General features: G+C 45.8%; 55 protein-coding genes and 1 tRNA gene (1 of these 56 only partly in view). 36 read left to right on the top strand and 20 right to left on the bottom strand.

The window, feature by feature from the left end:
- Positions 1–132: 132 nt before the first annotated feature.
- Positions 133–657, top strand: coding sequence for a carboxymuconolactone decarboxylase family protein (locus tag ACRD67_RS17980; RefSeq protein WP_430968613.1), 525 nt, complete (start codon positions 133–135; stop codon positions 655–657).
- A gap of 62 nt (positions 658–719) precedes the next feature.
- Entirely contained in the window at positions 720–1097 is a 378-nt protein-coding gene (locus tag ACRD67_RS17985; protein ID WP_430968614.1) for a nuclear transport factor 2 family protein, read from the top strand.
- A 302-nt stretch (positions 1098–1399) separates the two neighbouring features.
- Here the strand turns inward: ACRD67_RS17985 and ACRD67_RS17990 are convergent, their stop codons facing one another.
- Positions 1400–2413, bottom strand: a complete 1014-nt coding sequence (locus ACRD67_RS17990) for a nucleoside hydrolase (RefSeq protein ID WP_430968615.1) — start codon at positions 2411–2413, stop codon at positions 1400–1402.
- Between the two features lie 157 nt (positions 2414–2570).
- Between ACRD67_RS17990 and ACRD67_RS17995 the strand changes: the two genes are divergently transcribed.
- Complete coding sequence (locus tag ACRD67_RS17995) at positions 2571–3071, top strand: hypothetical protein (RefSeq protein ID WP_430968616.1); 501 nt, start codon at positions 2571–2573, stop codon at positions 3069–3071.
- Between the two features lie 486 nt (positions 3072–3557).
- Here ACRD67_RS17995 and ACRD67_RS18000 read toward each other — a convergent pair.
- Positions 3558–3630 (bottom strand) — tRNA-Met (locus tag ACRD67_RS18000).
- 323 nt (positions 3631–3953) lie between these two features.
- Between ACRD67_RS18000 and ACRD67_RS18005 the strand changes: the two genes are divergently transcribed.
- Together ACRD67_RS18005 and era are read left to right on the top strand one after the other, a co-directional pair.
- The gene (locus ACRD67_RS18005; protein WP_430968684.1) at positions 3954–5321 is read left to right on the top strand and encodes an alanine/glycine:cation symporter family protein; all 1368 of its coding nucleotides are present in this window, start codon (positions 3954–3956) and stop codon (positions 5319–5321) included.
- Positions 5308–6198: a GTPase Era gene (gene era / locus ACRD67_RS18010; protein ID WP_430968617.1), complete on the top strand. Its 891-nt coding sequence runs from the start codon at positions 5308–5310 to the stop codon at positions 6196–6198. The genes ACRD67_RS18005 and era overlap by 14 nt, the downstream gene beginning before the upstream one ends.
- 6 nt (positions 6199–6204) lie before the next feature.
- Here era and ACRD67_RS18015 read toward each other — a convergent pair whose 3' ends face one another.
- Positions 6205–6696 carry a GTP-binding protein gene (locus ACRD67_RS18015; protein ID WP_430968618.1) on the bottom strand — a complete coding sequence of 164 codons (492 nt, stop codon included), beginning with the start codon at positions 6694–6696 and terminating at the stop codon, positions 6205–6207.
- Positions 6697–6876: 180 nt separating this feature from the next.
- On the opposite strand from ACRD67_RS18015, the gene ACRD67_RS18020 reads away from it, so the two are divergent.
- Positions 6877–7596, top strand: a complete 720-nt coding sequence (locus tag ACRD67_RS18020; protein WP_430968619.1) for an acetyltransferase — start codon at positions 6877–6879, stop codon at positions 7594–7596.
- A gap of 114 nt (positions 7597–7710) precedes the next feature.
- Positions 7711–9012, top strand: coding sequence for a ribosome biogenesis GTPase Der (gene der, locus ACRD67_RS18025; RefSeq protein WP_430968620.1), 1302 nt, complete (start codon positions 7711–7713; stop codon positions 9010–9012).
- Positions 9013–9530: 518 nt separating this feature from the next.
- On the opposite strand, the gene ACRD67_RS18030 is transcribed toward der, so the two are convergent.
- Together ACRD67_RS18030 and ACRD67_RS18035 are read right to left on the bottom strand one after the other, a co-directional pair.
- Positions 9531–9860 (bottom strand): MerR family transcriptional regulator, encoded by a 330-nt coding sequence (locus tag ACRD67_RS18030; protein ID WP_430968621.1) that lies wholly within the window; start codon positions 9858–9860, stop codon positions 9531–9533.
- Positions 9860–10837 (bottom strand): M23 family metallopeptidase, encoded by a 978-nt coding sequence (locus ACRD67_RS18035; RefSeq protein WP_430968622.1) that lies wholly within the window; start codon positions 10835–10837, stop codon positions 9860–9862. Before ACRD67_RS18035 ends, ACRD67_RS18030 begins: the two co-directional genes overlap by 1 nt.
- A 105-nt stretch (positions 10838–10942) precedes the next feature.
- Between ACRD67_RS18035 and alaS the strand changes: the two genes are divergently transcribed.
- Genes alaS through ACRD67_RS18055 form a run of 4 tightly spaced genes read left to right on the top strand, consistent with a single transcriptional unit; the run spans position 10943 to position 15851 of the window.
- Positions 10943–13573 carry an alanine--tRNA ligase gene (gene alaS / locus ACRD67_RS18040; protein ID WP_430968623.1) on the top strand — a complete coding sequence of 877 codons (2631 nt, stop codon included), beginning with the start codon at positions 10943–10945 and terminating at the stop codon, positions 13571–13573.
- Positions 13573–14232 carry a hypothetical protein gene (locus tag ACRD67_RS18045; RefSeq protein ID WP_430968624.1) on the top strand — a complete coding sequence of 220 codons (660 nt, stop codon included), beginning with the start codon at positions 13573–13575 and terminating at the stop codon, positions 14230–14232. Before alaS ends, ACRD67_RS18045 begins: the two co-directional genes overlap by 1 nt.
- Positions 14233–14248: 16 nt before the next feature.
- Positions 14249–15193, top strand: a complete 945-nt coding sequence (locus ACRD67_RS18050) for a GSCFA domain-containing protein (RefSeq protein WP_430968625.1) — start codon at positions 14249–14251, stop codon at positions 15191–15193.
- A gap of 10 nt (positions 15194–15203) precedes the next feature.
- Positions 15204–15851, top strand: a complete 648-nt coding sequence (locus tag ACRD67_RS18055) for a DUF4230 domain-containing protein (RefSeq protein ID WP_430968626.1) — start codon at positions 15204–15206, stop codon at positions 15849–15851.
- On the opposite strand, the gene ACRD67_RS18060 is transcribed toward ACRD67_RS18055, so the two are convergent.
- Positions 15804–17567 carry an aromatic amino acid hydroxylase gene (locus ACRD67_RS18060; RefSeq protein WP_430968627.1) on the bottom strand — a complete coding sequence of 588 codons (1764 nt, stop codon included), beginning with the start codon at positions 17565–17567 and terminating at the stop codon, positions 15804–15806. The genes ACRD67_RS18055 and ACRD67_RS18060 overlap by 48 nt on opposite strands.
- A gap of 117 nt (positions 17568–17684) precedes the next feature.
- On the opposite strand from ACRD67_RS18060, the gene ACRD67_RS18065 reads away from it, so the two are divergent.
- The 16 genes from ACRD67_RS18065 (at position 17685) to ACRD67_RS18140 (ending at position 34214) form a co-directional block, all read left to right on the top strand.
- Positions 17685–18254 (top strand): TetR/AcrR family transcriptional regulator, encoded by a 570-nt coding sequence (locus ACRD67_RS18065; protein ID WP_430968628.1) that lies wholly within the window; start codon positions 17685–17687, stop codon positions 18252–18254.
- Between the two features lie 69 nt (positions 18255–18323).
- Positions 18324–19397, top strand: a complete 1074-nt coding sequence (paaE, locus tag ACRD67_RS18070; RefSeq protein WP_430968629.1) for a 1,2-phenylacetyl-CoA epoxidase subunit PaaE — start codon at positions 18324–18326, stop codon at positions 19395–19397.
- Positions 19398–19452: 55 nt separating this feature from the next.
- A complete protein-coding gene (gene paaA, locus ACRD67_RS18075; RefSeq protein ID WP_430968630.1) occupies positions 19453–20409 on the top strand; it encodes a 1,2-phenylacetyl-CoA epoxidase subunit PaaA in 957 nt (318 codons plus the stop codon).
- Between the two features lie 57 nt (positions 20410–20466).
- Complete coding sequence (paaB, locus tag ACRD67_RS18080) at positions 20467–20751, top strand: 1,2-phenylacetyl-CoA epoxidase subunit PaaB (protein WP_430968631.1); 285 nt, start codon at positions 20467–20469, stop codon at positions 20749–20751.
- 41 nt (positions 20752–20792) lie between these two features.
- Positions 20793–21548, top strand: coding sequence for a 1,2-phenylacetyl-CoA epoxidase subunit PaaC (gene paaC, locus ACRD67_RS18085; RefSeq protein WP_430968632.1), 756 nt, complete (start codon positions 20793–20795; stop codon positions 21546–21548).
- Between the two features lie 6 nt (positions 21549–21554).
- Positions 21555–22055: a 1,2-phenylacetyl-CoA epoxidase subunit PaaD gene (gene paaD / locus ACRD67_RS18090; RefSeq protein ID WP_430968633.1), complete on the top strand. Its 501-nt coding sequence runs from the start codon at positions 21555–21557 to the stop codon at positions 22053–22055.
- Positions 22056–22061: 6 nt separating this feature from the next.
- Entirely contained in the window at positions 22062–22847 is a 786-nt protein-coding gene (locus tag ACRD67_RS18095) for an enoyl-CoA hydratase-related protein (protein WP_430968634.1), read from the top strand.
- Positions 22848–22853: 6 nt separating this feature from the next.
- Complete coding sequence (locus ACRD67_RS18100; RefSeq protein WP_430968635.1) at positions 22854–24029, top strand: 3-hydroxyacyl-CoA dehydrogenase NAD-binding domain-containing protein; 1176 nt, start codon at positions 22854–22856, stop codon at positions 24027–24029.
- A 15-nt stretch (positions 24030–24044) separates the two neighbouring features.
- Positions 24045–24452, top strand: a complete 408-nt coding sequence (locus ACRD67_RS18105; RefSeq protein WP_430968636.1) for a PaaI family thioesterase — start codon at positions 24045–24047, stop codon at positions 24450–24452.
- An 88-nt stretch (positions 24453–24540) separates the two neighbouring features.
- Entirely contained in the window at positions 24541–25749 is a 1209-nt protein-coding gene (gene pcaF / locus ACRD67_RS18110) for a 3-oxoadipyl-CoA thiolase (protein ID WP_430968637.1), read from the top strand.
- A gap of 54 nt (positions 25750–25803) precedes the next feature.
- Positions 25804–28296 (top strand): phenylacetic acid degradation bifunctional protein PaaZ, encoded by a 2493-nt coding sequence (gene paaZ, locus ACRD67_RS18115; RefSeq protein ID WP_430968638.1) that lies wholly within the window; start codon positions 25804–25806, stop codon positions 28294–28296.
- A 21-nt stretch (positions 28297–28317) separates the two neighbouring features.
- Positions 28318–29070, top strand: coding sequence for an enoyl-CoA hydratase/isomerase family protein (locus ACRD67_RS18120; RefSeq protein ID WP_430968639.1), 753 nt, complete (start codon positions 28318–28320; stop codon positions 29068–29070).
- A 27-nt stretch (positions 29071–29097) separates the two neighbouring features.
- On the top strand, positions 29098–29694 hold the full coding sequence (locus ACRD67_RS18125; protein WP_430968640.1) for an acyltransferase: 597 nt from the start codon (positions 29098–29100) through the stop codon (positions 29692–29694).
- Between the two features lie 85 nt (positions 29695–29779).
- Entirely contained in the window at positions 29780–31069 is a 1290-nt protein-coding gene (locus tag ACRD67_RS18130; protein WP_430968641.1) for a dihydrolipoamide acetyltransferase family protein, read from the top strand.
- Positions 31050–32141 (top strand): branched-chain amino acid aminotransferase, encoded by a 1092-nt coding sequence (locus tag ACRD67_RS18135; protein WP_430968642.1) that lies wholly within the window; start codon positions 31050–31052, stop codon positions 32139–32141. Before ACRD67_RS18130 ends, ACRD67_RS18135 begins: the two co-directional genes overlap by 20 nt.
- Positions 32142–34214, top strand: coding sequence for an alpha-ketoacid dehydrogenase subunit alpha/beta (locus tag ACRD67_RS18140; RefSeq protein ID WP_430968643.1), 2073 nt, complete (start codon positions 32142–32144; stop codon positions 34212–34214).
- Between the two features lie 218 nt (positions 34215–34432).
- On the opposite strand, the gene ACRD67_RS18145 is transcribed toward ACRD67_RS18140, so the two are convergent.
- Positions 34433–35017: a DUF4136 domain-containing protein gene (locus ACRD67_RS18145; RefSeq protein WP_430968644.1), complete on the bottom strand. Its 585-nt coding sequence runs from the start codon at positions 35015–35017 to the stop codon at positions 34433–34435.
- Positions 35018–35092: 75 nt separating this feature from the next.
- A complete protein-coding gene (locus ACRD67_RS18150) occupies positions 35093–35251 on the bottom strand; it encodes a C1orf53 family protein (RefSeq protein WP_430968645.1) in 159 nt (52 codons plus the stop codon).
- A gap of 179 nt (positions 35252–35430) precedes the next feature.
- On the opposite strand from ACRD67_RS18150, the gene ACRD67_RS18155 reads away from it, so the two are divergent.
- Genes ACRD67_RS18155 through hemL form a run of 4 tightly spaced genes read left to right on the top strand, consistent with a single transcriptional unit; the run spans position 35431 to position 38785 of the window.
- Positions 35431–35754 (top strand): hypothetical protein, encoded by a 324-nt coding sequence (locus ACRD67_RS18155; RefSeq protein WP_430968646.1) that lies wholly within the window; start codon positions 35431–35433, stop codon positions 35752–35754.
- Positions 35755–35772: 18 nt separating this feature from the next.
- A complete protein-coding gene (locus ACRD67_RS18160; RefSeq protein ID WP_430968647.1) occupies positions 35773–36678 on the top strand; it encodes a 1-aminocyclopropane-1-carboxylate deaminase/D-cysteine desulfhydrase in 906 nt (301 codons plus the stop codon).
- Positions 36675–37505 (top strand): glucosaminidase domain-containing protein, encoded by an 831-nt coding sequence (locus ACRD67_RS18165; protein ID WP_430968648.1) that lies wholly within the window; start codon positions 36675–36677, stop codon positions 37503–37505. Before ACRD67_RS18160 ends, ACRD67_RS18165 begins: the two co-directional genes overlap by 4 nt.
- Before the next feature lie 2 nt (positions 37506–37507).
- A complete protein-coding gene (hemL, locus tag ACRD67_RS18170) occupies positions 37508–38785 on the top strand; it encodes a glutamate-1-semialdehyde 2,1-aminomutase (protein ID WP_430968649.1) in 1278 nt (425 codons plus the stop codon).
- An 18-nt stretch (positions 38786–38803) separates the two neighbouring features.
- On the opposite strand, the gene ACRD67_RS18175 is transcribed toward hemL, so the two are convergent.
- From ACRD67_RS18175 to ACRD67_RS18190, 4 genes are all read right to left on the bottom strand, one after another.
- Positions 38804–39202, bottom strand: coding sequence for a hypothetical protein (locus ACRD67_RS18175; protein ID WP_430968650.1), 399 nt, complete (start codon positions 39200–39202; stop codon positions 38804–38806).
- Positions 39203–39341: 139 nt separating this feature from the next.
- Positions 39342–39785 (bottom strand): DUF4890 domain-containing protein, encoded by a 444-nt coding sequence (locus ACRD67_RS18180; RefSeq protein WP_430968651.1) that lies wholly within the window; start codon positions 39783–39785, stop codon positions 39342–39344.
- Between the two features lie 143 nt (positions 39786–39928).
- A complete protein-coding gene (locus tag ACRD67_RS18185) occupies positions 39929–40108 on the bottom strand; it encodes a hypothetical protein (protein ID WP_430968652.1) in 180 nt (59 codons plus the stop codon).
- A 191-nt stretch (positions 40109–40299) separates the two neighbouring features.
- A complete protein-coding gene (locus tag ACRD67_RS18190) occupies positions 40300–42798 on the bottom strand; it encodes a zinc-dependent metalloprotease (protein ID WP_430968653.1) in 2499 nt (832 codons plus the stop codon).
- A gap of 282 nt (positions 42799–43080) precedes the next feature.
- Between ACRD67_RS18190 and ACRD67_RS18195 the strand changes: the two genes are divergently transcribed.
- Entirely contained in the window at positions 43081–43824 is a 744-nt protein-coding gene (locus ACRD67_RS18195; protein ID WP_430968654.1) for a hypothetical protein, read from the top strand.
- A 352-nt stretch (positions 43825–44176) separates the two neighbouring features.
- A complete protein-coding gene (locus ACRD67_RS18200) occupies positions 44177–44683 on the top strand; it encodes a hypothetical protein (protein WP_430968655.1) in 507 nt (168 codons plus the stop codon).
- A 77-nt stretch (positions 44684–44760) separates the two neighbouring features.
- On the opposite strand, the gene ACRD67_RS18205 is transcribed toward ACRD67_RS18200, so the two are convergent.
- The 5 genes from ACRD67_RS18205 to ACRD67_RS18225 all read right to left on the bottom strand — a co-directional run bounded on the left by ACRD67_RS18205 (position 44761) and on the right by ACRD67_RS18225 (position 51739).
- Positions 44761–46191 (bottom strand): SLC13 family permease, encoded by a 1431-nt coding sequence (locus ACRD67_RS18205; RefSeq protein ID WP_430968656.1) that lies wholly within the window; start codon positions 46189–46191, stop codon positions 44761–44763.
- A 92-nt stretch (positions 46192–46283) separates the two neighbouring features.
- Complete coding sequence (locus tag ACRD67_RS18210; protein WP_430968657.1) at positions 46284–47732, bottom strand: PKD domain-containing protein; 1449 nt, start codon at positions 47730–47732, stop codon at positions 46284–46286.
- A gap of 147 nt (positions 47733–47879) precedes the next feature.
- A complete protein-coding gene (gene lysS, locus ACRD67_RS18215; RefSeq protein ID WP_430968658.1) occupies positions 47880–49571 on the bottom strand; it encodes a lysine--tRNA ligase in 1692 nt (563 codons plus the stop codon).
- 96 nt (positions 49572–49667) lie between these two features.
- The gene (locus ACRD67_RS18220; RefSeq protein WP_430968659.1) at positions 49668–50564 is read right to left on the bottom strand and encodes a thioredoxin family protein; all 897 of its coding nucleotides are present in this window, start codon (positions 50562–50564) and stop codon (positions 49668–49670) included.
- A 110-nt stretch (positions 50565–50674) separates the two neighbouring features.
- The gene (locus ACRD67_RS18225) at positions 50675–51739 is read right to left on the bottom strand and encodes a response regulator transcription factor (RefSeq protein WP_430968660.1); all 1065 of its coding nucleotides are present in this window, start codon (positions 51737–51739) and stop codon (positions 50675–50677) included.
- Between the two features lie 100 nt (positions 51740–51839).
- On the opposite strand from ACRD67_RS18225, the gene ACRD67_RS18230 reads away from it, so the two are divergent.
- The 3 genes from ACRD67_RS18230 (at position 51840) to lipB (ending at position 53607) form a co-directional block, all read left to right on the top strand.
- Positions 51840–51995, top strand: coding sequence for a YqaE/Pmp3 family membrane protein (locus ACRD67_RS18230; RefSeq protein WP_430968661.1), 156 nt, complete (start codon positions 51840–51842; stop codon positions 51993–51995).
- A gap of 121 nt (positions 51996–52116) precedes the next feature.
- Positions 52117–52857 carry a hypothetical protein gene (locus ACRD67_RS18235; protein WP_430968662.1) on the top strand — a complete coding sequence of 247 codons (741 nt, stop codon included), beginning with the start codon at positions 52117–52119 and terminating at the stop codon, positions 52855–52857.
- A 33-nt stretch (positions 52858–52890) separates the two neighbouring features.
- Positions 52891–53607, top strand: coding sequence for a lipoyl(octanoyl) transferase LipB (gene lipB, locus ACRD67_RS18240; RefSeq protein ID WP_430968663.1), 717 nt, complete (start codon positions 52891–52893; stop codon positions 53605–53607).
- Between the two features lie 44 nt (positions 53608–53651).
- Here the strand turns inward: lipB and ACRD67_RS18245 are convergent, their stop codons facing one another.
- The 3 genes from ACRD67_RS18245 to rnhB form a co-directional block, all read right to left on the bottom strand.
- Positions 53652–54971, bottom strand: a complete 1320-nt coding sequence (locus tag ACRD67_RS18245) for an OmpA family protein (RefSeq protein ID WP_430968664.1) — start codon at positions 54969–54971, stop codon at positions 53652–53654.
- A gap of 203 nt (positions 54972–55174) precedes the next feature.
- On the bottom strand, positions 55175–57637 hold the full coding sequence (locus tag ACRD67_RS18250) for a ribonuclease HII (protein ID WP_430968665.1): 2463 nt from the start codon (positions 57635–57637) through the stop codon (positions 55175–55177).
- 30 nt (positions 57638–57667) lie between these two features.
- Positions 57668–57671, bottom strand: partial view of a ribonuclease HII gene (gene rnhB / locus ACRD67_RS18255; protein WP_430968666.1) — the 3' end only. It continues 593 nt past the right edge of the window; only the last 4 of its 597 coding nucleotides appear in the window; its start codon lies beyond the right edge, outside the window; the stop codon is at positions 57668–57670.

Here is a 57671-nt window from a genome sequence, read left to right on the forward strand (position 1 = left end):
CACGAAATCGTGCTGTCGATGGTCTTGATATTATCGACCGAATCGATATCCACCGACAGCTACATCGGAAGACTGGGTTTTTTATGTGATCTGTATCGAGAAAATAGAATAAAACGATTAAAATTAATATACATGGCGTACTTAAAACAAACAGAGAAAACGAATAACTTTTTGGAAGTGTTGGTCAGGGACCATAGAAGATACATGCCTATTATGGAGTATCTGGATAATCTGACCCAGCAGGAGTCAGAGCTAAGTTGGCAGGAAAGGGAACGGATAGCGCTGGAGGTATCCAAGGCCAATGGGGCGGAATTTTGCATGGGGATACACAGGGGTGTGTTACGTGCCTTTGAATCTCAGGAAATTGGGATCGGGGAAGATTCCATGAAACCCATTTTGGCCTTTGTGAACAAATTGGTAAAAGCGTCCAGCCACATTACAAAGGAAGATATTGAAGCGGTCAAAAAAGGTGGATGGAGCGATCAGATCGTTGAAGATATTATTGGTTTGGTGTCTGCGATAACCATATATGATATCCTGGCCAACGGATTTGGTTTCAAAGCGAGCCTGCCGAAGGAGGTATTCGAGGAAATGGGGAAAGGAACCGTTAAAGCCGGCGGATTTGTGGCCCAATTCCAATCGTTCATTAAACAATAATCAGTTAATCACAACAGCGCCCGTTTTAAGACTTGTAAGGCGGGCGCTATATCATATGTTATATGTTGCGAAAAGAAATAATAAAAGTGGTTGCGGACTTCATAAGAGGAGGTGACCAAAGCGATTTAGGAAAACTGGACAGGGTTTTACACCGGGATTTTAGGAATGTTCAGTACGGTTTTTTTGAAAAAAAAGGCGTTGTGATATTGGACAAGAAAAAATATATAGCGCTTGTTGCCGATAAAGTTTTTGGCGGGATTTCCAGGAATATGGAAATAGTATCCCTGGATGTCCATGATACGGTCTCCGTGGTGCAATTGAGATTGGAAAGCACAAAAATGATTTTCAATTCTTTTGTTTCCTTGATTAAGGAACACGATAAGTGGAAGGTAATCGGACAGCTCCCCGATATATACTATAAAACGGATGGGCAGTCTTGAAAAAAGAAGGAAATTCCGGTCGGTCTTGATTAATTACATGGGTCGCCATATTCCTTTTCCCTACGGCCTTTTGAGGTCTTCGCTGCCTATGCTTTGCAATTTTTCAAATAAGGGAGATAATTTTTTCTCGTAGTTTTTGATTCCCACAATCCGCATAAGATAGAGCAGTGCAAAAAGAACCAGGGTTGCCGAATGAGCTACAATTTTAATGGGGAGGGTGTTTCAGTGCCTTTTTTTAGGGTTCTTGGAGGTGTCGGGAATGGTATAGCAGGCTATTGTATTTCTCTTCTTCCCAATCCGTTTTAAAAATCACCCAGCATAAACTGCTCCAATTCCAGCTCCATTTCTACTATGGGGGTATCGAGCACGAGATAGGAATGATTTGAATTTTTCTTTGGTTTCCAGGTGTTTCCGCCGGTGGCATCCGCTTCACAAAAACCGTCCCCGACCCGATGCCAATAGCGACCCTCACCGTTGCGAACGGCATAAAGTACTGCGGTCTGATCAAAAGTGGCATTGTCATAGATTTTACCCTTGAATTGGTGTTTCATCCAAGGGGCATATTTGCTAAAGTGATAGAAACCTAGGTAAAGCGGGGAGTCTTTGGGCAATGCATTAAAGACTTCCCCTGTTCTGAGACTGGCGCCCAGTTCGGCGCCCAAAAAGGTAATGGGCAGTTCAAGATGGTCCAGTACATACTTGGTCACCCCTGGCATATCACCGTCAAAATTCCACTCGTTCTCGCTCTTGGGAAAATTCCCTCCCATGATCACAAACTCCTTGACCTTGGCATTGATCAATGCCAAGCCGTTCAATGGGGAATACGCGTCAGGTTTAGAATCGATCAAGTTTTTGATGTTCATCAGAGGCCCTACGGTCACGATGACCAGGCTCTTGTCGTCACTTTCACCCAATAGTTTCCGATAGAGCTGGGTAGCTTCGGGAACATTTTCAAAAGTAGCGTTGTGAGGCAAATTATCGGCTATGGGCTTAGCGTGGTTCCAATCCGTTATGTGCTGCTTCCCCTTGCGAAGCCCTATGGGGATATCTGGGTTGCCGTAATAGGTATTTACGGCATCTATGGCGCTTACCGCGTATTTTTCCAGGTTCCAGCACATAATGGCCAAGAGCTCCATTTCCCCTTTGTTCTGAAAATGGTTCAGCATGGCCAATGCGCCCAGATCGTCGGCATCCCCTCCGAAGTCGGTATCGAATATGATTTTGGTTGGGGCCTTGGCCTGGGCATATACCGAATGGGAAAGCACAAAGCTCACCGCAAGGCCGCACAGTAGGGTGCTTTGAATCAAATGTTTCATAATGTTATTATTTCCAATGGCACGAATGTATAATTATGATCCGAGCTATCAAGTTTTGTAGTAAAAATCCCTATAAACGGGTATTGTATCATAGGACAAATCCGATTACATTCCGTAGCAAAGACTGAAGATTTTTCAAATTTTAAATCACTATGTTATGGAAGCAAAAAATAAAAAAATCAAACAAAATTTCAAAGAAATAATAGAACCGAAAATTGGTTCTATTGAACGATTCGAGGAAATTCAACCTTATATCTTAGTGGGAAGAGGGGTATATTCAACACCAACCGGTACAAGGGTTCTTCTTAAATATGATGGAGTAGGAAATGATAAATTAATATTCCAGGAGCGAAGTGTTTTGCATGTGGGGGGTTGGCATAAAACTGGTACTGATGGGATCATTGAGTTTTTAATCTCTGAATATGTAGACACTAACTTTAGTCCATCAAATGCGACACGTTTCCTTACACCTAAAATTACCACTGCAACACCCATAAACAATGTTGCAATTCTTACAGTTCAATCTTCTATTGTGGACACGGATGGAGATGAAGATATTAAGTTTGTAGTTCGATCTTTCGGAGCCAACGGTGACGTACGTGGAAATGTGGCATTCAATTGGCAATGTACTGTTCCATATGATGCACCAGATTTTTGAAGCAGCCCTCAGGTCTGATATTGGTCGGTAAAGGCGATTCTCTCGCAAAAACTCCAGATACCGCTTTGGACCAGATATGACGTACGGTACGGATTTCAAATCCGCACCATCTGGGTGCTTTGAATCAAATGTTTCATCGTGTTGTTGTTCTAAGGATAAATGATATTTGGGTTAAGAAATATAGTTAAAACAAATGTTCATTTAGTGCTTTAGGGGTATTTTATTGTGCCTGTTGGTGGTAGCTCTGGGAGCAAGATTGCTTCCCTCCGCCAAGGAATCGATCTTTGGGGAGAAGCTTCAGCCTTGGAAATAAAAAAGCCACCAACTTTCGTTGATGGCTTTCTTTGTAGCGGGAACCCGCCTTCATTTCATTGCGGCGGGCAGGCTGGACGCCCTTGTGGCCTGTTTACGATAGGTTTTCCATCTTGTTGTTCGTTCAAAATTTCCAATAAAAAAACCACCAACTTTCGTTGATGGCTTTCTTTGTAGCGGGAACTGGACTCGAACCAGTGACCTTCGGGTTATGAGCCCGACGAGCTACCTACTGCTCTATCCCGCGATGTATGTTTTATCGCTCTTACGCGTACATTATTTTATTATATCTGCTCAGTTCAAGTAGGTACCCTGTCCTGAGCGCCGTCGAAGGATACTGCTCTATCCCGCGATGTATGTTTTATCGCTCTTACGCGTACATTATTTTATTATATCTGCTCAGTTCAAGTAGGTACCCTGTCCTGAGCGCCGTCGAAGGATACTGCTCTATCCCGCGATATGGACAGCAAAGATACAACGGTTTCTTTGTTTTATCCAAATGTGGGCCGGATTTATTTTTCGGTTTCGTCCTATTCTTTAAATTCCATACCTTCGGGCCTGATACGTTTTATGGAAGCAATCAACGATTTTTTGTCGGCCGTGCTGCCCTATACCGAATGGGTAATGCTATTTTTGATTATTGGTGGCGGACTGTTCCTTGTGTGCTATTCCAAACTGCTTCCCTATCGATATTTTAGACATGCCATTGGTATTACCTCCGGAAAGTTTGATGACCCGGATGATCCCGGGGAAGTTAGCCATTTACAGGCGCTGTCCTCGGCGGTAGCGGCCACAGTGGGGCTGGGGAATATTTCCGGGGTAGCCATCGCCATTTATTTGGGTGGTCCAGGCGTTGTGTTCTGGATTTGGATTACAGCCCTTGTGGGTATGTGCATCAAATTCTATTCCTGCAGTCTGGCCGTTATGTTCCGGGGTCAGGATAGTGCCGGTAAGCTTCAAGGAGGTCCAATGTACTATATTACCCAGGGCATGGGAAAAAAAGCCAAACCCCTGGCGGTCTTTTTCTGTCTGGCGGGATTGTTCGGCGTACTGCCCGCTTTTACAACGAATCAATTTACCCAAACGCTAATGGGCGTTATACAACCCGATCAAAACCTTTTGGCCCTTGGGGATTTTAATTGGAAATTGGGGATAGGGATTGTTCTATCCATCATCACATCTTTTGTGATTTTTGGCGGCCTTAAGAAAATTGCACGGGTGGCAACGGCCATTGTACCCTTTATGGTCCTTGTTTATCTTTTGGCAGTAATCTTCATTATGATCATGAACGCTGGGGAAATATTACCTTCCCTTAAATTGATATTCGCAGAGGCATTTAACCTTAAGACGGCTGCGCAGGGCGGTTTGTGGGGACTCATCATTATAGGGATACGCCGCGCGGTATTTTCCAACGAGTCAGGAGTAGGTAATGCCCCTATGTACCACGGGCAGTCCAAGACCAAGGAACCCGTTCAGGAAGGTCTGGTGGCCATGTTAGGACCTTTTATAGATACTATAGTGGTCTGTACACTGACCGCCGTGGTCATTATTTTGAGCGGAGCCTATTTGGAGGCCGAGACCAATGGCATTGTCATGACCTTAATCGCCTTTAAAAAATCCCTTTTTGGTTTTGGCGATATACTGCTTATGGTTATTGTAACGGCTTTTGCCCTTTCTACTCTATTCACCTATTCCTATTATGGCACCAAATGCCTGTCCTTTATCACCAATGCCAAAACGGGAGGCTTTTACAACTATATCTACATAGCAAGTATTACCTTTGCAGCGGTCGCCTCGGTGGATCTGGTAGTAAATTTAATCGACCTGTCCTTTGCCCTAATGGTTATCCCTAATATGATCGCGGTATTGTACTTGGCGCCCAAAGTGAACAAGGCGATGAAAACCTATTTTTCAAAACGTACGGATGGCAGAACATAAAGCAGGCTTTGTAAACATTATAGGAAATCCCAACGTGGGAAAGTCCACCCTCATGAACGCTTTCGTAGGGGAGAAACTATCTATCATTACCTCGAAAGCGCAGACCACCCGGCATCGGATTTTGGGCATAGTCAATGGCGATGATTTTCAGGTCATTCTTTCCGATACCCCCGGAATCATAAAACCGGCCTACGAATTGCAAACCTCCATGATGGACTTCGTGAAATCGGCCTTTGAAGATGCCGATGTGTTGCTCTACATGGTGGAAATTGGCGAAAAGGCCCTGAAGGACGAACAATTTTTTGACAAGATAAAAAAGACCCAGATTCCCGTGCTGCTCTTGCTGAACAAAATAGACACTTCTGAACAGGAAGTTTTGGAAGAACAGGTGCAGTATTGGCAGCAGCAACTGCCAGGGGCAGAGATCCATCCCATTTCGGCCCTGGAGAACTTTAACGTGAAGGAGGTTTTTGATCGCATCCTGCAGTTACTGCCCGAAGCACCCGCTTTTTACCCCAAGGACCAGCTGACGGATAAACCTGAACGTTTTTTTGTAAACGAGACCATTCGGGAGAAAATACTACAGCAATACAAGAAAGAGATTCCGTATGCCGTGGAAATAGAGACCGAGGAGTTTTTTGAGGACGAGAAGATTATCCGCATGCGTTCTGTAATTATGGTAGAGCGCGATTCGCAGAAAGGCATTATTATAGGACATAAGGGAAGTGCGCTAAAACGGGTCGGGGTAGCGGCCCGAAAGGACCTGGAAAAATTCTTTGACAAGCAGGTGCATCTGGAACTCTATGTGAAGGTGAACAAAAATTGGCGTAGCGATCCCCGGCAGTTGAGGCGTTTTGGTTATAACCAAAAAAAATAGGAAGTCCTATACCGGTAGCACCTCTGTCATAAAGCGGTACAATTGTTCCATTTGAGGCCTTCCTTTCCGCTTTCCTTCCCGTCCGGCCACGTACAGCACCACCCAAATAAATACCATGAACACCATGACCCCCAATTGCAGGCCATAGGGTTTGTCAAGGGACCAGTTGGAGTACCCCCAAATACCGAATATGATAAACAGCGTGCCCACGCCAAAGTGTAGGAACATAAAAAAGGTCCAAAGCGTAGGGTTGGGCCCGAACAGTCCGTAAAGTTTGGAACGTTGTTCCCCCTCCTCGTTGATTTCCAAATGCAGTTGGGGGGACCAAAAATGCACTTCTTCCGCCTTAAATTTTATGAAGATGTGGTCATCCAAGCGCTTTACGATGAAAGTTCGCCCCTCTGTTTTTTCGAACGCACTTAAAACGGTTTCCTTAGGTTTCTCCAATTCCAGTTGAAATCTGGGTCTTAATACTATTTCGTTGGGTAAGCTCTTCATAATACGCATTACTGGGAGCTGTTAAGATATTGCTTTTTTATTCAAATGGCGCAAGTTATCGCTCCGCTGTTTACATTTTCATAACGGTCATTTCATGGAAAAAATACGGGATTTCACTAGGTATTCGTAATCTTTGCCTATATTTGAAATATCGATTAAGTGTACAAAATCATCGATAAAATGCAAAATATTGTCATATTTGGAGCCTCAGGCCATGGAAGCGTTGTTTTGGATTGCCTTGAACGAGAAGGCAAATACAATGTGGTCGGATTTGTTGATTCTTTTAAAAAGGAAGGGAGAAAACAGAACGGATACGAAATTTTGGGACGCGAATATGATCTTCCTTTCCTTATGGAGCGCCATAATCTATATGGAGGGATTATTGCTGTAGGGGACAACTGGACTCGGAACCTATTGGTCAAAAAGATTTTGAGCATAGCACCTAGCTTTAATTTTATATCTGCAGTTCATCCCAGCGCCGTTATCGGAAAGAATGTGGATATTGGAATGGGTACGGCGGTGATGCCCGGAGCCATAATCAATGCGAATTCCATAGTGGGCGATTTTTGTATTATAAACACTAATTCCTCATTGGGGCACGATGGAACCATGGAGAACTATTCGAGCATAGCATCGGGTGTCTGCACCGGTGGTGGCTTTACCCTAGGTGAATTTTCCGCGATTTCCGTCGGGGCCAGAATTATCGAAAACATCACCATTATGGACCATACCTTGGTGGGTGCTGGGGCCTTGGTGGTAAAGGATATCGAAAGCCACGTTGTAGCCTATGGATCCCCTGCGCGCATCATTAGGAAACGAAGCGTTGGGGAACACTATTTATCAGGAAACAAAAGCGAACAAACGCGTACCGAATTCCCACTGATACCCAATAATTTCTAGGGTATGGACTTTCCGGGAAAACGAAAAAATCAAAAACCTTCTCCGTCCACTTTACGGCCGGGCAGTACTCGTATTATTGGGATTAGTGCTACCTTTGTGCCCTAATTCAAAGAAATGAGTGCCATCGTTGCCATTGTAGGAAGACCCAATGTGGGCAAATCCACTTTCTTTAACCGTTTGATCAAACGTAGAGAGGCCATTGTAGATGCCGCTAGCGGGGTTACGCGTGATCGCCATTACGGGAAAAGTGATTGGAACGGGAAGGAATTTTCCCTGATCGATACCGGGGGTTATGTGTTGGGCAGTGACGACATTTTTGAACAGGAAATAGACAAACAAGTAGAGCTGGCCATTGAAGAGGCCGATGCCGTAATATTTATGGTAGATGTGGAAACCGGGATAACCGGTATGGATGAGGATGTGGCCAAATTGTTGCGTCGGGCAGACAAGCCGGTTTTTTTGGCGGTCAATAAGGTAGACAATGCCAAACGTGCCGAGGATGCGGTGGAATTCTACTCCTTGGGCTTGGGGGAATACTACACCCTTTCCAGTATCAATGGTAGCGGTACCGGCGAATTGTTGGACGCCTTGGTAGCGGTGTTGCCGGAACATGAGGAGCAAGGTGAGGATCTGCCCCGTTTTGCCGTGGTAGGTAGGCCCAACGCCGGAAAATCGTCCTTTATCAATGCACTGATCGGGGAAGAACGGTATATTGTGACCGATATAGCGGGAACGACCCGGGATAGTATCGATACCACTTACAATCGCTTTGGATTTGAATTCAATTTGGTGGATACCGCTGGTATACGGCGAAAGGCCAAGGTGAAGGAAGACCTGGAATTTTATTCTGTAATGCGTTCTGTAAGAGCCATTGAACATTGTGATGTATGCCTGCTGGTACTGGATGCCACCAGGGGGTTTGACGGGCAGGTGGAAAATATTTTTTGGTTGGCCCAAAGGAACAACAAAGGAATCGTTATTCTGGTGAACAAGTGGGATTTGGTGGACAAGGATACCCATTCGGTTAAGCAGTACACCCAAAAAATCAAAAAGGCCATAGAACCCTTTACGGATGTTCCCGTGCTCTTCATTTCGGTGCTTACCAAGCAACGGATTTTTAAGGCGATAGAGACCGCGGTGGAGGTGTATAAGAATCGATCTAAAAGAGTCCCAACCCGAAAGTTGAACGATACCCTGTTACCCATTATTGAGCACACACCTCCCCCGGCATACAAGGGAAAGTTCGTTAAGATCAAATTCTGTACCCAATTGCCCACACCCTATCCCCAGTTCGCTTTTTTCTGTAATCTGCCCCAATATGTAAGGGACCCTTACAAACGGTTTTTGGAGAACAAATTACGGGAGCATTTTGATTTTAACGGGGTGCCCATCACCATTTTTATGAGGAAGAAATAGGTTTGTTGACAGTTGACAGTTGACAGTTGACAGTTGGCAATACCTAACCTTGGATCTTGAACCAGTGGGCAGTGAGTTGTTGACGGCTTACGGGTGATTGTTGTACTTGTATTAAATATCAAGCTCCGTGTTCGCAATTCGCAATTCAACCTTCGTAGTTCCAAGTAGCTCCCTCCCTTTGTTAGGGGAAGGTGACCCCGACCGAAGCGTTAGGGGTGGAAGGATAGAAAAACTTATGTGCCGAAAGTACTTTCCGCCGAGCAAGGCTGGCGTCGGGGATGGAAGGGTAGTTTGCTATTACCTTAATCTGTTGCTAGTTGATGAACTGCAGATATCAATATCCTGCGAAAATGGTAGTATCGGTTAGTCATTCCGCATTTAGTGCGGAATCCATTCCGGTCAAATTGGTGCAGTTGAAAGTAGGCGCCTGCAGTGAACAATTAGCAATAAACAATGCCCAACCTTGAACAATAGGCAGTTCTGATTTCTGACTTCTGACCTCTGCTTTCTGAGTGCTTTCAGAGTTGATTTTTGATCTTTACCAACTCGGCCTTTACGCGTTCCAGCTTTTGAATGACCTCAAAATTGGACAAGGTTTTCAACTTTTCCTCCTTGAGATGTGTCTTGGCCCCTTCCAGGGTAAATCCGCGTTCTTTTACGAGATGGTAAATCAACTGTAGGTTGGTAATGTCCTTGGGCGTGAATTTGCGATTGCCCTTGGCATTCTTTTTAGGCTTCAATACATCGAATTCCTTTTCCCAAAAGCGGATTAACGAAGTGTTTACGCCAAAGGCCTTGGCGACTTCCCCAATTCCGTAATACCTTTTTTCGGGTAATTCTATATGCATTAATCCAAGGATTGGTTTTCCTGAGAGGCGTATTTCAACATATTTTCAAATTCTTCCGCCGTTAAACTTCCATAATAGAAATTAATGGGGTTAATGCGGGCATCGTCCTTCCATACCTCATAATGCAAATGTGGGGCCTCGGAACGTCCGGTACTTCCCACAAAGCCAATGAGATCACCCCGTTTTACCTTTTGTCTTTTCTTCACATTGTATTTGCTCAAATGGGCATACAAGGTCATGTAGCCATAGCCATGGTCTATTCGAATGTGCTTGCCATAACCCGAAGCGCCATTGTCCGCACGGATAACCTTACCGTCACCGGTAGCGTAGATCGGAATGCCCTTGGGTGCGGTAAAATCCATGCCCCAGTGCATTTTTCTCGCCTTGGTAAAGGGGTCGGAACGCCACCCAAAACCTGAGGCCATACGGGTCAATTTCTCATTGTTTATAGGTTGTATGGCTGGGATGGCCGCCAACAGTTTTTCCTTTTCCTCTGCTAGTTTTGTAATCTCATCCAGCGATTTGGACTGTATCACCATTTGTTTTTGAATGATATCCAAGCGCTTGGTCGTGGATATGATCATTTCGGAATTGTTGAAACCCTCTAGCGATTTGTACCGATTTACCCCTCCAAAGCCTGCTCGGCGCTGCTCTTCCGGAATGGGATTGGCCTCAAAATAAAGTCGGTAAATATTGTTGTCACGATCTTCTATATTGGTAAGTACCTGTTCTATCTGCTCCATTTTTTTATCCAACAGTTCAAATTGGAGCTCGTAGTTCTTTACCTCCCTTTGCAGGGACAGTTCCCTGGGGGTGTTCAACAGGTTGGTGTTCAAGAGCACGGTAAGCCCTAAAAAACCGAATAGAGCGGCCCCCATCAGGAAAAATAGGATATTCCTATATTTTCGCGATTTTTTGGCCTCTATCTTCCGATAGGAAAGCGTATCGGGGTCGTAATAATATTTTACCTTAGACATGAATGGATTTTGTCCTATTTTTGTCCTTTCGTTTTATCAGAACAAACAAATATAAAAATTGTTTTATATAATCTGTTAAATTTATTAAAAGCTTACCTTTTTCGAATGAAATCCCAAGAAATAAGAACCCAATTTCTAGACTTTTTTAAAGAAAAGAAGCATAAAGTGGTTCCTTCCGCGCCTATGGTCATTAAAGATGATCCCACTTTGATGTTCACCAACGCCGGAATGAACCAGTTTAAGGAGTTCTTTCTTGGGAATACCAAGGCCACCGAGCTACGGATAACAGATTCCCAAAAGTGCCTTCGGGTAAGTGGAAAGCACAATGATCTGGAAGAGGTGGGGAAAGACACCTATCACCATACCATGTTCGAAATGTTGGGCAACTGGAGTTTTGGCGATTATTTCAAGAAAGAGGCCATAGGCTGGGCCTGGGAATTGCTTACTAAGGTCTATAAAATTGATAAGGATAGCCTTTATGTCTCCGTTTTCGAAGGAAGCGATGATGCCGATAAGCTACAGATGGATCAGGAGGCCTATAATCTTTGGAAAGCCATTGTCCCTGAAGACCGGATCATCATGGGCAATAAGAAGGACAATTTCTGGGAAATGGGCGATCAGGGACCTTGTGGACCCTGTTCGGAAATCCATGTGGATATCCGGCCCAAGGAAGAGAAGGCCAAGGTTCCCGGAGCTACCCTGGTCAACAAGGACCACCCTTTGGTGGTAGAGATCTGGAATTTGGTCTTTATGGAGTACAACCGCAAGGCCAACGGAACGTTGGAATCACTTCCGGCCAAGCATGTGGATACGGGCCTGGGCTTTGAACGCCTCTGCATGGTATTGCAGGGGGTGGAATCGAACTACGATACCGATCTTTTTACCCCCTTGATCAAGGAAATTGCAGCCATTACAGGAAGCACCTACGGTGTCAGCGATAAGACCAGCCCCCTGACCGATGTGGCCTTTAGGGTAGTAGCGGATCATGTGCGGGCCATTGCCTTTTCCATCGCTGATGGGCAGCTGCCCAGCAATACGGGTGCAGGTTATGTGATCCGGAGGATACTACGGCGTGCCGTCCGATACGGCTACAGCTATTTGGGTATGAACAAACCTTTCATCCATCGTTTGGTAAGGGTGCTCACAGATGTCATGGGCAAGGCTTTCCCAGAATTAAAGGAACAACGCCAGTTGATCGAGAACGTAATCAAGGAAGAGGAACAGTCGTTCCTCAAAACCTTGGAGAACGGTTTGGTCTTGTTAAACACCACTATAAAAGATACCGAGGGGAAGGTAGTGGATGGGAAAAAGGCCTTTGAACTGTATGACACCTACGGTTTCCCTATAGACCTTACGGCCTTGATTTTGGATGAAAAGGGGTATCGCCTTGATGAAACAGGCTTTGAAAAGGCCATGCAGGAGCAGAAGGAGCGATCCAGATCCGCCTCGGAAGTATCCAAGGAGGACTGGACGGTACTGGTGCCAGATGTTACCCCTGAATTTGTTGGCTACGACCTCTTGGAGACCGATGTTAAATTGGTAAAATATCGAAAAATTATCTCCAAAAAGGAAGGAAAGCAATACCAGTTGGTATTGGACCGTACACCCTTTTATCCAGAAGGAGGCGGTCAGGTAGGGGACAAGGGATATTTGGAGGTGCCCAATGGGGATGTGGTCTATATCTTGGATACCAAAAAGGAGAACAACGAAATTGTGCACTTTACCAAGAACCTGCCAAAACATTTGGAGGAAACCCTACACGCTTCTGTTGATGAAAAGCAACGCCAGCGTACAGCTAGCAACCACACGGCTACCCACCTGCTGCACCAAGCACTTCGCGAAATTCTGGGCCCCCATGTAGAGCAGAAAGGATCTGCCGTACATTCCAAATATCTACGGTTCGATTTTTCCCATTTTGCCAAACTAACGGACGAAGAGCTAAAGGAGGTGGAAAACTTTGTCAACGCCCGTATCGATGGGCGTTTGCCCCTGGAGGAGGATAGGAGCGTATCTATGGAAGATGCCTTAAAGGCCGGGGCCATGGCACTTTTCGGCGAAAAATATGGGGATACGGTACGTACCATACGTTTTGGGCGATCCATTGAATTATGTGGAGGAACCCATGTACAGAATACAAGCGATATCTGGCATTTTAAGATTGTCTCTGAAGGGGCAATCGCTGCCGGGATACGCCGGATTGAAGCCATTACTGGCGATTTGGCCAAGGATTTTTACTTTGAGAACAACAGCAAATTGCAGGAGATCAACGGCCTCCTTAACCATACGAAAGACCCGGCAAACGCCGTTCGTGCGTTGCAGGAAGAGAACACGAAATTGCGAAAACAGCTCGAGCAATTGCTCAGGGACAAGGCAAAAAACTTAAAGGGCACGCTATTGAACGAACTAACAGAGATCAATGGAGTGCAATTTTTGGCCAAAAAGGTGGATCTGGATGCAGCAGGTATCAAGGACCTGTCCTTTGCCATGGGCCAGGAGCGGGAGAACCTATTTCTGTTATTTGGAGCAGAACAACAGGGAAAAGCGATATTAACGTGTTATATTTCCAAGGCTTTGGCCCAGGAACGAGGTTTGCATGCCGGCACAATCGTACGGGAACTGGGGAGCCATATCAAGGGTGGCGGAGGCGGTCAGCCCTTTTTTGCCACCGCGGGAGGAAAACATCCGGCCGGTATCCCGGAAGCATTGAACGAGGCAAAGACCTATTTGGACACATAATGGGAAGGTTTAAGCTAGGAACGGTCAATTGGAAATACATCGCCGGAGAGGTGCTGTTGATCTTTATTGGCATCAATTTGGCCATATGGTTCAATACTTGGAATACCAATAGGGAAATCGATAAAAAGAAAAAGACCGCCCTGCACATGATCCAAAAGGAGATACAGAACAATTTGGAGGACCTTGCCAATGCGGAAAAAAACAACCAACAGATTCCTAAGTCCATAAAGATCTATGAGGGAATGACTTCCGGGGATGCAGGTGTTATACAGGCTACTCCTCAAACCATCCGAAAATTTCAAGCACAGTTCCCGGGTTTCTATACCGTTACGGACTCAGTACCTCTTGGGGACAATCGCTTTGCATATACTGGGGGAACCTTTATCAATTTGGAGTTGACCGAGCTGAGCAAAATTGCTTGGGAAACGGCCAAAGGCACTGCCATAGCCAATGAATTTGCCTATGAGTGCCTTTACGCGCTGGAGGATATGTACAGTCTCCAGGATATGGTACAGCGTGAAATGGGCAAGGCCTCGGAGGCACTACAGGTGGGCAACATTGAACTTTTGCTCAAGATATTGGAATTTATCAATCAGCTGAATCCGCAGCTGGTAGCCGATTACAAGAATATGCTCGCCGGATTGGACGATTGTTATTAAACCTCGAGCTCCAAAGATGAAATTACAGACCAAAATTCTGCTCAACAGACCGGTCAACCCGATTGACTACCATAGTGAAGTACTCCTTTTAGGCTCTTGTTTTGTGGAGAATATGGGCGCCAAATTGAATTATTTTAAGTTCAAAACCGAACAAAACCCCTTTGGAATCTTGTTTCACCCAAAGGCCATTGAAAAGCTCATAGCGGATGCTGTCCTGGAAAAAAGTTACACGGAAAGCGATATCTTCTTTCATCAGGAACGATGGCATTGTTTTAATGCCCATTCCGATTTGAGCAATGTTTCCAGGGAGGCCTTATTGAACAGATTAAACACCGCCCTCACCACCACCCGGGAGTACCTGCAGCAGGCTTCCCATATCATCATTACGTTGGGAACGGCCTGGGCCTATCGCCTTCTGGATTCTGGGGATCTGGTGGCCAACTGCCATAAGGTTTCCCAGAAATCCTTTGCAAAAGAACTCCTTTCCATACCCGCTATTGTTGAAAGTTTGGAAAAAAGCAGGGCGCTTATTTTGGGAATCAACCCAAAGGCCACGATTCTTTACACCGTGTCCCCTGTACGACATCTTAAGGATGGCTTTGTGGAAAACCAACAGAGCAAGGCCCATCTGATTGCGGCCATTGGCCAAGTACGGTCAACGAGGGAGGAGTATTTTCCTTCTTATGAGCTTATGATGGACGAACTGCGCGATTACCGTTTTTATGAAGCCGACATGGTCCACCCCAATGCACTGGCCATTGCTTATATCTGGGAAAAATTCAGGTCGGTTTGGATTGCGGAAAGTGCCTATCAAACAATGGACCAAATTGAAGAGATACAAAAAGGGTTGGGACACCGGCCGTTCCATCCCGATTCCGAACAGCACAAGCGGTTTTTGACATCGCTCCAGGATAAAATTACGTATCTTAAGAAGGGATATCCCTATATAAAATTCGATTGATATACAAGGTATGAGGAAAGTATTGGTGGGTATGGTGGTTGCGCTGGCGGGGGTCCTGATTTTCCGCTCCTGCGCAAATGACAAACGGGACAAGGAAATATTGGTAGAGAACACCATGCTTATTCAACAAGAGATAACAAAGGTGTCCAAATTGATCGTGACCGAAGGCCATTTTGCAGAAGTATACAATTACAGGGATTCCCAAGAGTTATTTGGTTCAATGATACGGGCAAATAAGAAGGCTTTGGTAGTAGTAAATGCCGAAGTTACCGTGGCCTACGATTTGGGCAAGATCGGGTTCCATGTAGATGAAGCCCACAAAACCCTTAACATTCTTGAAATTCCAGAGCCGGAAGTAAAGATCAATCCCGATTTTGAATACTACGACCTTACTTCTGACTACTTTAATCAGTTCAGCGCAGAGGATCACAATAAAATAAAAGATAATATAAACGCTTCCTTATCTAGAAAGATCGAGGCTTCGTCCCTGAAAACAAACGCGGAAAACCGTTTGTTGAGCGAACTTGCCAAGTTTTATGTCCTTACCAGTTCCATGGGGTGGACCTTGACCTATAAGGAAAATCCCATTTCCGATCTTGATGACTTAAAACTAACGAACCGCAAGCTCATCGACCAGGGTCACACCATAATCGATTAAAGGCCCTAGTTGGGGATTGTTTTGTTTTATAACTTCCAAATGGGCAGCAAGGGAAGCACTAAGGTTTTCTTCGTTGCCTGTCTTGGTCAATTCGTACAGCTCTACAGCGAGGAGCCAATCGTTGGGATGATGTTCCCGTAAGCTTTTAAATAATGCCCTGACTTCATCCCAATCCATTTCAGCGCTGCTGCGCATGTCCCGTACCTGTTGATAGAGCTGCTCCAACGCCAATGTCCTTGAGTCTTTCTTGACTTTTACCGTTTTGGTTTTTGAAACCTGATGGAGGTCATCAAAGGACCTAAAGTCTGCCGATCCGGCGTAGGCCGAAATTACGGAGGAACCTATGGCCAGGTCAAACGTACCGTATTCCGGTTTAAACAGCACCTCATCTTTATAGGTCACAGTGCAATCCTCAAATTGGATCAGGATCAGTTTCCCGTTCACGTTCCGTATGCCGGTAATGTTCAATCCTTCTACGGTAATACCGCTTTCATATTCAAAGGAAATGCGCTTGCCGTCGTAGAAATTATAGGCCTTTAGATCCCGCGGACCCATATTTTCGATGGCCAGGTTAATGCCCTTCAATTTCCCGATAGGCGAACTAAACCCATGGGCATGAGCGGCTATACCATGGCCTATAAGTTCCTTTTCCCTGTTGGCCAGAGCCGTAGGTCCCTCGGTTTTGAAGAAAACGACCTGGTTGTCCTCGTCCGTGATCATTTGGGTAAAGACACCTGAAATTTGTAGGCCCGTATTCAATTCTATGGTGCCCAATTTCTTGGAATCGATTAATTTCTGCAGCCCCCTAAAGCCGCCTTTGCGCAGGGCCAGGCCGTTGGAAAATTCCTCCAATACCTCCATCAAATAAGCAAAATCCGGAGTTACATAAAGTTGGGGCTGAGGTTTGGTGATGTCGAATTCCTGCTGGGCCGCTGCCACGGTGTAGGGTATCTTTTGCACTTCATCGGTTAAACACCACTGGCTCTCCCCTATGGAAGATAGTAAACCTGCTCCATAGATTTTTGGGCGCTCCAATGGGCCTATCAACCCGTACTCTACCGTCCACCAGTGTAAGTTTCTAATTTGGGCCATTTCCGAAAGCGGCACTTTTTTGTTTTGGAGCGTGTTTACTTCCTGCTCCGCTGCTTCAATAGCCTTAGGGGTAGCGTTTGGCGCTTCTTTAAGAATGGATAGTTTGCGAACCGCTTCGTAGACCTCGTTGTCATGTGAGGACAATATTGCCTTTGCCCCAATTTCCCCAAATCTTCTCAGGTATTCGGCATAATCGGGATTGGCAATAATAGGGGCATGACCAGCCGCTTCGTGAATGATATCAGGGGCCGGGGTATAGGTAATATGCTCCAACTGCCGAATATCCGAAGCAATGACGAGCACTTTATAGGCTTGGAACTCCATAAAGGCATTAGGTGGGATAAAACCATCTACGGCAACAGCGGCCCAACCGATTTCCTTTAGTATACGGTTCATACCGTACATGCTGGGAATGTTGTCTATGGTAATCCCCGACTTTTGTAAGCCCTCTCGGTACGATTCATGGGCCACACTGCTCAAATAGGAGACATTTTTGCGCATCACATAGCGCCATACCGCCTGATCTATTGGAGAATAATCTTCATAATCCTGGGGTTTAATGAATTGTTTAAGATGAAGAGGGAGCCTGTCCAGTAGTGGATTTGACTCAATTGCTATGCCCATGGAACCTTGCCGTTTTGATCTAAGAGACATCACAAAGCTATGAATTAATCGGGATGTGATGAGCGTTGGCCACGGTATTATTTTATCCACTAAATTTGGGAACACTATAGCGCTATTATGAGAGCAGAAACCAGAAAGGACGAAATTGTAAAAACTTCGGCAAAACTCTTTAAGGAAAAAGGATACAGTGCGGTAACCATGCGGGACATAGCCAAGGCCATGGGCATCAAGGCAGCGAGTCTGTACAACCATATCAGTTCCAAGCAAGATATCCTTATTGCCATCATCATTGCCCTGGCCGAGGAATTTACGGCGGGCATGGGAACCATCAAGAAGGCCAAGGCGAACAGCTTGGAAAAATTGGAGCAAATTGTGGCCCTGCATGTGGATATTACCAGTAGAAATACTGATGGCATGGCTTCATTAAACAATGATTGGATGCACCTAGAAGAACAGCAGCAGTACTATTTAAAACTACGGCTCGACTATGAAGATGATTTTAGAAATGTCATTCAGGAGGGAATCAAAAATAAAGAGATTATAGAAGCCAATGCAGAAATCATGCTGTTTTCCATGTTGTCTACCCTGCGCTCCCTATATCTGTGGATACCCAAGAAGGAAGATTTGGAAGCTGAAAAACTGGGGACAGAACTGAGCAAGGTGTTGATAAATGGAATTAACCCCTAATTTTTTGTAATTTATTTCGTAAATTTGCTACTGAAACTAACAATTGTTAGTTTGAAGATTGTAAGCAAAATGGCAAATTTTCATCAGGTAAAAATTGCGGATATTTATAAGGAAACCAAGGACTGTTCCGTGATTACACTGGATATTCCGGAGCATCTCAAGGATGCCTTTGCATTTAAACAGGGACAACACCTCACACTGCGAAAGACCATCGACGGTGAAGACGTGCGCCGCTCCTATTCCCTCTGCTCAAGTCCCCTGGAGGGTCAATGGCGGGTTGCGGTCAAACAAATACCTGGAGGCGTGTTTTCTACCTATGCCAATACGGAGTTGGATGCAGGTGACGCCCTGGAAATTATGGAACCCACCGGACACTTTTATGTGGATATAGAGCCCAAAAGGGCAAGGAACCATATCGCCTTTGCCGCAGGAAGCGGCATTACGCCCATTCTTTCGATAATAAGGACGCACTTGTTACAAGAGCCCCATAGTACGTTCAAATTGTTTTACCTTAACCGAACGGTGCAGTCCATAGTCTTTAAGGAAGAGATAGAACAGCTAAAAAACCATTTTTTTGGAAGGTTCGAAATTTTTTATTTCCTGACCAAGGAGCAAAGGGACATCCCGTTTTTTAACGGGCGCTTTACGTCTGAAAAGCTACAGACCTTAACGAAGACTTTTATCGATGTGCCGGATACCGATACCTGTTTTATCTGTGGGCCCCAAGAGATGATTTTTTTGATCCGCGACGAGTTGACCGCTGCGGGTATGCCCGAAGATAGGATACATTACGAGTTGTTTTTCTCCGGGGACAGTCCGGACAAGGATCGGCATATTGCCGAAATATTGGAACATAAGGCCGAAGGTACCGAAGTGACCGTTATTGACGGCGGAAAGGAATTCCATTTTACCATGGATGACACCCATGATACCGTCCTGGATAGTGCACTTGCCGCCGGTGCCGATCTGCCTTTTGCCTGCAAGGGAGGAGTGTGTAGTACCTGCAAATGTAAACTTGTAGAAGGGTCCGTGGAAATGAAGGTCAATTACGCTTTGGAGGAAGATGAGGTAAAGAAAAATTTTATTTTGGGGTGCCAGGCCGTCCCGACCACCAAAAAGCTAATTGTGGATTTTGATGTTTAGTAGAATGATAAGGCCTGGTGATTACCATAAACCGAATTTTGTATAACCATATAGTATGAGTGAAGCGCAGATAAAGGATTTGGAAGCACAGTTTGAAGCACGCATAGCGCGCGATGAAAAAATTGAACCCAAGGATTGGATGCCCGAAAAGTATCGAAAGACGCACATTCGGCAAATATCACAGCACGCACATTCCGAAATTGTGGGCATGTTGCCCGAAGGCAATTGGATTACCCGTGCACCTTCCCTTAGACGCAAGGTAGCCCTTTTGGCCAAGGTACAGGATGAGGCCGGTCATGGCCTATACCTGTACAGTGCTTGCGAGACCTTGGGAATTTCACGTGAGGAGCTCTATGAACAACTGCATACCGGCAAGGCAAAATACTCCAGTATTTTTAATTATCCTACCGTTACCTGGGCCGATATCGGCGCCATAGGTTGGTTGGTAGATGGCGCGGCCATTATCAATCAAGTGCCTTTGTGCAATACCTCTTACGGACCATACGCCAGGGCCATGGTACGGGTATGTAAGGAAGAAAGTTTTCACCAGCGCCAAGGTTTTGAAATTATGATGAAATTGGCACAGGGGTCACCGGATCAAAAAGAAATGGCGCAGGACGCGTTGAACCGCTGGTGGTGGCCATCCCTGATGATGTTTGGGCCAACCGATGCGGAATCGGTCCACACGGAACAGTCCATGAAATGGAAGCTTAAGCGCAAGACCAATGATGAGCTGCGTCAACAATTTATAGATCAGACCGTACCTCAGGCCGAACTGATCGGCTTGACCGTTCCCGACCCCGATTTAAAATGGAATGAAGAGGGAGGACACTATGATTTTGGAAAAATCGATTGGGATGAGTTTTGGCAGGTGGTAAAAGGACATGGACCCTGTAACAGGGAGCGCATGAATGCCCGGGTTGGGGCCTGGGAACGCGGACAATGGGTCCGGGATGCCGCCATGGCCCATGCAGAGAAAAAACAAAGTAGAAAAACAAAAAAAGTAGGATAAACAAGGCCTTGCACACATCCGTTCTTCAAGACAGGTGAACGCAAGGGAGAAAACGTTATGAAGAAAAATTGGCCACTTTGGGAAATATTTGTACGTAGCAAAAATGGATTGGAGCATCGCCACTTTGGCAGTCTGCATGCCGCAGATGCGGAAATGGCATTGGAAAACGCCCGCGATGTCTATACCCGTCGAAATGAAGGGGTAAGCATTTGGGTAGTGGAATCCAAACATATTACGGCATCCAATCCGGATAACAATGGAGAGCTGTTTGAACCGGCTCAGGACAAAGTATATCGTCATCCAACATTTTATAATTTACCCGATGAGGTAAAACACATGTAATTGGACTTGAAACCAAAACATCTCATTATTGAAATCGTAGTATGAGCAATAATTTTTTATACCAATATGTCCTGGGCATCGCGGATAACAGTCTTGTACTGGGACAACGCTTGGGCGAGCTATGTGGCCATGGACCCAATTTGGAAACCGATATTGCCTGCACCAATATTTCCTTGGATCTATTGGGACAGGCCAGGAGCTATTTTCAGTACGCGGCCCAACTCAAAGGAGGAGATGCCAAAGAGGACGATATTGCTTTTTTAAGGACCGAAAGGGAATATGTGAATGTGCTATTGGTAGAGCAACCCAACACCGATTTTGCCTATACCATAGGTCGGCAGTTCTTGTTTGATGCATTTCACCTGCTATTTTTACAGGAACTGCAGCACAGCCACGATATCACCATATCGGCCATTGCCAAGAAAGCGATCAAGGAGGTAAGTTATCATTATCGTTTTTCATCCGATTGGGTGAAACGCTTAGGGGATGGAACCGAGGAAAGCCGCTTAAAAATGCAAAACGCGATCAACGACCTATGGACCTATACGGACGAATTGTTTCATCAAACGGAAGCGGATAAGGCCATGATCGTAGAGGGTATCGGAGTGGATACCGCTAAGTTAAAAGAAGCGTACTACCATGCACTTACCGAAATTTTGAAGGAGGCCACCTTGGACATTCCCGAATCCAAATGGTTTCAAAAAGGAGGGAAGAATGGGGTACATACCGAACATATGGGGTATTTATTGAACGATTTGCAATATATGCAGCGTACCTATCCCAATTTGGAGTGGTAAGAGGAGATGACAGCCGAAAAAGTATACATAGCGGAGCAATTGATTCCAATTCTGGAAAAGGTATCGGATCCCGAAATTCCGGTATTGTCCATTCTGGAGATGGGCGTTGTGCGCTCTGCGCTTATCGAAAATGATAACGTCAAGGTACAGATTACCCCTACCTATAGTGGGTGTCCGGCCATGGATGTTATTGGTGACGATATCATATCGGCTTTGAACAGGGCAGGGTACCAGGCCAAAGTAGAGTTGGTGCTTACCCCGGCCTGGACCACCGACTGGATAACGGAAAAAGGACGTCGGGCCTTGGAAGATTACGGCATAGCGGCACCCTTGGGAGCCGAGGCCGATAAGGAAGCGCTCTTAGGGCATAAAAAAATAGTGAAGTGCACCAATTGCGGTTCCCGGAATACCAGACTGGTAAGCCAGTTTGGATCCACCGCCTGCAAGGCGTTGTTCCAATGTATAGATTGCCAGGAACCGTTTGATTATTTTAAGTGCTTAAAATAACAAAATATGGGGAGTGATTCGATTGAATTTAAAATTGAAAACAACATAGGGTATCTTGCCCTGAACCGGCCAGAAGTATTCAACAGTTTCAATCGTGAAATGGCGTTGAACTTTCAGGATAAACTGGATCTTTGTGAAAAAGATGAGACCGTAAGGGCCATAGTCCTCACCGGAAACGGGAAAGCGTTTTGCGCTGGTCAGGACCTTAAGGAAGTTACAAGCCCTGAGCTAAATCCTGGATTTCAGAAAATATTGGAAGAGCACTATAACCCGATCATTTCCCGAATCAGGACCATTGAAAAACCCATAATCGCGGCGGTAAATGGGGTGGCTGCCGGTGCAGGGGCCAATATTGCCCTGGCCTGTGATGTGGTAGTGGCCCATGAGGGAGCAAGCTTCATTCAGGCGTTCAGCAAAATAGGACTCGTTCCCGATAGCGGGGGTACCTTCCTTTTGCCCCGATTGATTGGTTTTCAAAAGGCTTCGGCCCTGGCCATGCTGGGCGACAAGGTAAGTGCTGAAGAAGCGGAACGTCTGGGGATGGTCTACAAACAGGTGCCTTCAGAGGAATTTCAGGAAGTGGTTGATAAATTGGCCCATAAAATGGCCCAAATGCCCACTAAAGCACTAGGTGCGATAAAAAAACTCTTTAACGAATCCATGACGAACAATTTGCAATCGCAATTGGCCTTGGAGTCCAAATATCAGATAGAAGTGTCCCAAAGTGAAGATTACAGGGAAGGTGTGGCCGCTTTTATGGAAAAAAGAAAACCTGAATTTAAAGGAAAGTAAAAACGGATGAAGGTAGGAATATTAGGTGCTGGGACCATGGGAAGTGGTATTGCGCAGGTAGCGGCCACTTCTGGTTGCCGGGTAAAACTGTACGATACCAATCGTAGCGCTTTGGACAAAAGCCAAAAGGCATTGGAAAAAGTACTTTCCCGACTTATCGACAAGGGACGTATGGATGCTGCGGAAAAATCTAGGATCCAGGGAAATATTTCCTATGTAGATAAGCTAAAGGACTTGGGCGATTCTGAACTGACCATTGAGGCCATCATTGAGGATTTAGGAATAAAACAAAGCGTTTTTGCCGAATTGGAAACCTATGTTTCAGAAAATACCATCATAGCAACAAATACCTCCTCCCTATCGGTAACCTCCATTGCAGCGTCCCTGGAACGACCGGAACGCTGTATAGGCATTCACTTTTTCAATCCCGCACCGCTCATGAAATTGGTAGAGGTGATTCCAGCGGTACAGACCACGACCCCTGTGTTGGATACCACGGTGCAACTTATTACGGATTGGAAGAAGACGGTGGCAGTGGCCAAGGACACGCCCGGCTTTATCGTAAATCGTGTAGCACGGCCTTTTTATGGGGAAGCACTCCGTATCTACGAAGAGGGAATCGCTGATTTTACTATTATAGACCAGAGTATGAAGACTTTGGGCGGATTTCGGATGGGACCTTTTGAACTGATGGATTTTATTGGCAATGATGTCAATTATGTGGTCACGGAGACCGTTTTTAAGGCCTTTTATTCCGACCCACGCTATAAACCGTCGTTTACGCAGAAACGCTATTCAGAAGCAGGCTATTTGGGAAGAAAAACAGGTCGGGGATATTATCATTACGATGAAAACGGAAAAAGAGTGGACGAATCATCTACCCCGTCGAGTGTAGTCGAGACGGCTTTGAACGAAACTATTTTCAATCGGGTCCTGGTGATGTTGATGAATGAGGCGGCGGATGCGCTGTTCTTAAACGTGGCCTCGGCCGAGGATATTGACAATGCCATGACCAAGGGGGTAAACTATCCGAAGGGATTATTGGCCTGGGCGGACGAAAAGGGAGTGGCTTGGTGTGTTGATAAAATGGACGGCCTCTATAATGAATATCACGAGGATCGTTATAGGTGTAGTCCCTTGCTACGTAAAATGCAACGGGAGGGAAGGCGATTTTTTGAGTAAAACAAACTGGTTGGGATGAAGGGAGAACACATACCGCATAAAATGCTGGGCCTTGACGCCTTTAGCACTTGGTTGGGCATCGAAATTTTGGAGTCCCACATTGGCCGTTGCAGAGTGGGAATGACCGTTAGAAGGGAAATGCTCAACAGTATGGGCAAGGCCCATGGGGGCATCAGCTACGCCCTGGCGGATACCGCCTTTGGCTTTGCGGCAAATTCCCATGGGAAATATGCGGTGTCCATCGAAACCTCGGTGAACCATATCGAGGCTTTGGAGGAGGGCGATTATATTGAAGCGGAATCCGTGATAGAAAAGGTAAATACCAAAGTGGGTTTTAATGTGATCGAGGTAAAGCGGGGCGATGAGCTCGTGGCCTTGTTTAAAGGCGTGGTGTACCGGACCCATAAAGATTGGGAGGGATAGAATATGAAGTAATAGGGAATCCATGGAAAGATTTCCAGCATACAATAGAACAATAAGTAAATAAAAACTGCTTTAGCAGACAGTACATATGAAAGACTCGTTTATAATAGATGGCGTCCGAACGCCAATCGGAAGTTACCACGGTACACTCTCAAAAGTGCGAACGGACGATTTGGGCGCCCTGGTCATCCGGGAGTTGGTGGCGCGTAATCCAAACATCCCAAAGGAAGCCTATGATGATGTGATTATGGGGTGTGCCAATCAGGCCGGCGAGGATAACAGGAACGTGGCAAGGATGAGCCTTTTATTGGCCGGACTGCCCTTTACCGTTCCTGGGGAAACGGTGAACCGGCTCTGTAGCTCCGGTTTGTCCGCTATTATCCATGCCAATAGAGCCATTAAGGCCGGCGATGGGGATATTTTCATCGCAGGAGGGGTAGAGCATATGACCCGGGGGCCCTATGTAATGTCCAAACCTTCCAGTGCCTTTGGCAATGATTCCAAAATGTACGATTCCAGTTTCGGGTGGCGATTCATCAATCCCAGAATGCAAGAGCTTTACGGAACCGACGGGATGGGAAATACAGCTGAAAATCTGGTCGAAAAATACGATATCTCCCGAGAAGACCAGGATGCCTTTGCCCATTGGAGCCAAATGAAGGCTGCCAAGGCCCAGGAAAATGGGCGATTGGACAAGGAAATTGTTACGGTAGAGATTCCCCAACGAAAAAAAGACCCCATTCAGTTTTCTCTGGACGAATTTGTTAAACCCGGGACCACCAAGGAGGTTTTGGCAAAACTACGCCCGGCCTTCAAAAAAGAAGGAGGTAGTGTTACGGCGGGCAACTCATCCGGTTTGAACGATGGCGCAGCCGCTACCATCATCGCCTCGGAAGATGCTGTAAAAAAATATGAGCTAAAACCTATGGCAAGGATCTTAAGCTCTGCTGTAGTGGGTGTGGAACCTAGAATTATGGGCATCGGCCCGGTGCAGGCGGCTAATAATGCTTTGCAAAAGGCAGGCTTGACCATGGATGATATGGATGTGATTGAGCTGAATGAGGCTTTTGCGGCTCAGGCTTTGGCGTGTACGCGGGCATGGGGATTGGCCGATACCGACCCTAGGTTAAACCCCAATGGGGGTGCCATTGCCATAGGACATCCTTTGGGCGTTACGGGCGCGAGAATTTGTTATTCGGCGGCCCTGGAACTGCAGGAGACCCAAAAGAAATACGCCCTGGTGACCATGTGCATCGGGGTAGGGCAGGGCTACGCTGCCGTAATTGAACGTGTTTAATTAAAATAACCCATGAATTCCCGCTGCAAAGGATAGTGGGTCAGGGTAGGAATTATGAAAAAAATACAACACTACGTATCAGGAAAATGGACAGAAGGCAAGGACAAAGGCCATCCCGTATATGATGCCATAACAGGTGAGTTGATTGCAAATGTTGCGACCGACGGATTGGATGTTCCGGAAATCCTACAGTACGGCAGAACAAAGGGTGGGGAGGTGCTGCGCAAAATGACTTTTCAGGAACGGGGCAATATGCTCAAAAAACTGGCTTTGCACCTCACTAAAAAGAAAGATGCCTTTTATGAAATTAGCTATCGGACCGGAGCCACCAAAGTGGACAGCTGGATCGATATCGAAGGAGGATTTGGGAATTTGTTTGCCAATGCCTCCTTGCGAAAGTTGTTCCCCAACCAGCCCTATCACGTGGAAGGGGAGCCCATTGATTTATCGCGCGGCGGACGTTTTATGGCCCATCATATCATGGTGCCCAAAAAGGGGGTGGCGGTTCATATAAACGCTTTTAACTTTCCGGTCTGGGGCATGTTAGAAAAATGTGCGGTCAATTGGATGGCTGGGGTTCCAGCGGTCGTATTGCCCGCACCCTCATCGTCCTATTTGGCCGAGGCCGTGGCACGTGAAATTATTAATTCAGGGATTTTACCCGAAGGCGCCTTACAGATCATCAATGGAACGGTAAAGACCATTTTGGATACCGTAGAATCCCAGGATGTAGTGACCTTTACGGGTTCCGCCTCCACCGGCCGATTGCTCAAGGCGCACCCTAGGATCATTCAAGAGGCCGTGCCCTTTACCATGGAGGCCGATTCACTAAATGCCGCCGTTTTGGGGGAAGATGCGGTTCCAGGCACGCCGGAATTCGATATTTTCATCAAAGAGGTGCGCAAGGAGATGACCGTGAAATGTGGTCAAAAATGTACCGCGATACGACGCATTATCGTACCCGAAAAACTTATCGAGGATGTTCAGATCGCCCTGGGGCAGCAATTGGATAAAGTTACTATCGGAGACCCCAGGTTAAAGGAGGTCCGGATGGGATCCCTGATCAGTAGGGAGCAGGTGGAAGAGGTAAGGAACAGTGTTAAGGATATCGCCAAGGAGGCGCAGATCGTATACGGCAATCTGGACACCATTGAGACCCTTGGGGCCGATGCCAAAAAGGGGGCTTTTATAAGCCCCATCCTGCTACGCGAGGATAAACCCTTTGCCAACCACGCGGCACACACACGGGAAGCCTTTGGCCCGGTAAGTACCCTGATGCCCTATAAAACTTTGGAAGAGGCCATTACATTGGCACAAATGGGAAAAGGATCCCTTGTGTCTTCCATAATGACCTATGATAACGCCATTGCCAAGGAGTATGTGGTAGAGGCAGCTAGTCACCACGGGCGTATTTTGGTATTGAACCGTGAGAATGCCAAAGAGAGCACAGGACACGGATCACCCTTGCCTACCTTGGTACACGGTGGCCCTGGCCGGGCCGGTGGCGGGGAGGAAATGGGAGGCCTTCGCGGTGTAAAACACTATTTGCAGCGCACGGCAGTGCAGGGATCCCCTACCACCCTAACCGAAATTACTGGAATTTATCAACCTAAATCCGCCTATAAAGAGGCAGCACAACATCCGTTTAAATACCACTGGGAGGATATAGAACCCGGAATGTCCCTAAGGACCCATATGCGTACCATTACCGATGCGGACATCGTGAATTTTGCCAATCTGACGTGGGACCATTTTTATGCGCATACGGATATCACTTCCTTGGACGGTAGCATTTTCGAAAAAAGAACGGCACACGGGTATTTTATTCTGGCCGCAGCAGCAGGCCTGTTCGTATATCCGAATAAAGGACCTGTAGCGGCAAACTACGGTTTGGAGGATTGTCGTTTTTTACGACCCATCTACCACAACGATACGGTCTATGTGCGGTTGACCTGTAAACAAAAGATAGAACGGGATGTCCGAGGGCCAGAATTGCCCAGCGGCATTGTGAAGTGGTATGTGGAGGTGTTTGATACGGAAGACGAACTGGTGGCCATTGCCACTATTTTGACCATGGTGCAAAAGAAAAATCCTTTTGCCGTCATCAATAAGAAAAGCATACCGGCCTATTTGAAAAAACTTACGGAAGATGCCAAACCCGAATGGGGCTCGGCAAGTGCGCAGCGTATGGTGGAACATTTGGAGTTTTCCCTGAGGATCGCTTCGGGCGAGATTCAGGATTTTGAAATAACGACCCCCGAGGATATCTTGGAAAAGGTGCACGATTCCCTGTACAATCACAGGCCCATGCCCAAACATTACGATTTTCCCTTGGCCGATAGAACAAAGAACCTGATACACCCGGATCTGGAGACCGCCAAAGTAAAATTGTTGGAAGCCTATGATGAATTCGAGGCCTATTTCAAGGAGCATCCGCAAGCTACCACAACACATGTGGTCTTTGGGGTGCTAAACAAGTTCGAATGGGATTTGGTACATACCAAACATCTGAATCACCATTTTTCCCAGTTTGGGCTTTTAGAGTAGAAAATTAACCAGTTAACAGCTTTGATGGAACCCTACGTAAAACAACATATAGCAAACGGCATCGGATATTTGGAATTCTTTCATCCGGCCCATAACTCCTTACCAGGAGATATTTTGGCGCAGTTGGCCCAGACCATTACAGCCGCCGGAAACAATGCGGAGATTAAGGTAGTGGTGCTAAAAAGCGGGGGTGATCGCACCTTCTGTGCCGGGGCCAGTTTTGAGGAATTGGTCAATATCAATGATGCCGAGACCGGTAAGGTGTTTTTTTCGGGTTTTGCCAATGTGATCAATGCAATGCGCAAATGCCCCAAGTTCATCATAGGGCGTATACAGGGAAAAACCGTGGGCGGAGGTGTTGGTTTGGCTTCGGCAACGGATTATTGCATGGCCACCAAGTTCGCGGCCATCAAATTAAGTGAATTAAACGTGGGCATAGGTCCCTTTGTGGTAGGGCCTGCGGTGGAACGCAAGCTGGGATTGAGCGGTATGTCACAGATCGCTATGGACGCCAATAACTTCTACCCCGCGGAATGGGCCAAGGAAAAAGGCTTGTTTACAGAGGTATATGCGGATATGGAAACGCTGGACGAAGCGGTGGAAGTCTTTGCACAAAGGCTGTGCACCTACAATCCGGAGGCCATGAAAGAAATGAAACAGATGTTCTGGAAAGGCACGGAAGATTGGGACAATTTGTTGGCAGAACGTGCAGCCATAAGCGGACGTTTGGTATTGAGTGCGTTCACCAAGGAGACCCTAAAGAAGTTTAAATAATAGACCATCAAAATTTGATATGCGTATATGATCTACAGCTTTAAAGGATACATCCCGGTGGTACACGAAAGCAGTTTTGTGCATCCCTTGGCCGCGGTCACGGGCAATGTCATTATTGGCCGGGACTGTTACATAGGACCTGGAGCGGCGATTCGGGGCGATTGGGGACAGATTGTACTGGAAGACGGGGTCAATGTACAGGAGAACTGTACGGTACATATGTTTCCTGGAAAGTCTATCGTACTCAGGGAAAGCGCGCATATAGGACATGGAGCCATTATCCATGGAGCGAATATTGGTCGCAACGTTTTGGTGGGGATGAATACGGTGATTATGGACGATGCGCAAATTGGGGACGAATGTATTATCGGTGCCATGACCTTTGTAAAGGCAGAAACCGTAATCCCTGAACGAAGTATGGTGGTAGGTAACCCGGCAAAGGTGATCAAGAAGGTCACGGACGAAATGGTTGCCTGGAAAACCAAGGGCACGGAATTGTATCAGCAATTACCGGCGGACTGTCACGACAGTTTAAGGGAAGTGAAGCCCTTGCGGGAAATCCCGGAAGGAAGGCAAAAGCAAGAAACGTTTTATGAAACCTTGCGCGATTTTATGAAGAAATAAGCAGCTTTGCGAACAAGGAGAGGAATCTTTAAAAGATAATGCACCTCCTTGTTCCTCTATAAACTAACGAACATTAGTTAATACGATGTCAAGCATGGAGTTTAAAATGCCCAAAATGGGCGAGAGCATTACAGAGGGCACCATTATCAGCTGGTTGGTCAAGGAGGGGGAGTCCTTCCAGGAAGGTGATATCTTGTTGGAAGTCGCCACCGACAAAGTGGATAATGAAGTGCCGGCATCAAGCTCGGGGATCATGGAGAAGATACTTTTTCAGGCCAATGATGTAGTTCCGGTAGGGGAAGTGATTGCGCACATAAAAGTGGTGGATGGAGGAGCATCCATCGGCGCGGGGAAGATACCTCAGGAAGAGGTGGCGCAGACCAGGGAAAGGGCCACCGATAAGAAACCGTCAAAAAAGCAATCGGCCGTCAAGGCCCAGGTGAACAACAACACCTTTTTTTCGCCCTTGGTGGTCAGCATCGCAAAGGAGCAACATATCAGCTACGAAGAACTGGCCCGTATTCCAGCTACTGGCAAAGAAGGCCGTTTGCGGAAAAGCGACGTATTCCGGTATTTGGATGAAGGGCGACCCTACAGATTTGTGCAACCGGCGGCTGACCCAGATCCCACAGCGTATCGCATTCCCCAATTGAATTTAGATAAGGGCAGCGGCAAGATCGTGGAAATGGACCGTATGCGGCAAATGATCGCCGATCACATGGTGTACTCCAAACATACATCGCCCCACGTAACGGCCTATGTGGAGGCGGACCTTACCGATTTGGTCCAATGGCGTAATGCCAACAAGGCGGAATTTCAGAAAAAATACAAGGAGAAATTGACCTTTACCCCGCTTTTTGTGGAGGCCGTAGCCAAGGCGATCAAGGATTTTCCCATGATCAACGTATCGGTAGACGGTACCCAGATCATTGTAAAGGAGGCCATAAACATTGGTATGGCCACCGCCTTGCCCAATGGAAATTTAATCGTTCCCGTGGTCAGGAATGCCGATCAAAAGAATCTGAAACAACTCGCCTCTGAAGTCAATGTATTGGCTTCTAAGGCAAGGGATAATAAACTCAGCGGAGACGATATCAAGGACAGCACCTTTACCATTTCCAATGTAGGCACTTTCGGGAGCCTTATGGGCACTCCCATCATCAATCAGCCCGAAGTGGCCATTCTGGCCATGGGCATTATCAAAAAACGACCCGAGGTGATAACCACGGAGCAGGGTGATGAAATAGCCATTAGAAGTATGATGTACCTCTCCCTGTCCTTTGATCATCGTGTTGTAGACGGTTACCTGGGAGGTTCGTTCCTAAAGCGTATCGCCGATTATTTAGAAAAATTTGATGTCACTAGAACCTTATAATATCATGTCACAAACGATCAACATAAGCAGAGTAAAAGAATCGAATATAAAGTCGCTCGACTTTAACAACATCCCTTTGGGGACCACCTTTACCGATCACATGTTCATTTGTGATTTTGAAGAGGGACGCTGGGTCAATCCAAGAATAGAGCCCCTGCACCTAATTCCCACCCATCCTGCCGCCATGGCGCTGCACTATGGGCAGGCCATATTTGAAGGCATGAAGGCCACCAAGGATACCGACGGTACACCTATGCTGTTCCGGCCGGAGAAAAATGCCGCCCGCTTAAATTTTAGCGCAGACAGAATGGGAATGCCCGCATTTCCGGAAGACCTTTTTGTAGAGGCACTAAAGCAATTGGTGGCCTTGGAGCAGGACTGGATTCCGCCCTTTGATGGAAGCGCCCTGTATTTGAGGCCCTTTATTTACGCCGATGAACCTTTTATAGGCATGCGCGCGGCCACCCACTACAAGTTCATCATCATTGCATCCCCTTCGGGACCATTTTTTTCCAAACCCATAAAACTGTTGGCAGAGACCAAATACATCAGGGCGGCACACGGTGGCACCGGAGAGGCCAAAGCAGCGGGAAATTATGCGGCCGCTATCAGGCCTACAGAAATAGCCAAGACCAAAGGATATGACCAGGTGCTGTGGTTGGATGCCAAAGAGTTCCATTACATTCAGGAAGTGGGGACCATGAACATCTTTTTTAAAATAGATGGAAAATTTATCACGCCGAGTTTGGATGGAGCTATTCTGCACGGGATTACAAGGATGAGTGTCATAGAATTATTGAGGGATAAGGGCTATGAGGTAACGGAGCGGCCTATCACCATAGAGGAAATCGTGGATGCCTCCCGGAAAGGTACCCTAGAAGAGGCTTTTGGCACCGGTACTGCCGTTGCTATCGCCATGATACAGGAAATAGGATATAAGGATACCAAGATCCATGTTTCAGATGAAAATCCCGTTAGCGAGATGGTTCTGAATACACTCAACGGTATTCGCTCGGGAAAAATGGAAGACCATTTTGGATGGATGGTCAGAATTGAAAAGGAATTGGTGTAAATGGAGGATCAACTGCTAGAAAAGGCGTTTTCGCACCTCTGCACGGCCAAGGCTATGACCGAATTGTACGAGGCCAATTTTAAACAGGTTTCCAAATATGTGCATGCTACCTCTCGGGGGCATGAAGCCGTTCAAATAGCATTGGGGATGCAACTTTTGCCACAAGATTATGCATTTCCCTATTACAGGGATGATGCCATGCTTTTGGCCTTTGGGATGGAACCCTATGATTTAATGTTGCAACTTATGGCGAAGAGGGATGATCCTTTTTCTGGCGGGCGAACCTACTATTGCCATCCGAGTTTACGGGATGACGACAAGCCAAAAATCCCACACCAGTCCTCCGCGACAGGAATGCAGGCCATCCCGGCTACCGGTGTAGCCATGGGCATGCAGTATAAGGAATTACAGGACATAGCCGACGAAGCGGCGGATCGGTCGCCGTATCTGGAGTCCAAGGATTTGAAACCTGTAACGGTATGTTCATTGGGTGATGCATCGGTAACCGAGGGCGAGATTGCGGAAGCCTTTCAGATGGCGGCCCTTAAACAAATGCCTATTTTATACCTGGTACAGGACAACGGCTGGGACATTTCGGCCAATGCGGCAGAAACCAGGGCACAGAACGCTTTTGAGTATGCAAAAGGTTTCAAAGGGCTGGAAGCCGTTTCCATTGACGGAGCAGATTTCATGGAAAGCTATCGGGTCCTGAAAGAGGTTTTGGAAAAAATCCGGGAAGAACGCCGCCCTTTTTTGGTACATGCCAAAGTGCCCTTGTTAAACCATCATACTTCCGGTGTCCGTATGGAATGGTACCGCGATGATCTGGAGGAAGCACGTTCCCGGGACCCCTATCCCGTATTAAAACAGCAGCTACGCGACAATGGGTTTTCTGTCAAAAAAATAAGGCAATTGGAAGACGCTGCCACTACCAAGGTAAAGTCAGATTTTGAACGTGCCCTTTTGGCCGAGGACCCTAAACCTGAAGACCTTTTTACCCATGATTTTGCTCCAACACCCATTACGGAAGAAGTGGGCGAACGTTTTCCCGAACGGGAAGAAAAGGTGGTCATGGTAGACTGTGCCTTGTTCGCCGTGGAGGAACTGATGCGCGAACACAAGGAATGCCTGCTTTATGGACAAGATGTGGGCGGACGGCTTGGAGGTGTATTCCGTGAAGCGGCCACCCTGGCACAAAAATTTGGGGATGATCGGGTGTTCAACACTCCCATACAGGAGGCCTTTATTGTGGGGTCTACCGTTGGGATGAGTGCCGTAGGCCTTAAACCCATTGTGGAGGTACAGTTTGCCGATTATATTTGGCCGGGCCTCAACCAGCTTTTTACGGAAGTGAGCCGAAGTTGTTACCTAACCAATGGAAAATGGCCGGTTTCCATGATTTTGAGAGTGCCCATTGGCGCTTACGGCAGTGGGGGCCCCTATCATTCCTCATCCGTTGAAAGTATTGTGACCAATATCAGGGGCATTAAAATTGCCTATCCAAGTAACGGAGCGGACCTAAAAGGACTCATAAAGGCAGCCTACCATGATCCCAATCCGGTATTGCTCCTGGAACATAAGGGGCTTTATTGGAGCAAAGTCCCGGGAACCAAAGGAGCTACCTCCATTGAGCCTTCGGAAGATTATATCCTTCCCTTCGGAAAGGCCAATGTGCTGCAGGAAATATGGAAGCAGGAAGACCAGGAAACACTGACCCTGGTGAGTTATGGCATGGGGGTACATTGGGCCATGAACGCCACCAAAGGTTTAAGGGATCGGGTAGAGGTCATTGATCTACGTACCTTAAGCCCTTTGGACGAGGACACGGTGATGAATTCGGTCAAAAAAACGGGAAAGTGTATTGTGGTCACGGAAGAGCCTACCAATAATGGTTTTGCCCAGGCATTGGCAGGAAAGATACAGGAAGCCTGCTTCGCCCATTTGGATGCTCCAGTGCTTACCTTGGGCAGTGAGGACTTACCAGCGATTCCATTAAACAGTACCCTGGAGCAGACCATGATACCTTCTACGGAAAAACTACGAAAGAAAATTGAGGAAGTACTCGATTACTAAACACCTAAAACAGCGCGGTGGTCATGTGCTTTGGGGTTAGGGATAAAGAAGCGATCTGAAAAGTGTTTTGATGTCTGTTCGAACGCCCCGCCTACCGAAGTCTTGTACGGGAGGGCAGGCAGTCGAGAACTTTTAAATTCATTGATTTTCAAGACATCTCGACTGCGCTCGATGTGACAACTTTCACATTTGACACTTTTCAGATCGCTCCCTGTATTTTAATTGGATGCGATGGCTGGGGGGTATTCCTTCAATATTTGGGAAACAAACTCCCGAATACGTTGTTCTTTTTTCTCTATACTACGGGTGTTTAAGGTGCCCTTGCCTTTTCCTTGCCATACCAATTCCTTCTTTTTTGTATCGATTAAATCAATATACAAAGATCCTTCCGTGCTGGTACTTACCGTACTTCCGCCCCAACCGGGACCTCCCCAAAACCATGGATTATAGAAGCCTCCGTAGCCGAAACGGCCATATCCAAAACCACCCCAGCCCCAGCCAAAGTTATTATTGTAAACGTCTACCCGCTCGCTCTCCTTGGTGAAAATACTGACCAAAAGATCGGGGGTATTGGATTTTACAAAACCTCGGGAACTCATCTCGGCATCAATGGCCTTTAGAATCCGTTTTTTGTCCAAGTCCGAAATTTGGGCCTTATCAATACCGGTCTTGTAGAAGGCATAGGTTTTGTACGAGTTGAAATTTGCCTCCCTATCGTAGTCCGACGCCACGCGCACCGAAACGCATGAGCTTAAGAATACCAACAGGAGCACCGGTATTGCGAGAAGTTTCATTTTTTTCATAACCAATTTTTTTGAAATTAACACAGTTTTATCTTAAAATACGTCTCAACAATCGTGCCGAACCCCTCTGTTTGTTTAGGTCGAGCCCGTTTTTTTGTTGTACCCGTAGGGACAATGCCTGCACCCGCTCTCACAGCAATACCCTCTTTTAAGGTGGTATTGTTTCGTAAAGACCTTATACCCTTCCTCGGAGAGGTAAAAATCGCCTTCCTCCAAGGGAATCAGTTTCTTCATGTATGTAAAATTAAGGCATTCACTGTTAATAACAGGGCATTTGAACGATTTTAACCCTTGGTTTTGGGCCATTTGTAGGTTTTTTCGTCGTTGGTCGAATTTGTTTGTAACAAAACCAACTTATTGGTTATTTTGGTTTTTTAACAATTATCTTTGATTAGCTTCGTTTACACTGGGAAATGATTTTAGTATTCAAACATTTTTTTTACAAGAACTATGTAGGCCTGTCCCTTTGGCCCTTTATAATACTAAAGAACGATTCCCTTAAAGCCGACAGTGTCCTGATCAATCACGAGAAAATTCATTTAAGGCAACAGCAAGAACTGTTCATTCTACCCTTTTATGGGCTGTATTTGTTGGAATGGTTCGTACGTTCCTTTTTCTATTTTGATAGCTATAAAGGATATCAGAACATCAGTTTTGAACGGGAGGCCTATGAAAACGAAAAAAACATGGATTATCTAGGCCAAAGAAAACCTTTTAGCTTTATTAAATACCTTTGAGGTTGAAAAATCCGACCTGTGAAGGTAGTCAACCAGTCCGTCCATTTACCCGTTCTTGCCAAAAGGAAAGTATCGCTCTCGCTTAAGCGGGAGGATCAAATACACCCTTATGTTTCAGGGAACAAATACCGAAAGCTGAAGTATAACCTCCAGGAGGTCAAGAGACAGGGGCTCAACACAATTTTGACCTTTGGCGGGGCCTATTCCAACCATATTTCTGCTACGGCTTATGCCTGCCGGGCCCATGGTCTGCGGACCATTGGTGTTATCCGCGGGGAAGAGATAGCAGAGCGCTGGGAAAAGAACCCCACCCTGGTTGCGGCAAAACAACAGGGTATGGAATTACATTTTATTTCCAGGGAGCAGTATCACGAAAAAGCAGAGGCCGATTTTCTTGAGTCCCTGAGAAAGAAATTTGGCGCGTTTTATTTAATGCCCGAAGGAGGCACCAATAATCTGGCAGTGAAAGGCTGTGAAGAGATTTTAACTGGGGAAGATGCCCTTTTTGATATCATTACGGGCTGTGTGGGGACGGGAGGTACACTGGCCGGGATCATCAATTCCTCCGGTTTACAGCAGCAAATTTTGGGCTTCCCCGCACTCAAAGGGAATTTTTTACACAAAGATATTCGTAAATTTGTCCACAAGAACAATTGGGATCTGGTGCTAGACTATCATTTTGGAGGATACGCCAAAGAGAATCGGGAGCTGATAAATTTCATCAATTGGTTTAAACGGGAGACCGGCATCCCTTTAGACCCCATATATACCGGAAAAATGATATTTGGAGTTCTGGATCTGGTCAAAAAAAGTTATTTTCGACCTGGCACTAAAATACTGGCCATACACAGTGGTGGCCTACAGGGCATCGCTGGCATGAACATTGTTTTGAAAAAGAAGAACTTACCATTGATAGACATATGATAAAACGAGTAGTGTTGTTTGTGTTTCTTGGCGTATTCGCATTAGGGTGCGGAACAAAAAAACGAACTACAGCCAGTAAGGGATCACAGGTATCTGTCCGCAGCACAAAATCTAAGGTGCCCGATGAAAATGGACTTTACCCCTTGCCGGAAGATACCGGCAAGTTTGTACGATTTCCCATTTCTTCTATAGAAGAGTACATAGATACTTTTTCGGAAATAGCGCAGTTTGAGATGAAAGCCTATGGTATTCCTGCCAGTATCACCCTAGCCCAGGGAATTTTGGAAAGTGGATTTGGCCGTAGCGAATTGGCACTAAAGACCAACAATCATTTTGGGATTAAATGTCATAGGGGCTGGACGGGTGCTTACGATTTTCACGACGATGATGAAAAAGGGGAATGCTTTAGAAAGTATAACCACCCCATGTACTCTTTCCGGGATCACAGTATTTTTCTTTCCTCCCGTGCCCGATACGCATTTTTGTTCAATCTTAGAAGGGACGATTACAAGAGATGGGCAAAGGGTCTTAGAGAGGCCGGTTATGCAACGGACAAGCGCTATCCCCAAAAGTTGATTTCCTTTATTGAACAATATCAGCTCTATCGCTACGACAACGAGGTGTTGAAGGAGGGGTATGCCGTGCAGCGGCAGCCAAAGGACTATGGCCTTACCACCTACATCGTTAAAAAAGGCGATACACTGTATTCCATTTCGCGACGTTATTTCGTGTCCGTGAGCGAGTTGAGGAAATTGAACAATATGGACGACAATCTACTGTCCATAGGACAGCGGCTTGTCATCAAATCAGAAAAAATCAAAAAATAAGAATGATCTACCAAAGAAGTAGCGCCCTCTTCAAGGATGCGAAAAAATATATTCCCGGGGGCGTAAACTCGCCCGTACGCGCATTTAAAGCGGTAGGGGGCGACCCTATCTTTGTCAAGGAGGCCAAAGGTGCCTATCTGTACGATGTGGATGGAAATCGGTTCATAGATTATATAGCATCCTGGGGCCCGTTAATTTTGGGCCATGCTTTTGAGCCCGTAATCAGTGCCGTTGTGGAGAAGGCCAAAAAGGGAACTTCCTTCGGGATGCCCACCGAAATAGAAACGGAACTGGCCAAATTGGCCGTTTCCATGGTACCCCATATCGATAAGATACGCTTTGTAAACAGTGGCACCGAAGCATGTATGAGCGCCGTACGTTTGGCCCGCGGGTTTACGGGAAAGGACAAGATTATAAAATTTGCTGGCTGTTACCACGGACATGCGGACGCCTTCCTGATTCAGGCGGGCAGTGGGGCCATTACCTTTGGAAGCCCCAATAGTCCAGGTGTTACACAGGGCACAGCCAAAGATACTTTGCTCGCAGACTACAATGATCTCCAAGGCGTTAAGGAGCTGGTGAAGGCCAACCAGGGTGAACTGGCCGCCATCATCATTGAACCGGTGGCCGGGAACATGGGCTGCATCGTCCCCGATCAGGATTTCATGAAGGGCCTAAGAGATTTGTGTACCCAAGAAGGGGCTCTTTTGATTTTTGATGAGGTGATGACCGGTTTTCGTTTAGGAAAGGGAGGTGCCCAAGAGGCTTTGGGAATTGCTGCGGATATCGTGACCTTTGGAAAGGTTATCGGGGGCGGACTTCCAGTGGGTGCTTTTGCGGCCCGAACCGAAATTATGGATCATCTGGCACCGGATGGCCCAGTGTACCAAGCGGGAACCTTAAGCGGAAACCCGCTGGCCATGAGTGCTGGTCTGGCCATGTTAAGCCAGTTGAACGACAGCCCTGAAATTTTCCAGAGCCTTGGAGACAAAACCGCCTACCTACATAAGGGCATTTCCGAAGTGCTCGTTTCCAAAGGAATAGCACATCAGATCAACCGCTTTGGCAGCATGATTTCCGTGCATTTCACCGAAGAAGTTGTCGTGGATTTTGCCTCTTCGGCAAAGGGCAACAATGAACATTTCAAAACCTATTTCCACGGGATGTTGGAACGTGGAATCTATTTACCGCCCAGTGCCTTTGAAAGCTACTTCCTGAACGATGCCCTTTCCTACGACGACCTGGATCGTACGGTAGCGGCGGTAAAACAGGTATTTTAGGGCGCAACAAGGCAGCTTTTAACCCAAGACTCCTGTGGAAATAAGAGGGTACGCAAGCATCAGGGACAGTATGCACATCATAAGCCCTACCCATTTGAATTTCCAAGCTTTCTCGTTGACACTTCCAATACTGCGGAGCCCAATGGACGGAAAGATTAAGAAAATAAATCCCTTGAGCAGCAGGGCAAGCCCATAGAGGGTAACGAGCACCAAAGGCCAGTTCCAAAGCCAATGAAATGCCAGAATGATGGAACCCATACCAACGGACAACATGGCATTAAAAATGTTCCCTACATGTCCCTTTTGATATAAAAATTGGAAGAATTGGATCCATATCCCGGGTTGCAGGAAATGCGACAAGCCCATGATGAATAAATTCAGGGCCACAAAGAATTGAATGGATTGAACCGGGCTCATTTGTATTGAATTGACTTATATCAAAAATACAAATCTAAGACAAATAGAGGCAGTTATACCGGGATTGGACCAGGGAAATGTATTGGGGCACGGTCGGGGAGTGCTAAAGGCCCTAACCGCACCCAAGAATATTTGTAAGTTACTTTCTGCCGTGCTTTTCCCTGGCTCGATGCATTTGGTGCTTGTCCTTGGCAAGCTGCATCTTTTTCCATTGCTCAAACTGCTCCTCATTTAGGATTCGTTTCAGTTCGGACTGCGCTGCAATTTTTTTGTCCAGTCGTTCATTGAGCATCGTAAAGCGTTCATCGGCAGTTGGTTTTTCCCGTTTTCCCGATTCTTTTTTTGTCCGAAGTTCCTCCATTTTTGCTTTTCTCAGTTCGGCATTTTCCAGATTTATTCTTTGGATCTGCTGCTGCTGTTTTGCACTGAGTTCCAAGGCCAAGGTCATCTTTTTGGTCTGTAAAGTTGCCAATTGTTCAGGGGTCATGTCCTTCATGAATCCATGATGCCCTTTACCTTCTCCCTTTTGTGCCATGGCTGTAAGACCTGCCATGACCATTACTGCTAAAATTACTTTTTTCATGTGTTTAAATTTTATGATTTGTACCTAGGACCCAAGGGCAAACCAAAGGTTTAATCGCCTTGGGCAGTTTATAGGATTTTTAACACAAAAAAGGCACAACATTTAGTTGCGCCCGGTATGATGGTGAATAGGAAATTTTGAGCTTAAGGTGTTCGCATGGCAGTCTCCTCAGAGGTGGCGGGTAGTTCATTTAAGTCCACCTCGGCCAATTCAACGGCCTGGGTGTCCCCGTCCAACGGAAAATCCTGTTCCATACTGTAATACATGATGGCCGTAGCCAGGAAGCAAACAAAATAGATAAGACTTTTTACTTTATAAGACATGATTCGGGGTTTTTGATTCTTATTCCAAGATATACAGAATATGGGCTTCCGAGGAATAATTGTTGCAAAACGGACTTTTTTTGGTGTAAAACTATCGAAAAGTGTTGCTTGCCATATAAAAGCATGATTTTTTCCAATAAAAAAGCGCACTACATGCAGATGTAGCGCGCTTCTTATGGGATAAAGAGGCCCTATTTAGGGTCTAGGATCAAATCGATACGTTCTGCGGCATCCTGTAAATGATATCTGCTCATGGAATCCGAGGTGATTGCCAAGGCATTGCGAACGGCCCTTTTTAAGGTATTCAGTTCGGCTCGTGCAACCGATCGGATATCGGACTGGCTGGCGTTGACCACCGTAGATTTTTGATAGCCGTTGAACGTCGGCTTTTTCGCTTCGTTCCCAGTGGTCATCAGGTATCCCAAGCGGTCAATATGTGCCTTCTGAAGGTTCCTTCGGTAGGTGTCTATCTTTCTTCCGTTGGGCAGTTCGGACCAAATACCCCTGCGGAGGTCACGGAGCATGTCCAGCAAACGATAGGCATCTTTGCCATTGGCCGTTTCGTTTTCGATCAAGCGTGCCATTTTCCCTAAGCTCAACATCCGGTTAAGCGTGGTCACCTGTACAGCCCTGATCCTTTCCACGGATCCCGAATATTCCGTTCTACTGAAAATATCCTGATCTAACAACCACTGTGGCGTCTTGAACAATTGTTCCTGTAGAAATTGCATGCATTTTTTTTGATGCTCCTTGCTTACCGGAGTGTAAACGCCGCCCTCTTGTTCATAGGTCTTATAATACTCGTATACCCCACCAATGTTATTGGATACGTGGCCCATGTACCTGTTGTATTGGGCAAGTACCTGGCCATAAAGTGTGCCCAGGTCTTTATAGTCCTTTCCATCTTCGGCCGTCCACTCCACTAAATTGGGTATAATTCGTTTTAGGTTCTCAATACCATAGGTACTGGCTTTAACGGCATCGTCCCCTAAATCCTCGGTCTGCGAACTGGGATCCACGATGTCTCCCACTTGTTGGTGGCCAAAACGATATAAAGGATCGCCTGCATGTTCCAAGATCCAAGCATCCAAGGTCTTTTTTTCTTCTTCCGCCGTCTTATCCAAAATAGGCTTATAGCCCCATTTAATGGCATGTTTGTCATAAATACCAATATCTGGCATCAGCGCTACACCATCGTCCCCGGGCTGTGCCACATAATTAAAGCGGGCATAGTCCATAATGGAAGGCGCTGTACCGTATTTTTGGGTAAATTTTGCCGAGCGCAAAGAATCTACTGGATAGGCCACACTACTTCCCATATTATGTGGAAGCCCTAGAGTATGCCCCACTTCATGCGCGGAAACAAATCGAATTAAGCGGCCCATGACCTCGTCCTTGAAAGCAGTGCCTTGGGCATCCGGATTAATGGCTGCGGTTTGGACAAAGAACCAATTTCGCAATAGGGTCATTACGTTGTGGTACCAATTGATGTCCGATTCCAAAATCTCCCCGGTCCTTGGGTCACTTACATGGGGCCCATTGGCATTGGGTATGGGAGAGGCCAAATAGCGGACTACGGAATAACGTACATCTTCGGGGGACCATTCTGGATCTTCTTCCGGGGAAGGGGGATCCATGGCCAATATGGCATTTTTGAACCCGGCACCCTCAAAGGCTTTTTGCCAATCCTCGATGCCTTGTTTTATATAGGGAACCCACTTTTTTGGTGTGGCCCGATCTATGTAATATACAATGGGTTTTTTGGGTTCTACCAATTCCCCGTTCCTGTATTTTTCTAGATCCTCATCCTTCACTTCCAAACGCCATCGATCCAAAAAGCGTATGGTTTTACTTTCTTGCACATCCAATCCGTAATCTACCTGTCCCCGGGCAAACCAGCCGACCCGCTCGTCAAAATAGCGGCGTTTCATTGGATTGTCGGGTAATAATATCATGGAGTTGTTGATCTCTATCGAAATAGAGCCCAGACTGCCATTGGATGGTGGATTATTGGCTAGATAGGTCTTTACGTGCCTGGCCTCAATATTCAAGGGATAACTTTTCAGCGTTTCCACATAACTTCTTTTTTCGTCCAACCGGGTTACCTTGTACTGCTTGCGTCTAAATTCTGGCATTCCCAGGGCCTTAACGTCCTTGACGAACAATTCGTCCACGCCGATCACCGTAGCCGGGTTTAGGGAATCCTTTTTAAGCGCTTTGATATCAAAGGCGTACAATACAGGTTCAAAATTGGAATTGACCACCGCTTCGTGTACCGGAAGGGAATCTGCGGCTACTACGCCGTAGGAAACCACCCGTAGCAACACCTTTTTTGGCTTTTTCTCCCATCGCAATACCTGGGTATTGGTTTTTCCTCCACCAAATCCGATACCATTGGCCGTTTTGGAGATTCGGGTGACCATCAACATTTCTTTGTTGAAAAGAGAATCCGGGATTTCGTAGAAATGTTTGTCGGCTACCATATGAACGTCAAATAACCCCTTGTCCGTTACGGCTTCCTTGGTTATTACTTTTTCATAGGGCTGAATATCCCCTTTCTTTGGTTTCGGTTTTGAATCGGTCTGTTCTGTCTTTTTATTTTTCTTCTTGAAAATCTGGGCCTCTGCTGTGGTATAACAGCCCATTACGAAAAACACCAAAAGTAGTTTTGGCAGTAACTTTTTAGTCATTATTAGTCAGTTTCGGTTTTAAAGTTTTCAAAGAACCGAAAAATAAACTGAAAGTTCTGTTAACAAAATCATAAGCTGATCTGTTGGGTTATTTAAGAAAAACACAAGTTAAGATGTTGGTTTTAAATGATTTAAAGGGATTGATAAAAAACAGGGCATCACCGCTAAGGGGTTTTGGGCATTGTTAAACAAATTCAAATTATGTAACAATTCCCTTTTTGGATAGTCTTATATACAAACGATTTACAACAATCGATCATCAATCATAAAATCAATCAAAAAATGAACAAGTTATTATTAATATGTGGCCTCGTGTTTTTGGGAAATACAGCCACTCCGGAACAAAAAGCGGTCTCCTTGGACTGCGCGGCTCCAGCCAATGTACTGGAAACACCGCAAGAACTCCCTGCTACTCCCTTGCAGGCAAGCGTGACTTCCGAAACGGTGGGATTTTTTCCAAGCCTATCGGAACACCATAGACTCCATATTCCAGTTGAGTTGGATCTCAAGGACATTGTCTATCTAGAGGAAGATCTTAAAATAGATCTTGGGTTTAATGTAGAGGATTATCTCCCTGAAGGCTTTGATCCCCATAAAACCTATGTAGATTTTGGCGCCCTTGCGTTTGTGGAAGACCAGGAAGAGCCGGTATTGGATTTTAACGTAAGCGACTATTTGCCAAAGAATTTTGACGCCTATGCCGAGGCCGTTGGTATTGATGGGCTCACCTATATGGAAGAAGAGGAGAGCCTTGACTTTGACACGGCCGACTACCTTCCCGAGGGTTTTGACCCCTATGGGTTGTATGTTGACCTAACGGGATTGGAATATATTGAGGAAGAGGAGGTCATAGAACTGGATTTTGACGTAAACGAATACCTGCCAGAGGGTTTTAATCCCTATGCAGATCCCTTTGATCTAGATAGCATTATCTATATAGAGGAGGAAGAGACCATTGATTTGGGTTTTAACACAGAGAATTATCTACCCGAGAACTTCAATCCTTACTCAGGGATAAATATTTAAAGCAGATAATTTCATTTATCAATTTTTTGAATTAGTCATTCAATGCAAAACCCCTGTTCTCGGCGGGGGTTTTCTTATATCAACCTGTTATGGACCAAGAGGGTTCCTTGGCAAATTCGTTAACAAAAAAATAACAGTTTTCACCCTCCTTTTTTTAATGCAATAAACCGCTCTTAAAAGTGGCTTTTGTGTAAAAATAGGACTGTTAAAATACGAAGTTGATAGGCTTTCTTCTCCCGGTTTGACAATATGATTTTTGGATCTAAAATACCGATTCGTTAATAAAAATCTAAAGACAATAACGGGCTGAAAACCCTGTTATATCTTTGTCTTAAATTTAACCACTACAGTTATGAACAAAAAGAATTTAGTACTGTCCGCTGCGTTTGGTCTGCTTGTTTCAGGTAGCACTTTTGCCTTGCAAAGGCATGCTGCCCTAGGAGACACGGATCCTTGCTGTGTAACATATATCGAAGAGGAGGAGGTTGTGAATCTGGGTTTTGATACCGCAGACTACCTTCCCGAGAATTTTGACCCTGCCAAGTTTTATGTAGACTTAAATGCCATTGCGTATTTGGAAGAAGAGTGCATTGAGCTAGGGGTTGAAACCAGCGCTTATTTGCCTGAGAATTTTGATGCCTATGCAGCTCCCCAGGGCATTGACGGAATCACATACATCGATGAGAACGATACTATTGTGAGCGATTTTGATGCTTCGGAACATTTGCCTGAAGGATTTGATCCCTATGAGTTTTATTTGGATTTAAATTCCATAGAGTACATTGAGGAAGAGGAAATTGAATTGGATTTCAATGTAAATGAGCATCTTCCCATGGGTTTTGATCCCACGGCAAAATAAGCCTACAGACACGCCGGTTATCCCGGTATGCTAACGCGCCCTATGAAAAACCCTTGCTGAACGCAGGGGTTTTTTCTTTAGAACAATCGAGGAATTACAAATTGAAACATTAAAATCAAAAGTCCTACTGAAATAAGGTTGAGAAAGATGCCCACGCGCGCCATTTGATGCACCTTTATATAACCGCTTGCAAATACGATGGCATTGGGAGGTGTGGCCATGGGCAGCATAAAAGCACAACTACTGGCCATGGTAACAGGAATCAACAAATAAAGTACCGGGATTCCCAATCCAATGGCAATCCCCGCTACAACGGGGGCCAAAACCGCCACCAAGGCTACATTGCTCATCAATTCTGTCATAAAGAGCATCAACAAAATAAGTAGGGAGGCCGTAAGCAAAATGCTGATATCGCTGGCTGCGATGGCTGCGGCCACTATATCCACTATACCACTTACCGACATGCCCTTGGCCAACGCCAGGCCGCCTCCGAACAGAATAAGGATTCCCCAGGCCAGGTTTTTGGTATCGTTCCATCCTATAATGAAATCGCCCCGTCTTAGATTGTAGGGCAAGGCGAACAAGGCCACAGCGGCCAATATGCTGATAATGGTATCTGAGAGTCCCAAAGCCGGAAAAATCCCGTTGATGACCGTTCTAAAGACCCATAGGAACACGGTTACACCAAAAATGACCAACACCATTTTTTCTTTTCCAGAGGTCGGCCCCAATTTGTTTAATTCTGTATGGATGACCTGTTTTGACGCATTGAACTTTAGGTGGCCATTCGGAAACATCCATTTGATCATGACCAAATAAATAATGGCTATAAGGGTTATGGAGAAGGGCAGTCCAATGACCATCCACCGTAAAAAGGAAATCTCAATATTGTATTCGTTTTCCAACAAGCCGATTAAGACCGAGTTGGGCGGTGTGCCAATTACCGTGGCAATCCCCCCGGCATTGGCAGAAAAGGCTATGCCCAACATAACGCTCAGGGCAAAGTTACGATCGCTTTTGGTAAAACCGTCGGCATCGTCCACAAGCAATTGGATTACGGAAATGGCAATGGGGAGCATGACCACCGTACTGGCCGTATTGCTTATCCACATACTCAGGGAGGCCGTCGCAATCATGAACCCCAAAATCACCTTGTTGGGAGTTGTCCCCGTTATTTTTATAATATTCAGGGCAATGCGCTTGTGCAGATTCACTTTTTCCAGGGCCAGGGCCATTACAAAGCCACCAAAGAACAGGAAAACGATGGGGCTACCGTAGTTGGCACCTACATCGGCCATGGGCATTACCTTGAGCAAAGGAAAAATAATAAGGGGCAAGAGTGCTGTGACCGATATGGAAACGGTTTCCGTAATCCACCAAATGACCATCCAAGCGGCCACGGCAATGACGATATCCCCTTTTTCGGATACCAAGTCAAACGGTAAGTTTATGAGAACAAGAAACAATATGGGGCCTAGGAAGAGCCCTATTCTTTTGCTGAGGTCCATTCAAAGTTTTTAGACCCCTAAGCTATACTTTTTCCCTTAGTTTTAAAAATAAAAAGGGGGGCCGTAGCCCCCACCTTTCATCGGCACGTATCTTATAAATTCAGGTTGATCGGGTTTAGGTCCATATCCGTCGCACCATAGAAAAGTTTGGAAACGGACATGTCGCCAACACCATCAACCGTGTCCAGGGTATTGTACCCGGCAACAAAGAAAAGTTTGTTGTTGATCGTTATGAATTCCGGGATACAATGGCCATTGTATTTTAATTCCTTGGTCTGATTTCCATTTTGATCGAACTTTTTCAAATAATCGTTCGTGGAAAGAACAAAGGAATCCCCTAATGAAATCAATGCCTGAACGTGATCAGTGCCACTAAAAATCGTAGAAGTGATTTTATTTCCTGTACTATCGGTAACGGTCACTTCCCCATTACCGTAAAAAACCAGGTTTCCATTGGAAAGCTGTTCCAGATGGTACGGCCCATTTAAGTCGTTGATGTCCATGGGCAGGTTGGTCAATGCAGAATCCTCAAATATCTTATGTGAGGTGATATTCAGACCGGCATCAAAGAAAATAAGTGCCGGTTTGTAATCCGTAACATAGGGAGCCACGGCATTTTTCGAAAACACGATACCGTAGGCAATATATCCGGACCCTATCGAAATTAGGTCTCCGATCATGGAATCGGCATCCCCAAGAGCGTTAAAATACGTCTCAAAGGCATCCCCACTGGCGTTTCTCCGTTCTATGGCCGTTTTTTGGATACCGTCTTCCTTCTGTGTTCCAAAATACAGGAAATTGGAGCCATCGGGAAGGTATCCGTAACTGTGTTTTGTGGCCGCGTTGATACCACTTACAAAGCCCCATGTATCGGTCAGTGTCACTTCTTGAGTACCATAAAAATCCGGAAGTGTTCTGGAAAAATGAAAGTTTCTGTTCCCACTGGGCAGCAGGTTCACAAAGGCACTGCCAGATTGAAACGGCCTATCGGCGATATAGTTTGTTGTTGCACTGTAGTTTTCGTCCAATTCGTGGTAATAGAATTTATTCCCTTCGGGCCCAGCTTTGTCCTCCCTGCTCTCAATGTAATAAATGTTGTTGTTCAGAGGGTTTAATCCGGTTTCCAATGGCATACCCGAAAACCCTAAGGGAATTTCAGGAAAAATATAGTTGACCTCAATGGGTTCGGTGACGGTAAGCGATCTTGAAAAGGTATCCGTGTTATCTTCCGCATCTTTCACAGTAAGGACAATGGTAAATTCCCCAGCTTCCATCAGGAGAACCTCGGGATGCTCCTTGACACTGGTACCGCCATTGCCAAAGTCATAGAAATAGGAGCTTGCTCCCTCGGAGCAGCTCGTAATCTGTATGTATTCGCCTACGGAAACGGAATTTTTGTCCATAGCAAAACATGCTTTTAAGGTTAAACCTTGACCAGTACCCGGGTCGGGACCCGGATCAGATCCAGGGGTATTGGGGTCATCCTTGGAGCAGGAAAATAAAACAAGTAGGCCGATGCCGAGAAGGTATAAAGTTCTCATACGCAAAGATTTGGGTATCACTAAGGTACGGGTTTCCCAAGCGTTTTTTGCTTAAATTCGATAAGATGCGCAAAAATTTAACGAAATGGACTGTTTTTATCGTTAGCTATCTTGTTATCAATAGATTATAATAAAAAATGAATGAAATCACTCCTGTAGTTCGCAAAATAGGGCATCGCCCTCTTTGATCACCTTGGTAAGTCCCAGTTTTGCAAGTCCCTTTAAACCTTTGTCCCAAGCCTTGTTGCTTAGGCCGGAGGCCTCCTTGAGTTCGTTGAGTGGCAAGCGTCCTGCCTCCTTGATAATTTCAAAAATTGCCTTTTCATTGTCTGCAAGTTCCAGCGGTTTCTTTTCCGGGCGCATTTGAGGAAAGAAAAGTACCTCTTGGATGGAGGAATTGTTGGTCAATAACATCACTAGCCGATCTATCCCAATGCCAATGCCACTGGTGGGTGGCATACCGTATTCCAGGGCCCTGATGAAGTCCTGGTCAATGAACATGGCCTCATCATCCCCTTTTTCCGAAAGTTTTAACTGATCTTCAAAGCGCTCGCGTTGGTCAATGGGATCGTTAAGCTCGGAATAGGCGTTGGCCAACTCCTTTCCGTTTACCATGAGCTCAAAACGCTCGGTTAGCGCGGGATTGTCCCGATGTTCCTTGGTCAATGGGCTCATTTCCTTGGGATAATCGATAATGAAGGTGGGTTGCACGTAGTGATGCTCGCATTTCTCCCCAAAAATCTCATCAATAAGTTTGCCCACGCCCATACTGTCGTCTACCACGATATCCAGCTTTTTGGCAGCGGCTTGCAATTGGGCCACATCCATCCCGGCCACGTCTATGCCAGTATGTTTCTTTATGGCCTCAAGAATGGGCACACGGGGATAGGGCGCCCTAAACTCTATTTCATTGTCCCCCACTTGTACCTTGGTGCTCCCATTGGCATCCATGGCCACCTTTTCCAACAATTGTTCGGTGGTATCCATCATCCAATTATAGTCCTTATAGGCTACGTAGAGTTCCATCACGGTAAATTCGGGATTATGGGTGCGATCCATACCTTCGTTCCTAAAATCCTTGGAAAATTCATAGACACCGTCAAAGCCACCTACAATCAAGCGTTTTAGGTAGAGTTCATTGGCAATCCTTAGGTAAAGTGGAATATTTAGGGCGTTGTGATGGGTCACGAAGGGCCTTGCTGCCGCACCTCCCGGTATAGGCTGTAAAATGGGAGTCTCTACCTCCAGATACCCTTGATCGTTAAAGAACTGACGGATGCTGTTGGTGATTTTGGTGCGCTTCACAAAAGTTTCCTTAACGGATGGGTTTACCACGAGATCTATATACCGTTGGCGGTAGCGCAACTCGGGGTCGTTGAACTCGTCAAAAGTGTTTCCATCGGCATCGACTTTGGGCAAGGGCAGGGGTCGTAGGGCTTTGCTCAATAGGGTAAAATCCTTGACCAACACGGTTTTTTCCCCCACTTGGGTGGTAAAGAGCTCACCTTCCAGGCCAATGATATCCCCAATGTCCAAAAGCTTCTTGTATATCTCGTTGTATTGGGTCTTGTCCTCCCCGGGACAGATTTCATCCCTGTTAAAATAGACCTGGATACGACCAGTGCTGTCCTGCAATTCGGCAAAAGAGGCCTTACCCTGAATTCTCCTGGACATAAGCCTGCCGGAAATGATCACGGCCTTGCCTTCGGTGAAGTTTTCCTTACAACTTGCTGTAGTGGCGTTTACTGGAAATAAGGCTGCCGGATAGGGATCGATGCCCAATTCCCTGAGTTTGCCCAATTTTTCCCTCCTGATAACTTCTTGCTCCGAAAGTTGCATAGGTTCTATTTTTGAAGGCCTTCCGGATTTTGGAAGGCAGCAGCAAAATTAGCCTATTTGAACAAATTTTCACACAACTTTTCCAAAAACAAGGTATTATTGCACCTCCTTGGTTTCCAAGGCTCGTATCGCTTTTTTTGCCTTCTCGTTTCCCGGGTCTAAAAGTAGTGCACTCTTAAATTGGACAAGGGCCTCCGTATTCCGCTCCAGGGCAAGCAACCTGTTCCCTAGGCTGTGATATACCCTGGCATCCTCCGGATAGAGTTGTACGTTGAGTTCGGCCACGGCCAGGGCCTCTTCTTTTTTGCCCTGGGTAAACAATAAGTAGGAATAAGAGCTTAGCTCATAGGGGCTGTCAACAAGGGCTTTGGTGCGGGCCAAGAGCTGCTTCGACTTTTTCTGAAACTTCTTCAGGCCCATTTCCTCCAATGCGGTATGGATACTGGCCACAGCCTGGTAGTTGGGCCGGTATTCCCCTTTGAGAATGTCACTTATGTCCTCCTCCAAAGTATGTATGGGGCGTTCCACGATCCGATTGATTTCCTTTCCGTTTCGATAAAAGATAAAGGTGGGTACTCGGTGTACGTTGAGGCCCTCCTGCTCCCCGCCGGGACTTTGTTTGTAGTTGTTGGCCTCTCTGCCCACCGCCACGGCAGTAAGTCGTTCCAACGGAAATTGGACGGACTCCAAAATCTTGTAAAAACGCGGTACTTCCCGCTTACTATCACCGCACCACGTTCCCATAAACAGGGTGATGGTATAATCGTTCAATTGCTCCTTTACTACTTTCAAAACCTCTGGTTTAGGCACATAATCGCGCTTGTTCCCCAAAAACCATTGGGCATAACCAGCATTTGAAAGTCCTTCCCGATTTATTTTACCGATTAGGTAGGGATTGTTCTCCCCATGTGCTGCTTCCCTATTGAGGGGTTGTGCCTGGATCAACAGCAAGGAGAAGAAACTCCCGATTGCGCATAATACTGCTTTTTTCATCTTGAAACGATTTTAGTTAGGGTTCCAAAAATGAACATTCTCGAGAGCTGTAAAAAGAAAATCGGGGTGGAAATGGGGACTAGACCTGGGTTGAATTACGAACCTGTGCTTTACATCTTTTTTCCTTCAAGGCTTGCTTTCAACGCTTCCCGTGACCCCACTTTTAATTTTTTGTACAGATTGTTGATATGCGTTTTCACCGTGCTGACACTAACAAAGAGCTCGGCCGCAATTTCCTTGTTGGTCCGGTCCTGCATTATAAGGTCAAGCGTTTTCCGCTCTTGTTTGGTAAGCTCCGATACGGATATGCCGTTTTGCTTGGCCTGTAGTTTTTTTTGGCGAAAAATCAGATAGATATTGGTAATCAAGGACAATACCAATAATCCGGCAAGGAAGATTTCGAGCTTTAGCCCACCTTCCTTTTCGCTGAAGCTGTAAAGTAGTTTGTCCGAAACGATTTCGGCCTCATAAAGTTGGGTAAATCGGCTGTCTGGATAGGTCGTTTTAAGTCGGTCCAAAAGTTCATCGTAATAGGTGTTGGTGCTTAGATCTTTTAGATAATAGGCAAAGGTCTCGTTGCGCTTGTCCGAGAGAAAATCGTAAATGTACAGCTCTGCCAAAGGTTCGTTGAGTTCCCTACCGTATTCCTGTAAGGTCCCAAACCATTTTTGGGAGTTGAGATTACGGTTGGCCTCACTTCTAAAATCGGAAAAATCGAATAACATCCGTTCTTTAAGATCCTCTATTTGAAGAAAGACCGATGCACGGTCGTTGTTGGAGGTGATGGAACAGAAAATTTCCCGGGTAGCGGTTTCCGGAAAATAAATGGTATCTGTGTTTTTTGCTAGAAAAAGAATGCTGTAGCTGTTGTCACAGTTCCCTGGGAAATGCTCAGTGGTCCCTTTTAGGTCCGAACAACCGTCGGTATGGATCCTGTAAATCTGGTTTTTGGGAGAGAGATTATCTCCCTTAAAACTGAAAAACCCAAGGGAATCTGTTTCCGTCCTTCGAATGATCTGACCCACATATATTTTGGACAGTTTGCGGTGGTCATCAATGATGGAGAGGTACACCGTACGTCCCGCATTATTTTTTTCCAATTGGCCCTCAAAGCTGTACTGCCCTAAGCAGGGAGCAACCGACAGTACGAACAGCAAAAAAATGGTGCATTTCATGGTTTAAAGGTTCGCGACAGCGTTAAAAGTAAGGGTTTTTGTGTAACAATTCACAGGGATTTGGGACATATAAGTAACATCGATCATAAAACCTACTATCATGAGTTTTTTACGCGTACTACTGGCCATTATTTTCCCACCTCTAGCCGTTATTGGGAAAGGCTGTGGGTCTTTTCTCATCGTATTCTTGCTTACCCTCTGTGGATGGGTGCCGGGCGTCATCGCCGCATTGGTGATCCTTAACAATCCAAACTGACGCTTTAGGCCCCTGATAGAAAAAAAGTACAATTTTGTTGGCAATTGCCATGGCATTACCCGTATATTTGGCTAGACAATTTGATGACTTTTCCTCTGTAGATATAATCAACACCATACCCATGAAAAGGATTTCCTTTTTTGCATACCTCTGTATTGCCCTTTTGTTTTCTTCCTGCAATTTTACCGAAGAGATTTATGTAGAAGAAGACGGTTCGGGAAAAATCTCCATAAATTTTGACGGTTCCGAGCTCATGGAAATGGCTGGTGACGAGATGTTGCAAACCAACGAAAAAGCAGTGGATTCCGTAATTTCCTTCAAAGATTTTCTAAGGGAGAAAAAAGATAGTATTGCCACCTTGCCCCTGGAACAGCAGGAGAAACTAAAAAAGCTGGAACCCTTTAAGTTGCATATGGTCATGAATCCGGAAACCAAGGTCATGGCCTTTGACATGTTCAGCGCTTTCCAGGATGTTTCCGAGGTAAGCGATGCCTTTAACGCCTTTCAGAATGCCAGTGCTTTGGGCCCTGGCAATGATAGCGGACAGGCCAATCCGATCATTACCGACGAACAGGCCACCCAAGTAAGGTATTCTTTTGATGAGCGCATCTTTAGGCGCACCACCACCATAGTGGACAGCACCCTGCATCTCAAGAGTTTGGATAGTCTACAAGGCGCAGAAATGTTCTTGTCCGGTTCTACCTATACCCTAAAATATCATTTTCCGAGGCGGGTAAAATCGACCAATGCAGAGGAAGCTACCTTTAGTGCTGATGGCAAAACAGTTATCTATCAGGTCAAGTTTTTGGATTATCTTAAAAACCCGGAAGCCCTTAGTATTGAGGTGGAGCTTGAAGATTAGTTTGTACCCTAAGGTCTTCGTATCTTTGCCATTATGAACAAGCAGGTTGCCATACGGGATTTGGGGCTCAAGGATTATAAGGAGACCTGGGACGTACAGGAGGTGTTGTTCCAGGAAATTTTGAACATCAAAATTGGGAACCGAAGAACCGGCACCAATATACAGACCCCTAACCATTTATTATTTGTGGAGCACCCTCATGTGTACACCTTGGGCAAAAGCGGCGATATGGAAAACCTCCTGGTCCAGACCGATGACCTGGCAAAAAAGGGTGCTACCTTTTACAAAATTAACAGAGGGGGCGATATTACCTATCACGGCCCTGGACAAATTGTGGGTTATCCCATTTTGGATCTGGACAATTTCTTTACCGATATCCATAAATATTTGAGGTTCTTGGAGGAGATGGTCATCCGCACCCTGGAAGACTACGGATTGCAAGGTGAACGTTCTGAAGGGGAAACGGGTGTTTGGTTGGATGTTGGAACCCCTTTAGCACGCAAAATATGCGCTATGGGTGTACGGGCAAGTAGATGGGTCACCATGCACGGTTTTGCCTTGAACGTAAATACCGACCTAGGCTATTTTGACCACATGATACCTTGCGGCATCAAAGACAAAGCGGTCACCTCCTTAAATGTGGAATTGGGCATGCCCAACGTGCCGATGCACGCTGTGCAAGACAAACTGATCAAACATTTCTTAGCGCTTTTCGAGGCAGAGGGCATTAGGGAAGCAACAAAGGCATAACCCTAGGTTTTCCGAATGGTGGTCCCTACACCTAACTTCACGACTTATTGTTTTATGAACTCTACCCTTCTGTTCTGCGCTTTGCCGTCGGTAGTGCCGTTATCGGCCACAGGTTCCGATTCTCCTTTACCCGTGGTCTCCAAACGGTCCGCGGTAACCTTATAGATAGTGATCAATGCATTTTTTACCGCATCCGCCCTTTTTTTGGATAGTGCCATATTTGCGGTGTCATCCCCATCCGAATCGGTGTGTCCAATAATAAGGAGTTTCATGGCGCCGTCTTGTTGCAAGACTTGCGAAATTTGACGGATAATCCCCATGGATCTGGGCTGAATATTGGCAGAGCCGGATTCGAACAAAATACCATTGGTAGATACTTTGCCTTCGGAGAGGAGTTTTCTTCTAAGATCTAGTCCGCCTTTGGCGACTTTCACATTACTAATAAAAAGTTGCTCTTTGCCATCCTTGAAACTGGTAAGCTGAAATTTTAAAGTACTCAGTACACTACCCATGGGAACCGCCCGGGGAATGTCCACATATTTTTTTTCATTGACCCATAGACGGAAACGCTGTTTATGGACCGCAATGGAAATATGGGGCTGATCCACTACGGCGGTCCTTAGGTCTGCATTGACCACGTTATTGATTTCCCCATCTGCCCCCTTGTTGATAAAATTTCGCATACGTATTCCGATGGCGCCGTATTGGCAGAAGGGGATATAGGCATGTACCCAATTGTCTCCGCGTTTAAAATTGGGATCATCGCTAAGCGCTATCTGCAAGGTAGCGGTGGAAGAGGTTTTGGCATCCAAACCAATGGCCAGGAGGTTAAATTCTATGGTATACTCTTCCGGAAGGGCGGGAACATCTGGAATGTAATAGGTGTTATAACCCGGTAAGATTCCCAACCAGCGCTGGGGAGATTCGTTTATGGTCACCACCTCTCCACTACCGTTGGTATTCCATTTGGAGGGAAAGTCGCCAATGAAGTCCGTTGAAAAGTCATCGAAGTACAGGATTTTGTCGCCGGGAACAAAGTCGAATTTGCTATAGACGGTAATGGATTTTGGACCCGTGGGATTTTCCCCTCCGGAGTTGGATGATGTGTTGGAGGGATTTTCCCCAGAGGTCGGTGGGCTTTTCTTTTTGTCCTTCCCTTTGGCACCAGGTTCCAGAATGCTGTCCAGCGCCTGATCCGTCTTTTTTGTTGTTTCCTTTTCAACCCTTTTTTCTACGGTGCGTTCCGCAGCCTTTTCGGCTTTTTTTGTCAATTTTTTAAGGATTTGACTATTGGCCGTAGGGATAAAAAAGAGAAGGAGTACAAAGGGAAGAACGGAGCGGATTAAGTCATTGGAAGTTTTCATGGTATAGTGTTTTACAGTATCAATAAAAATACAATATTCTTTCGATAGTATTGGTAATCAATGCATTGCATCGAATGGTCGAAAAATCCTTCAAATCGTCCAACATCTAATGCATAAATTTCAAAATAGCGAAAAAGTGCGTTGCCATGACAAGGATCGTGCACGTGGTCCATTATCGTGTATAACCGACCGGGAAGTGGGAGTCAATTCATTTTGTAGATGATCAGGGAATTCTCCAAGTCCTTGGCAACCAACTCCAGTTTGCGGTCATTGTCCATGTCTGCAAGGTCAATTAGGGAATTGCCATATATCGGAAAGTTTTGAATGGGCTTGGCATTGCTATCAAAAAGGTAGATCTTTTGGTTTTGAATGTCCGTTACACTGACATATATTTTATCGTACAGATAGAATATTTTGGGCTTGGTATAGACCCCTAGATCCAACTCCACTTTTTTGCCCTTGATGCTTAAGGTATTGTCATTGATCAGCACAAGTGTCTTACTTGTGGCGTCCATACCGTGGTCCTTATTGAGATTAAAGCTGGACCGGGTTGTTTTACCGGCCTCATCTATTTGAACCAAGGTTCCTTTTTTGTCGGTTGTCGAAAATTTGTTTTTGTAGAGGTACATTTCGTTTTCCGAAAAATCGATTTTCTCAGAAACTTTCGTACGAACGTCCCCTACACGGTTCAGAATCTTTAAACTTTTATTCTCTAGGACAAAGCACAGATAATCACGTTTTCCAATCCTAAAATGCCTGGGCACCTTTATTATTGGACTTTCGGCAGCGGTGTACTTAAAACCGCTTACGATTGCTCCTTGGTTGTTGTACATAAAGACCTTGCTGCCCTGGGTGATGACAAAACGATAGTCTTTTTTGCGCTCGTAGTCAAAAACCGCCAAGGGGTTTAGGTTGCCACCAGAGAACTTTTTGGTAAAAGGAGGTACCTCCTCGCCGTTCCTGTCCAAAATCAAAAATTGATTATCCGTGGTAAAGGCAAGTTGCAATCTGCCGTTCCTGTAAATATCCACTTGTTCAATTTTTCCCTGTATTCTACCTTCCAACTGTTTTTTCCAAAGTACCTTTCCCGCAGTGGAAATGAGGTACACATAATTATCCTTGTCCTGAACTACGATTTCCTTTTTATTGGTTCTGTGGTTTATCACAAACTGGGGAGTAGTGGCAAGGTCACTGTCCAGTTGCACCGTGAATAGGGGAGAGGTGGTATTGAGCTTCGCCTCCCTGCCTATTTTCTTCAGGATCAGATTGGTGTGATAAAACGTATCATCGGTCACCAGTTGTCCGGCAAATGCATATTTGGAAAGCTTCGCGCGTTGCAGATCTTTTAGCAGGTCCGATGAAAAATCCTCTTTCAGGATTTGCTGTAATCCCTTATTGTCCGCTACAAATAGAAGATTGGACTCATCGGCCAATACCGTTTTGGCCGTATCAAAGGATGGCGCCTTGTTATAGGTAGAGCTGTTCTTAAAATTACTGATTACGGTCTGCAAACTTTCCCTGTCGCCAGAAAACACAAAGCTGTTCTCCAAAATGGCATAGTAATTTGCTTCAAAATTTTGAATAAGGGGATTAAAAATTTCGTTCAGGAAGTCGTTGGCGGCCAAGGAGGTTATCTCGGTTCCCTGATAATCAACAGTGCCTTTTTTTAAACCGTCCAAAAACTGGGTTATATTTTCTGAACCATAGGTGTTGAGCACTACGGCCTTTTTGGTGTTAAGGAATATGATGCCCACCTCTTCCACCGTATTGAATACAGTATCCATGGCTATCGATCGATCAAGGTATTTTTGTTGGTTTTTAGCAAAAACATCGTAATCGTCAAAGGTATAGGAGAGGAAACCATCTGCTGTAATGGGTGCAAATGCCGGGGTGGTATGTGGCAATGGGCCGGTGTTCCAGAATAGGTTGGTGAATTTTTTCAAAGAATCATTGGCCATAGCGATTCCATTAAAATTGATGTAGTCCTGTCCCATACTGAGGTCCAAGGACACCCAATCGGAGAATCGGCTCATGGAGATACCAGCATTTTCGTTTAGGATGGATGAAATGAGGGCATCGCCGTTTTGGGTATTGATAAAAAAAGTAGCGGATTTATTGGTGTTGGCAATCTCATATAGCTTTTTTAAAGGCCCCAACGTACTAAGCTCTCCCCTTTTGCGTATTAAATTTTCCAACAAAATGGGTGAAGAACTGATTACGGTTTTGCCGTCCAGGACCGTTCCATAAAAGATCGAACCTTCAATCGTGTATTTTTTAAAAGTATGCTGCTCATAGCTAACGGTTTCTATGGTTTTGTCTGTAATGTCCGTCAATTGCAAAAAATCCGCGCTTTGCGATACCACATAAATAAATTCTAGATTGTCCTTCCCTAATTCGGTAAATGCAATGACGCTTTCGGTATCGGTTTGGACATAATCAAGGCCCTTAAGTTTATCAAAAACTGCTGTGTGCAGTTTAGTCCCGTTCAATTTGGAAAGAAAATCGTTGTTTTTTAGTTCGCTTTTAAAACTGGACAGGTCATTTACTTTTATTATGGCGGAGGCGTTTTGCGGAACATAGGCCAAAAGGGAAGACGAAACCACCTTTTCTTGTTGGCAACCAAAGAACAATAGAAAGGTCAGAACTAGGACGGTGCTGAATTTCATCGGAAATGCTTTCCCGCAAATTTATAATATTTAG

The sequence above is a fragment of the Eudoraea algarum genome, from assembly GCF_050589645.1.
Lineage (GTDB): Bacteria > Bacteroidota > Bacteroidia > Flavobacteriales > Flavobacteriaceae > JBNGOQ01.

Coding starts and splice junctions, on each gene's coding strand:
- ACRD67_RS17980 (WP_430968613.1), top strand. CDS start 133: ATGGCGTACTTAAAACAAACAGAGAAAACGAATAACTTTTTGGAAGTG.
- ACRD67_RS17985 (WP_430968614.1), top strand. CDS start 720: ATGTTGCGAAAAGAAATAATAAAAGTGGTTGCGGACTTCATAAGAGGA.
- ACRD67_RS17990 (WP_430968615.1), bottom strand. CDS start 2,413: ATGAAACATTTGATTCAAAGCACCCTACTGTGCGGCCTTGCGGTGAGC.
- ACRD67_RS17995 (WP_430968616.1), top strand. CDS start 2,571: ATGGAAGCAAAAAATAAAAAAATCAAACAAAATTTCAAAGAAATAATA.
- ACRD67_RS18005 (WP_430968684.1), top strand. CDS start 3,954: ATGGAAGCAATCAACGATTTTTTGTCGGCCGTGCTGCCCTATACCGAA.
- era (WP_430968617.1), top strand. CDS start 5,308: ATGGCAGAACATAAAGCAGGCTTTGTAAACATTATAGGAAATCCCAAC.
- ACRD67_RS18015 (WP_430968618.1), bottom strand. CDS start 6,696: ATGAAGAGCTTACCCAACGAAATAGTATTAAGACCCAGATTTCAACTG.
- ACRD67_RS18020 (WP_430968619.1), top strand. CDS start 6,877: ATGCAAAATATTGTCATATTTGGAGCCTCAGGCCATGGAAGCGTTGTT.
- der (WP_430968620.1), top strand. CDS start 7,711: ATGAGTGCCATCGTTGCCATTGTAGGAAGACCCAATGTGGGCAAATCC.
- ACRD67_RS18030 (WP_430968621.1), bottom strand. CDS start 9,860: ATGCATATAGAATTACCCGAAAAAAGGTATTACGGAATTGGGGAAGTC.
- ACRD67_RS18035 (WP_430968622.1), bottom strand. CDS start 10,837: ATGTCTAAGGTAAAATATTATTACGACCCCGATACGCTTTCCTATCGG.
- alaS (WP_430968623.1), top strand. CDS start 10,943: ATGAAATCCCAAGAAATAAGAACCCAATTTCTAGACTTTTTTAAAGAA.
- ACRD67_RS18045 (WP_430968624.1), top strand. CDS start 13,573: ATGGGAAGGTTTAAGCTAGGAACGGTCAATTGGAAATACATCGCCGGA.
- ACRD67_RS18050 (WP_430968625.1), top strand. CDS start 14,249: ATGAAATTACAGACCAAAATTCTGCTCAACAGACCGGTCAACCCGATT.
- ACRD67_RS18055 (WP_430968626.1), top strand. CDS start 15,204: ATGAGGAAAGTATTGGTGGGTATGGTGGTTGCGCTGGCGGGGGTCCTG.
- ACRD67_RS18060 (WP_430968627.1), bottom strand. CDS start 17,567: ATGGGCATAGCAATTGAGTCAAATCCACTACTGGACAGGCTCCCTCTT.
- ACRD67_RS18065 (WP_430968628.1), top strand. CDS start 17,685: ATGAGAGCAGAAACCAGAAAGGACGAAATTGTAAAAACTTCGGCAAAA.
- paaE (WP_430968629.1), top strand. CDS start 18,324: ATGGCAAATTTTCATCAGGTAAAAATTGCGGATATTTATAAGGAAACC.
- paaA (WP_430968630.1), top strand. CDS start 19,453: ATGAGTGAAGCGCAGATAAAGGATTTGGAAGCACAGTTTGAAGCACGC.
- paaB (WP_430968631.1), top strand. CDS start 20,467: ATGAAGAAAAATTGGCCACTTTGGGAAATATTTGTACGTAGCAAAAAT.
- paaC (WP_430968632.1), top strand. CDS start 20,793: ATGAGCAATAATTTTTTATACCAATATGTCCTGGGCATCGCGGATAAC.
- paaD (WP_430968633.1), top strand. CDS start 21,555: ATGACAGCCGAAAAAGTATACATAGCGGAGCAATTGATTCCAATTCTG.
- ACRD67_RS18095 (WP_430968634.1), top strand. CDS start 22,062: ATGGGGAGTGATTCGATTGAATTTAAAATTGAAAACAACATAGGGTAT.
- ACRD67_RS18100 (WP_430968635.1), top strand. CDS start 22,854: ATGAAGGTAGGAATATTAGGTGCTGGGACCATGGGAAGTGGTATTGCG.
- ACRD67_RS18105 (WP_430968636.1), top strand. CDS start 24,045: ATGAAGGGAGAACACATACCGCATAAAATGCTGGGCCTTGACGCCTTT.
- pcaF (WP_430968637.1), top strand. CDS start 24,541: ATGAAAGACTCGTTTATAATAGATGGCGTCCGAACGCCAATCGGAAGT.
- paaZ (WP_430968638.1), top strand. CDS start 25,804: ATGAAAAAAATACAACACTACGTATCAGGAAAATGGACAGAAGGCAAG.
- ACRD67_RS18125 (WP_430968640.1), top strand. CDS start 29,098: ATGATCTACAGCTTTAAAGGATACATCCCGGTGGTACACGAAAGCAGT.
- ACRD67_RS18130 (WP_430968641.1), top strand. CDS start 29,780: ATGTCAAGCATGGAGTTTAAAATGCCCAAAATGGGCGAGAGCATTACA.
- ACRD67_RS18135 (WP_430968642.1), top strand. CDS start 31,050: ATGTCACTAGAACCTTATAATATCATGTCACAAACGATCAACATAAGC.
- ACRD67_RS18140 (WP_430968643.1), top strand. CDS start 32,142: ATGGAGGATCAACTGCTAGAAAAGGCGTTTTCGCACCTCTGCACGGCC.
- ACRD67_RS18145 (WP_430968644.1), bottom strand. CDS start 35,017: ATGAAAAAAATGAAACTTCTCGCAATACCGGTGCTCCTGTTGGTATTC.
- ACRD67_RS18150 (WP_430968645.1), bottom strand. CDS start 35,251: ATGAAGAAACTGATTCCCTTGGAGGAAGGCGATTTTTACCTCTCCGAG.
- ACRD67_RS18155 (WP_430968646.1), top strand. CDS start 35,431: ATGATTTTAGTATTCAAACATTTTTTTTACAAGAACTATGTAGGCCTG.
- ACRD67_RS18165 (WP_430968648.1), top strand. CDS start 36,675: ATGATAAAACGAGTAGTGTTGTTTGTGTTTCTTGGCGTATTCGCATTA.
- hemL (WP_430968649.1), top strand. CDS start 37,508: ATGATCTACCAAAGAAGTAGCGCCCTCTTCAAGGATGCGAAAAAATAT.
- ACRD67_RS18175 (WP_430968650.1), bottom strand. CDS start 39,202: ATGAGCCCGGTTCAATCCATTCAATTCTTTGTGGCCCTGAATTTATTC.
- ACRD67_RS18180 (WP_430968651.1), bottom strand. CDS start 39,785: ATGAAAAAAGTAATTTTAGCAGTAATGGTCATGGCAGGTCTTACAGCC.
- ACRD67_RS18185 (WP_430968652.1), bottom strand. CDS start 40,108: ATGTCTTATAAAGTAAAAAGTCTTATCTATTTTGTTTGCTTCCTGGCT.
- ACRD67_RS18190 (WP_430968653.1), bottom strand. CDS start 42,798: ATGACTAAAAAGTTACTGCCAAAACTACTTTTGGTGTTTTTCGTAATG.
- ACRD67_RS18195 (WP_430968654.1), top strand. CDS start 43,081: ATGAACAAGTTATTATTAATATGTGGCCTCGTGTTTTTGGGAAATACA.
- ACRD67_RS18200 (WP_430968655.1), top strand. CDS start 44,177: ATGAACAAAAAGAATTTAGTACTGTCCGCTGCGTTTGGTCTGCTTGTT.
- ACRD67_RS18205 (WP_430968656.1), bottom strand. CDS start 46,191: ATGGACCTCAGCAAAAGAATAGGGCTCTTCCTAGGCCCCATATTGTTT.
- ACRD67_RS18210 (WP_430968657.1), bottom strand. CDS start 47,732: ATGAGAACTTTATACCTTCTCGGCATCGGCCTACTTGTTTTATTTTCC.
- lysS (WP_430968658.1), bottom strand. CDS start 49,571: ATGCAACTTTCGGAGCAAGAAGTTATCAGGAGGGAAAAATTGGGCAAA.
- ACRD67_RS18220 (WP_430968659.1), bottom strand. CDS start 50,564: ATGAAAAAAGCAGTATTATGCGCAATCGGGAGTTTCTTCTCCTTGCTG.
- ACRD67_RS18225 (WP_430968660.1), bottom strand. CDS start 51,739: ATGAAATGCACCATTTTTTTGCTGTTCGTACTGTCGGTTGCTCCCTGC.
- ACRD67_RS18230 (WP_430968661.1), top strand. CDS start 51,840: ATGAGTTTTTTACGCGTACTACTGGCCATTATTTTCCCACCTCTAGCC.
- ACRD67_RS18235 (WP_430968662.1), top strand. CDS start 52,117: ATGAAAAGGATTTCCTTTTTTGCATACCTCTGTATTGCCCTTTTGTTT.
- lipB (WP_430968663.1), top strand. CDS start 52,891: ATGAACAAGCAGGTTGCCATACGGGATTTGGGGCTCAAGGATTATAAG.
- ACRD67_RS18245 (WP_430968664.1), bottom strand. CDS start 54,971: ATGAAAACTTCCAATGACTTAATCCGCTCCGTTCTTCCCTTTGTACTC.
- ACRD67_RS18250 (WP_430968665.1), bottom strand. CDS start 57,637: ATGAAATTCAGCACCGTCCTAGTTCTGACCTTTCTATTGTTCTTTGGT.